The organism is Nocardia sp. NPDC049935 (assembly GCF_055586645.1).
Map to the genome: position 1 here is coordinate 1,646,832 of NZ_JBVJHV010000001.1, position 57,671 is coordinate 1,704,502.

The 57,671-nt window shown below is 70.5% G+C and carries 48 protein-coding genes (1 of these 48 only partly in view); 26 read left to right on the top strand and 22 right to left on the bottom strand.

The window, feature by feature from the left end; all coding sequences use genetic code 11:
• From ACZ6SF_RS07540 to ACZ6SF_RS07555, 4 genes are all read left to right on the top strand, one after another.
• On the top strand, nt 1-289 hold the 3' end of the coding sequence (locus ACZ6SF_RS07540) for an NAD(P)/FAD-dependent oxidoreductase (protein ID WP_466061136.1). Its footprint begins 1,085 nt before the window's first position; 289 of the gene's 1,374 nt are visible here — the last part of the coding sequence; the start codon falls outside the window, past its left edge; its stop codon occupies nt 287-289.
• Nucleotides 290-302: 13 nt separating this feature from the next.
• Complete coding sequence (locus ACZ6SF_RS07545; protein ID WP_466061137.1) at nt 303-2,105, top strand: hydroxysqualene dehydroxylase; 1,803 nt, start codon at nt 303-305, stop codon at nt 2,103-2,105.
• Between the two features lie 162 nt (nt 2,106-2,267).
• A complete protein-coding gene (locus ACZ6SF_RS07550; RefSeq protein WP_466061138.1) occupies nt 2,268-2,822 on the top strand; it encodes a DUF8020 domain-containing protein in 555 nt (184 codons plus the stop codon).
• A 257-nt stretch (nt 2,823-3,079) separates the two neighbouring features.
• Nucleotides 3,080-4,066 (top strand): hypothetical protein, encoded by a 987-nt coding sequence (locus ACZ6SF_RS07555; RefSeq protein ID WP_466061139.1) that lies wholly within the window; start codon nt 3,080-3,082, stop codon nt 4,064-4,066.
• Nucleotides 4,067-4,086: 20 nt separating this feature from the next.
• Here ACZ6SF_RS07555 and ACZ6SF_RS07560 read toward each other — a convergent pair whose 3' ends face one another.
• Entirely contained in the window at nt 4,087-5,499 is a 1,413-nt protein-coding gene (locus tag ACZ6SF_RS07560) for an MDR family MFS transporter (RefSeq protein ID WP_466061140.1), read from the bottom strand.
• Between the two features lie 224 nt (nt 5,500-5,723).
• On the opposite strand from ACZ6SF_RS07560, the gene ACZ6SF_RS07565 reads away from it, so the two are divergent.
• Both ACZ6SF_RS07565 and ACZ6SF_RS07570 read left to right on the top strand, forming a co-directional pair.
• On the top strand, nt 5,724-6,242 hold the full coding sequence (locus ACZ6SF_RS07565) for a DUF3558 family protein (protein WP_466061141.1): 519 nt from the start codon (nt 5,724-5,726) through the stop codon (nt 6,240-6,242).
• Between the two features lie 162 nt (nt 6,243-6,404).
• Nucleotides 6,405-7,622, top strand: a complete 1,218-nt coding sequence (locus ACZ6SF_RS07570; RefSeq protein WP_466061142.1) for a PucR family transcriptional regulator — start codon at nt 6,405-6,407, stop codon at nt 7,620-7,622.
• 3 nt (nt 7,623-7,625) lie between these two features.
• Here the strand turns inward: ACZ6SF_RS07570 and ACZ6SF_RS07575 are convergent, their stop codons facing one another.
• On the bottom strand, nt 7,626-8,066 hold the full coding sequence (locus ACZ6SF_RS07575; RefSeq protein WP_466061143.1) for an RsbRD N-terminal domain-containing protein: 441 nt from the start codon (nt 8,064-8,066) through the stop codon (nt 7,626-7,628).
• Between the two features lie 235 nt (nt 8,067-8,301).
• Between ACZ6SF_RS07575 and ACZ6SF_RS07580 the strand changes: the two genes are divergently transcribed.
• Nucleotides 8,302-9,075 (top strand): M50 family metallopeptidase, encoded by a 774-nt coding sequence (locus ACZ6SF_RS07580; protein ID WP_466061144.1) that lies wholly within the window; start codon nt 8,302-8,304, stop codon nt 9,073-9,075.
• Between the two features lie 31 nt (nt 9,076-9,106).
• On the opposite strand, the gene ACZ6SF_RS07585 is transcribed toward ACZ6SF_RS07580, so the two are convergent.
• A complete protein-coding gene (locus ACZ6SF_RS07585; RefSeq protein WP_466061145.1) occupies nt 9,107-9,880 on the bottom strand; it encodes a siderophore-interacting protein in 774 nt (257 codons plus the stop codon).
• Nucleotides 9,881-10,031: 151 nt separating this feature from the next.
• Here ACZ6SF_RS07585 and ACZ6SF_RS07590 point away from each other — a divergent pair, with 151 nt between their 5' ends.
• A complete protein-coding gene (locus ACZ6SF_RS07590) occupies nt 10,032-11,267 on the top strand; it encodes a phthiocerol/phthiodiolone dimycocerosyl transferase family protein (RefSeq protein ID WP_466061146.1) in 1,236 nt (411 codons plus the stop codon).
• A gap of 12 nt (nt 11,268-11,279) precedes the next feature.
• On the opposite strand, the gene ACZ6SF_RS07595 is transcribed toward ACZ6SF_RS07590, so the two are convergent.
• The gene (locus tag ACZ6SF_RS07595; RefSeq protein ID WP_466061147.1) at nt 11,280-12,608 is read right to left on the bottom strand and encodes a metallophosphoesterase; all 1,329 of its coding nucleotides are present in this window, start codon (nt 12,606-12,608) and stop codon (nt 11,280-11,282) included.
• Between the two features lie 196 nt (nt 12,609-12,804).
• A complete protein-coding gene (locus ACZ6SF_RS07600) occupies nt 12,805-14,913 on the bottom strand; it encodes an AMP-binding protein (protein WP_466061148.1) in 2,109 nt (702 codons plus the stop codon).
• A 315-nt stretch (nt 14,914-15,228) separates the two neighbouring features.
• Here ACZ6SF_RS07600 and ACZ6SF_RS07605 point away from each other — a divergent pair, with 315 nt between their 5' ends.
• Together ACZ6SF_RS07605 and ACZ6SF_RS07610 are read left to right on the top strand one after the other, a co-directional pair.
• Nucleotides 15,229-15,456 (top strand): hypothetical protein, encoded by a 228-nt coding sequence (locus tag ACZ6SF_RS07605; protein ID WP_466061149.1) that lies wholly within the window; start codon nt 15,229-15,231, stop codon nt 15,454-15,456.
• 66 nt (nt 15,457-15,522) lie between these two features.
• Nucleotides 15,523-16,443: an LLM class F420-dependent oxidoreductase gene (locus ACZ6SF_RS07610; RefSeq protein ID WP_466061150.1), complete on the top strand. Its 921-nt coding sequence runs from the start codon at nt 15,523-15,525 to the stop codon at nt 16,441-16,443.
• A gap of 65 nt (nt 16,444-16,508) precedes the next feature.
• Here the strand turns inward: ACZ6SF_RS07610 and ACZ6SF_RS07615 are convergent, their stop codons facing one another.
• The 3 genes from ACZ6SF_RS07615 to ACZ6SF_RS07625 all read right to left on the bottom strand — a co-directional run bounded on the left by ACZ6SF_RS07615 (nt 16,509) and on the right by ACZ6SF_RS07625 (nt 21,282).
• Nucleotides 16,509-17,960, bottom strand: coding sequence for a three-helix bundle dimerization domain-containing protein (locus tag ACZ6SF_RS07615; protein ID WP_466061151.1), 1,452 nt, complete (start codon nt 17,958-17,960; stop codon nt 16,509-16,511).
• A gap of 131 nt (nt 17,961-18,091) precedes the next feature.
• A complete protein-coding gene (locus ACZ6SF_RS07620) occupies nt 18,092-19,669 on the bottom strand; it encodes a phytoene desaturase family protein (RefSeq protein ID WP_466061152.1) in 1,578 nt (525 codons plus the stop codon).
• 59 nt (nt 19,670-19,728) lie between these two features.
• The gene (locus ACZ6SF_RS07625) at nt 19,729-21,282 is read right to left on the bottom strand and encodes an AIM24 family protein (protein ID WP_466061153.1); all 1,554 of its coding nucleotides are present in this window, start codon (nt 21,280-21,282) and stop codon (nt 19,729-19,731) included.
• Between the two features lie 319 nt (nt 21,283-21,601).
• Here ACZ6SF_RS07625 and ACZ6SF_RS07630 point away from each other — a divergent pair, with 319 nt between their 5' ends.
• On the top strand, nt 21,602-21,952 hold the full coding sequence (locus ACZ6SF_RS07630) for a hypothetical protein (RefSeq protein WP_466061154.1): 351 nt from the start codon (nt 21,602-21,604) through the stop codon (nt 21,950-21,952).
• Between the two features lie 142 nt (nt 21,953-22,094).
• Here ACZ6SF_RS07630 and ACZ6SF_RS07635 read toward each other — a convergent pair whose 3' ends face one another.
• From ACZ6SF_RS07635 to ACZ6SF_RS07645, 3 genes are all read right to left on the bottom strand, one after another.
• Nucleotides 22,095-23,285 carry a cation:proton antiporter gene (locus ACZ6SF_RS07635; protein ID WP_466061155.1) on the bottom strand — a complete coding sequence of 397 codons (1,191 nt, stop codon included), beginning with the start codon at nt 23,283-23,285 and terminating at the stop codon, nt 22,095-22,097.
• A gap of 10 nt (nt 23,286-23,295) precedes the next feature.
• The gene (locus tag ACZ6SF_RS07640) at nt 23,296-23,778 is read right to left on the bottom strand and encodes a cation:proton antiporter regulatory subunit (protein ID WP_466061156.1); all 483 of its coding nucleotides are present in this window, start codon (nt 23,776-23,778) and stop codon (nt 23,296-23,298) included.
• Nucleotides 23,779-23,888: 110 nt separating this feature from the next.
• Nucleotides 23,889-24,764, bottom strand: a complete 876-nt coding sequence (locus ACZ6SF_RS07645; RefSeq protein WP_466061157.1) for a bifunctional 5,10-methylenetetrahydrofolate dehydrogenase/5,10-methenyltetrahydrofolate cyclohydrolase — start codon at nt 24,762-24,764, stop codon at nt 23,889-23,891.
• A 204-nt stretch (nt 24,765-24,968) separates the two neighbouring features.
• Here ACZ6SF_RS07645 and ACZ6SF_RS07650 point away from each other — a divergent pair, with 204 nt between their 5' ends.
• Nucleotides 24,969-25,844, top strand: coding sequence for a YdcF family protein (locus ACZ6SF_RS07650; protein ID WP_466061158.1), 876 nt, complete (start codon nt 24,969-24,971; stop codon nt 25,842-25,844).
• 31 nt (nt 25,845-25,875) lie between these two features.
• Here ACZ6SF_RS07650 and galT read toward each other — a convergent pair whose 3' ends face one another.
• Nucleotides 25,876-26,997: a galactose-1-phosphate uridylyltransferase gene (galT, locus tag ACZ6SF_RS07655; RefSeq protein WP_466061159.1), complete on the bottom strand. Its 1,122-nt coding sequence runs from the start codon at nt 26,995-26,997 to the stop codon at nt 25,876-25,878.
• 160 nt (nt 26,998-27,157) lie between these two features.
• On the opposite strand from galT, the gene ACZ6SF_RS07660 reads away from it, so the two are divergent.
• From ACZ6SF_RS07660 to ACZ6SF_RS07670, 3 genes are all read left to right on the top strand, one after another.
• Nucleotides 27,158-28,147, top strand: a complete 990-nt coding sequence (locus ACZ6SF_RS07660; RefSeq protein WP_466061160.1) for a hypothetical protein — start codon at nt 27,158-27,160, stop codon at nt 28,145-28,147.
• Nucleotides 28,144-29,469: an adenylosuccinate synthetase gene (locus ACZ6SF_RS07665; RefSeq protein WP_466061161.1), complete on the top strand. Its 1,326-nt coding sequence runs from the start codon at nt 28,144-28,146 to the stop codon at nt 29,467-29,469. Before ACZ6SF_RS07660 ends, ACZ6SF_RS07665 begins: the two co-directional genes overlap by 4 nt.
• 87 nt (nt 29,470-29,556) lie before the next feature.
• The gene (locus ACZ6SF_RS07670) at nt 29,557-30,183 is read left to right on the top strand and encodes an NUDIX hydrolase (protein WP_466061371.1); all 627 of its coding nucleotides are present in this window, start codon (nt 29,557-29,559) and stop codon (nt 30,181-30,183) included.
• A 6-nt stretch (nt 30,184-30,189) separates the two neighbouring features.
• Here ACZ6SF_RS07670 and ACZ6SF_RS07675 read toward each other — a convergent pair whose 3' ends face one another.
• Complete coding sequence (locus tag ACZ6SF_RS07675; RefSeq protein WP_466061162.1) at nt 30,190-31,011, bottom strand: SDR family NAD(P)-dependent oxidoreductase; 822 nt, start codon at nt 31,009-31,011, stop codon at nt 30,190-30,192.
• Between the two features lie 117 nt (nt 31,012-31,128).
• On the opposite strand from ACZ6SF_RS07675, the gene ACZ6SF_RS07680 reads away from it, so the two are divergent.
• Entirely contained in the window at nt 31,129-31,728 is a 600-nt protein-coding gene (locus tag ACZ6SF_RS07680; protein ID WP_466061164.1) for a TetR/AcrR family transcriptional regulator, read from the top strand.
• Nucleotides 31,729-31,793: 65 nt separating this feature from the next.
• Nucleotides 31,794-32,597 (top strand): putative protein N(5)-glutamine methyltransferase, encoded by an 804-nt coding sequence (locus ACZ6SF_RS07685; protein WP_466061165.1) that lies wholly within the window; start codon nt 31,794-31,796, stop codon nt 32,595-32,597.
• Here the strand turns inward: ACZ6SF_RS07685 and ACZ6SF_RS07690 are convergent.
• Complete coding sequence (locus ACZ6SF_RS07690) at nt 32,581-33,408, bottom strand: SDR family NAD(P)-dependent oxidoreductase (RefSeq protein WP_466061166.1); 828 nt, start codon at nt 33,406-33,408, stop codon at nt 32,581-32,583. The genes ACZ6SF_RS07685 and ACZ6SF_RS07690 overlap by 17 nt on opposite strands.
• A 45-nt stretch (nt 33,409-33,453) precedes the next feature.
• Nucleotides 33,454-35,022: a succinic semialdehyde dehydrogenase gene (locus tag ACZ6SF_RS07695; protein ID WP_466061167.1), complete on the bottom strand. Its 1,569-nt coding sequence runs from the start codon at nt 35,020-35,022 to the stop codon at nt 33,454-33,456.
• 176 nt (nt 35,023-35,198) lie between these two features.
• Between ACZ6SF_RS07695 and ACZ6SF_RS07700 the strand changes: the two genes are divergently transcribed.
• The gene (locus tag ACZ6SF_RS07700) at nt 35,199-35,912 is read left to right on the top strand and encodes a TetR/AcrR family transcriptional regulator (protein WP_466061168.1); all 714 of its coding nucleotides are present in this window, start codon (nt 35,199-35,201) and stop codon (nt 35,910-35,912) included.
• A 13-nt stretch (nt 35,913-35,925) separates the two neighbouring features.
• On the opposite strand, the gene recD is transcribed toward ACZ6SF_RS07700, so the two are convergent.
• The 3 genes from recD to recC are packed head-to-tail and all read right to left on the bottom strand — an operon-like array spanning nt 35,926 to nt 44,673.
• Entirely contained in the window at nt 35,926-37,836 is a 1,911-nt protein-coding gene (recD, locus tag ACZ6SF_RS07705) for an exodeoxyribonuclease V subunit alpha (protein WP_466061170.1), read from the bottom strand.
• Nucleotides 37,833-41,183 carry a UvrD-helicase domain-containing protein gene (locus tag ACZ6SF_RS07710; protein ID WP_466061171.1) on the bottom strand — a complete coding sequence of 1,117 codons (3,351 nt, stop codon included), beginning with the start codon at nt 41,181-41,183 and terminating at the stop codon, nt 37,833-37,835. The genes recD and ACZ6SF_RS07710 overlap by 4 nt, the downstream gene beginning before the upstream one ends.
• Nucleotides 41,184-41,220: 37 nt before the next feature.
• On the bottom strand, nt 41,221-44,673 hold the full coding sequence (gene recC, locus ACZ6SF_RS07715) for an exodeoxyribonuclease V subunit gamma (RefSeq protein ID WP_466061172.1): 3,453 nt from the start codon (nt 44,671-44,673) through the stop codon (nt 41,221-41,223).
• 326 nt (nt 44,674-44,999) lie between these two features.
• On the opposite strand from recC, the gene ACZ6SF_RS07720 reads away from it, so the two are divergent.
• Together ACZ6SF_RS07720 and ACZ6SF_RS07725 are read left to right on the top strand one after the other, a co-directional pair.
• Complete coding sequence (locus ACZ6SF_RS07720) at nt 45,000-45,212, top strand: hypothetical protein (RefSeq protein WP_466061173.1); 213 nt, start codon at nt 45,000-45,002, stop codon at nt 45,210-45,212.
• Between the two features lie 52 nt (nt 45,213-45,264).
• On the top strand, nt 45,265-46,143 hold the full coding sequence (locus tag ACZ6SF_RS07725) for a serine hydrolase (RefSeq protein WP_466061174.1): 879 nt from the start codon (nt 45,265-45,267) through the stop codon (nt 46,141-46,143).
• 62 nt (nt 46,144-46,205) lie between these two features.
• Here the strand turns inward: ACZ6SF_RS07725 and ACZ6SF_RS07730 are convergent, their stop codons facing one another.
• Complete coding sequence (locus tag ACZ6SF_RS07730) at nt 46,206-47,690, bottom strand: cytochrome P450 (RefSeq protein WP_466061175.1); 1,485 nt, start codon at nt 47,688-47,690, stop codon at nt 46,206-46,208.
• A gap of 250 nt (nt 47,691-47,940) precedes the next feature.
• Between ACZ6SF_RS07730 and ACZ6SF_RS07735 the strand changes: the two genes are divergently transcribed.
• The 3 genes from ACZ6SF_RS07735 to ACZ6SF_RS07745 all read left to right on the top strand — a co-directional run bounded on the left by ACZ6SF_RS07735 (nt 47,941) and on the right by ACZ6SF_RS07745 (nt 51,383).
• Complete coding sequence (locus ACZ6SF_RS07735) at nt 47,941-49,416, top strand: NAD(P)/FAD-dependent oxidoreductase (protein ID WP_466061176.1); 1,476 nt, start codon at nt 47,941-47,943, stop codon at nt 49,414-49,416.
• 77 nt (nt 49,417-49,493) lie between these two features.
• On the top strand, nt 49,494-50,351 hold the full coding sequence (locus tag ACZ6SF_RS07740) for a hypothetical protein (RefSeq protein WP_466061177.1): 858 nt from the start codon (nt 49,494-49,496) through the stop codon (nt 50,349-50,351).
• Nucleotides 50,352-50,519: 168 nt separating this feature from the next.
• Nucleotides 50,520-51,383, top strand: coding sequence for a hypothetical protein (locus ACZ6SF_RS07745; RefSeq protein WP_466061178.1), 864 nt, complete (start codon nt 50,520-50,522; stop codon nt 51,381-51,383).
• A gap of 32 nt (nt 51,384-51,415) precedes the next feature.
• Here the strand turns inward: ACZ6SF_RS07745 and ACZ6SF_RS07750 are convergent, their stop codons facing one another.
• The gene (locus ACZ6SF_RS07750; protein ID WP_466061179.1) at nt 51,416-52,912 is read right to left on the bottom strand and encodes an MFS transporter; all 1,497 of its coding nucleotides are present in this window, start codon (nt 52,910-52,912) and stop codon (nt 51,416-51,418) included.
• 138 nt (nt 52,913-53,050) lie between these two features.
• Here ACZ6SF_RS07750 and ACZ6SF_RS07755 point away from each other — a divergent pair, with 138 nt between their 5' ends.
• Nucleotides 53,051-54,157 carry a lycopene cyclase family protein gene (locus ACZ6SF_RS07755; RefSeq protein ID WP_466061180.1) on the top strand — a complete coding sequence of 369 codons (1,107 nt, stop codon included), beginning with the start codon at nt 53,051-53,053 and terminating at the stop codon, nt 54,155-54,157.
• Nucleotides 54,157-55,074, top strand: a complete 918-nt coding sequence (ku, locus tag ACZ6SF_RS07760; RefSeq protein ID WP_466061181.1) for a non-homologous end joining protein Ku — start codon at nt 54,157-54,159, stop codon at nt 55,072-55,074. The genes ACZ6SF_RS07755 and ku overlap by 1 nt, the downstream gene beginning before the upstream one ends.
• 7 nt (nt 55,075-55,081) lie before the next feature.
• On the opposite strand, the gene ACZ6SF_RS07765 is transcribed toward ku, so the two are convergent.
• Entirely contained in the window at nt 55,082-55,579 is a 498-nt protein-coding gene (locus ACZ6SF_RS07765; protein ID WP_466061182.1) for a GNAT family N-acetyltransferase, read from the bottom strand.
• A 171-nt stretch (nt 55,580-55,750) separates the two neighbouring features.
• On the opposite strand from ACZ6SF_RS07765, the gene ACZ6SF_RS07770 reads away from it, so the two are divergent.
• Nucleotides 55,751-56,656 carry a universal stress protein gene (locus ACZ6SF_RS07770; protein ID WP_466061183.1) on the top strand — a complete coding sequence of 302 codons (906 nt, stop codon included), beginning with the start codon at nt 55,751-55,753 and terminating at the stop codon, nt 56,654-56,656.
• Nucleotides 56,657-56,675: 19 nt separating this feature from the next.
• On the opposite strand, the gene ACZ6SF_RS07775 is transcribed toward ACZ6SF_RS07770, so the two are convergent.
• Complete coding sequence (locus ACZ6SF_RS07775; RefSeq protein WP_466061184.1) at nt 56,676-57,587, bottom strand: LLM class F420-dependent oxidoreductase; 912 nt, start codon at nt 57,585-57,587, stop codon at nt 56,676-56,678.
• Nucleotides 57,588-57,671: the final 84 nt, after the last annotated feature.

Here is a 57,671-nt window from a genome sequence, read left to right on the forward strand (position 1 = left end):
CGCGATGAGTCCCCTCGAGGTGGAGCTGTACCGCGCCGCGACCGCCGATCCCGATCTCGCCGCGATCACCACCGGAATCTTCTCCCGGACCCACCGCCCCGCCGAGCTCTACAGCCCGGCCCGGATGGCGCGGCTCACCGCCGGCGCCCTCTGGCACCACCGCGCCGACCCGCGGCCGGTCCTACGCGATATCGCCCACGAGATCGCCACCACCGCCCGGGAATTCCACACCTCCTGCACCGCCCTGAGCAGAACCCCCCTCGCCGTTCCACCGTCCACCACCGTTTGACCAGGAGATCACCATGTCGGATCAGCTGCCGAAGACGTCAGCCTCGATCGACCGCCGGACCGCGTTGCGCGGCGCCCTCGCCGGCGCCGCGGTCCTCGCGGCAGGCGCGGCCACCGGCGGTCCCGCCGCCGCGGCCCCGCCCCGGCACCGCACGCCCGGCCTACGCACCGGCGGTAAGGATGTGGCGATCTTCGGCGGCGGGATGGCGGGCCTGTCGGCGGCGCACGAACTGTCCGAGCGCGGATTCCGGGTCACCGTCTACGAACCGGCCTACCTCGGCGGTAAGGCGCGCAGTATGGGCGTGCCCGGGACCGGCGCCGGCGGCCGGGCGGATCTGCCGGGCGAGCACGGGTTCCGATTCTTCCCCGGCTGCTACCAGAATATTCCCGATACGATGCGCCGGATTCCCTTCCCGGGCAACCCCAACGGGGTCCTCGACAATCTGATCCGGGTGGAGGGCACGGTCGCGGGTTTCCGCGACCGGCCGCCCATCTTCGCTCCGGTGGAACTCGGCGCGATCGATCAGCTCACTCCGGATCGCCTGCAGAACAGCATTATCGGGGCCTTCGGCTTCATCCCGGAACTGCCGCCGCACGAACTGGCGTTCTTCGCCAAACAGATGGTCATGTGGTTCACCTCGAGCACCGAACGCCGGTTCGGTCAGTGGGAGTACCTGACCTGGGAACAGATCATGCGGGCCGACGGCAAATCGCAGGCCTACCGTTCCTACCTCGTCAACGCCCTCACCCGGATCACCGTCGCCGCCAAACCGCATCTCAGTTCGGCCCGCACCATCGGCACCATCGGCGAGGCACTGGTCCTGGCCGGATCGGGCGTGGTTCCCGAATTCTCCGGCGGTGTGGACCGGATCCTCAACAGGCCCACCAACGCCGCCTGGATCGAACCGTGGGTCGCCTATTTGCGGGCGCGCGGCGTGCAATTCGTGATGGGATCGGCCGCGAGCCGGCTGTCCTACTCCGGCGGGCGGATCGATTCGGTCACCGTCACCGACGGCCAGGGCAGCACGAACACCGTGGTCGCCGACCACTACATCTGCGCGATGCCGGTCGAGAAGACCGTGCCGCTGCTCGACGACGCGATCCTCGCCGCGGATCCCCGACTCGCCGGAATGCGTGAACTGATGACCGATTGGATGGTCGGCATCCAGTACTACCTGCGGCGGCCCACCGATATCCCGGAGGGGCATATCGCCGCGCTGGGTTCCCCCTGGGCACTCACCGCCCTGCGCCAGGCACCCATGTGGGTGGGGGATTTCCCGGCCCAGTACGGCGACGGTTCGGTCCAGGAATGCTTCTCGGTCGATATCTCGGACTGGGATACTCCCGGAATCGTTCATCAGCGGCCGGCCAAACAGTGCAGCGCAGCGGAAATCGCGGCCGAGGTGTGGGCGCAGCTCAAACTCTGGCTCAACACCAACACCGGATGGCTGCGCGACGAGGACATCCACTCCTGGCATCTCGATCCGGGCGTCACCTGGTCGGGCGGGACCACCCACAACGCGACCCCGCTGCTGGTCAATACCGTGGGGTCCTACGACAATCGGCCCGAGGCCCGCTGCGCCATTCCGAATCTGTTCTTCGGTGGCGACCACGTCCGCAGCCATATCGACCTCGCCACGATGGAGAGCGCCAACGAATCGGGCCGATCGGCCGCCAACGCCATCATCGACGCCGCCGGCGATCCGGCGCCGCACGCGCCCGTGTTCCCGCTGGTGGCACTGCCCGCGTTCGACGCCGCGAAAAAACTCGACGCGGACCGCTACCGGGCCGGGCTCCCCCATATTCTCGATATCTAGCGGCACTCCGGTGGCCCCCGGAAGCGAATCGGCGGATATCCCGGAATCCGCCGAAAGCATTGTCGGTCCGATTATGTTCCGTGAGAATGGGTTCCGGGCCGAAATCCGGCTTCCTGGGGAACCGCCGGCGCCCGGGCGCCGGCAGATCGAGTGGGGAACATCATGAGAATCGAGCACATCGCGGCCACCGCGCTGATCTCCATCGGCGCCCTCGGCGTGGCCACGGGTACCGCGGCGGCCGATGCGCGGACCGCGGCGGATATCGCCGTCCGCGGCACCGAGCAGGCGGTAGGCTACGTCGTCGCGCCGGACGAGAGCGGCACCGCGATCGCCACCACCCTGGACGCCGGCAGCTTCCGGCTCACGGCCGACGGTGCGGCGGTCACCCTGGCCGACGCGTCCGGCCGGACGCTGACCACGCTGCCGCTGGGACTCGCCGCGGCGGGGCAGACCGCGCCGCTGGCCGCCGATATCTCCGCCGACGGCCGCACCCTGACCCTGACGCCCGGCGCGGCCACCCCGGCGAGTCACCATGTGGCCCAACTGGTGGCCGATCCGGGCACCGAGGCGCGCAAGATGCACAATGCCGGAATCGGCGCCCTGATCGGCGGCGGAATCGGCGCGGTACTGGGCTTCTTCCTGGGCGGTGTCGGCGCGCTGATCACCATTCCGATCGGCGCGGGTGTGGGCGCGCTCATCGGCTATTCCACTCCGTGACAACCGGATCCGGCGCGCGCGGGAAGTCACCGCGCGCGCCGGATCCATCTCGTGCATCCGGCGGCCGTTCCGATTCGCTTGCGGCAGTGTGGATCCACGCCTCACGCAACCGCTTCGCGGCACCGCCGCGGAGCGGTTTTCTGTCGGACCCCCACCGTAGAATCATGCAGGTAGGACACAGTCGGAGGGTAGGTCGCGGCCGGGGCGGACCGGTCGCGGCACAGGCTCTCCGGCGCTTCGGAACCGGGGGTTCTGTGATGAGTGAATTCGGAAACGAACGACTGCTGCCGCCGCGCCGGCACGGCACGTCGTGGCGCGAATCGGAATACCGGGCCATCGCCTCGGAACTGCGCTCCGGCGTCCGGCCGGACGCTATCGCCGCGGAACTCGGCCGCACACCGTCGGCTCTGCAGGCGGCGCTGCGCAATTTCATCCCACCGGAGGAGAAGGTACGGGCCGGCGATCGGGCCGGGTGGATCCGGGACCGGCTGGCGGCGGATCCGGAATGGGACTGGTGGGCGGTGGTGCTGGACCGGCATCTGCACGGCCCGTCCATTCTCTGGCTCACCGAGCACGAACATATCGCGCGCGACGCCTGGCGCGAGCGGACGCCGATGCCCGTCCTGGCGCAGCGGCTGGGCACCGCGGAAATCGAGGTCGCCGGGTTCCTGCGCGCACTCGGCCTGGCGGAGAGCCTGGCCGATGTCGCCGACCGGTTGGGCGCGACGCCCGGCCAGGCCCTCGCCAAGCGGGTCAACGCGGCGCGCGACCAGGATGCCTCCGCTCACTGGGTGCTCGTGGTCGACGGCGCCGCGGGTACCGTGCGCCCGCGGCGCGCCCCGGTGCCGCGGCATGTCTCGGTGCACGAGAGCCGGGCCGCCGCCGAGGCCGGCAGAGACCGGGTCCTGCGCTGGCATCATCGCACCGCGGGCGACAGTTCGGCCCCGGTCTGGTGGACCATCGCCCAGCGCGGGGTCGGCGATACCGCGGGCCGCACCTACTGCGGCGTCGACGGCCCGGCGCCGCTCGTCGAAAGCGGCGTGCGGGCCGACGAACTCGCCGTCGGCGACCGGATCCGGATCGCCGGATCCGACGGCACACCGCTCGAAGCGCTGGTCGAATCGGTCGACTGCCGCGATGAGATCGTGGTGGCCGATCTCGGCCCGGTCGGGGAATCCCGGGTCCACCAGGTGATCGAATTCGAGGCCGCGGAGCGGGTGGAAGTGCTGCGCGGGGCCCGGTAGCCGAACGCGCCGCCGGGCCGCTACCGGCCGCTCTCGGTACGGCCCGGCATGAGCGCGCTCGCCACCACCATCACCACCGTCATAGCGGCCACCGCCACGAACACCAGATGCACACCGTCGGCCAGCGCTTCGGGCGACGGTGTCCCGGTGGCGCCGATCCGGGAATTCACCAGGGCGCCGAAGATCGCCACCCCCACCGCGCTGCCGATGGACCGGGCGAACATATTGGCCGAGGTCACCACGCCGCGTTCGCTCCAGGTCGCCTCGGTCTGCGCCGCGATCAGAGTCGGGCTCGCCACCAGGCCCATACCCAGACCCACCGCGAAACAGGTGGCCGCGACCTGCGCGATCGTCGAATCCGGTCCGATGAACAGCGCGGCCGTGGTCCCGAGCACCGCGATACCGCTGCCCAGGACCGCCGTCCGGCGGAACCCGATCCGCAGGTACACCCGGCCGGACTGCGAGGCCGAAATCGGCCACCCGAGGGTGAGGGCGCCCACCGTGAGCCCGCCGACCAGGGCACTGGCGCCGAGGACCCCCTGGGTGAAGGTCGGGACATACGAGGTCAGACCGAGTAGCAGCGCTCCGACCAGCAGCGATATCGCCGAACTGGCGACCACCACGCGCCGGGTGAACAGCCACAACGGCAGAATCGGATCGGCCGCCCGGCGTTCCACGACGACGAACAGCAGCAACAGGGCACCGCCGCCGGCGAAGATCGCGATACCGGCCGGTGAGTTCCAGGCCCAGGCCCGGCCGCCCTCCAGCAGCCCGAGGATCAGCGCCCCCGCCCCGACGGTCAGCAGGATCGCGCCGAGCACATCGATACGCTGCCGGTGCCGGGGCGCGGTCTCGGTGAAATGCCGCCACACCATCCAGCCGGCCCAGGCCGCCAGCGGCAGATTGATCAGGAAGATCCAGCGCCAGCCCAGATAGTCGGCGAATACACCACCCAGCAGCGGGCCGGCGACCGAGGAGACCGCCCAGACACCGGCGAGGTAGCCCTGCACCTTGGCGCGTTCGGTCAGGGTGTAGAGGTCACCGGCGATGGTCATGGTCATCGGCTGGATGGCGCCCGCGCCGATCCCCTGGATCGCCCGGAACACGATGAGGGCGAGCATGCTGCCCGCGAGCCCGCATAGCAGCGAACCGACGGCGAAGACCGCGATACCGAAGAGGATCACGGGTTTGCGTCCGACCATATCGGCGACCTTCCCGTAGATCGGCACGGTCACCGCCTGGGCGAGCAGATAAATGCTGAACAGCCACGGAAACTGGGCGAACCCGCCGAGACTGTCGGTGATCGACAACACCGCGGTGGCGATGATCGTCGAGTCCAGCGCCACCAGCGCGGTGGCCAGCATCAGCGAACCGAGGACCGCGCCGCGTTCGGAGCGGAGCCCGACGGCGGCCTTCGTTGTTTCCGCCACCACCTGCGAACCCCTTTCCTCGAACCGGACAGACCAACCTGCCCGCCGGGCCACGCTATTCCCGCCCGGCCCGTACGGACTGCCGATTTTCCACATGGTGAGACAGTTGTCCGGATGATCTCCCCCGCGCTCCGGTGTTGTGGCCGGGGTCAGAGAGCCCGCGCGGCCGCTGTGAGCACGCACAGAGCGCCTGTGGCACAGCGGAATCCGGGATTAGCATGCGCCGCATGAAATCTCCCGGGCACCACCGCGCCGTCCTGTCCGCGATCCTGTCGGCCACCGTGCTGTGCGCGATCGCCGTCACCACGACCGGATGCGGACCCGGCAGCCGCACCGAGCCCGCGGCCGCCTGGGATCCGTGCGGCCTGCCCGCCGGGTTGATCACCGACGCGGGGTTCCTCGCCGGATCGGGGCGGCGCGATGTCGCGGCCGAGGCGGGCTGGGCGGGCTGCGGATGGAGCAGCGACACCGCCGCGCTTCGGGTCTGGTTCGCGGCCGAGGGTTCACCCGGCGACGTGGGCGGCGGACAGGACACCGCCACCGCTGTCACGATCGGCGACCGGGCCGGCCGGCGTCTGTCGACCGGCGCCGCCGACACCGCGCCGACCTGCACTGTCGTTCTGCCGACCGCCGACGGTGGGGTGATCCGCGTCCGGGTCGACAACTCACCGGCGGGCGCCGGCCCGGACGCCTGCACCCGGGCCGAGCGGACGGCGACCGCACTCGCACCGGCACTGCCCCGGTGACGGGGGACTTTCCCGACCGTAGGGCGCACCACTGTGACCAGTCACAACGCGAATCGGCCGCACTTCAGGGTCATCCAACCGAGTTCGTAAACCGGCCCACAGCCCGAAACCTGATCGTTACTGTGGAGCCCAGTTCGCCACCCGGGGGTAGAAGGAGTCAGCATGACCGCCGATGCGACCAGAACCAAGCTGACGCTATCCGGCCAGCCGATGTCCGCCCCGCTGCAGGACGTGCGCAAACTGTCGCGGCGGATGGTCGGCCATTTCGTCGAGAACGTCGTCCCGTGCGGCACCCTGCCCGGTGACGCCATCTACGGGGATGTCACCACCATCACCCGCACCTGCCTGGAACTGGCCGTCAGCATGCTCGACGGTAAGGACATCCCCGAGAAGACCCGCAGGCTGGAGAACGCCGCCGCCGGATGGGCGCGCGAGGGTGTGCCCATCGACACCATCCACCACGCCGTCCACGAGGGGTTCCGGCTCGGGCTGGACCTGGTGGTGTCGAACGCGACCGTCACCGACTATTCCGCGCTGGTCGACGGGGCCAAACTCGTGGTGGAGATGCTGGACAAGATGACCGTCTGCATCTCCATGGCCTATGTGCGCGAACTGCGGTCGGTGGTGAGCGAACACCACACCGCGGTGCATACCCTCACCTCGGCGCTGCTGGGCGGGCACAGCACCTCGACCATGGCGCGGGAATGCGGGATCGAGATCGCGCCCGCCTATTCCGTGCTCGCGGTGGCCATCCCGGCCCACCCCGACGAATCCATCGCCGCGCTGGACGGCAAAGTGGTCGCGCGGCGCAAACTGCGCCGGGTGCAGGCCGAATTGGCGACCCGCTGCGAGGACGCGGCGCTGTCGCTGCTGAGCGTGGACGGCGGCACGGTGCTGCTGCCCGCCGGGGTCGTCGCCGTCGCCGAACTCGACGAACTGCTGGCGCAGTTGTCCCGGGCCGCGCAGGTGCCGATCAGCGCGGCGGTCGTGGAGGCGCCGACCGCCGAAGTGCCCTCGGCCGCCGATCAGGCGCACGAACTGCTGGATATGGTCCAGCGCCTGGACTGTGTGCCGGGGCTGTACCGGTTCGACGATATGGCGCTGGAATACCAGCTGACCCGCCCCGGCCCGGGCCGGGAGTATCTGGGCTCGCTGCTCGACCCCCTCGACGACCATCCGGAGCTGCTGGAAACCCTGCAGCGCCATATCAGCAACAATCTCAACCGCCAGCGCACCGCGCGGCTCATGCATATCCACACCAACACCATCGACTACCGGCTCAAGCGGGTCGCCCAGCTCACCGGATTCGACCCCACCCAGCCCTCGGGCCTGTGGTATCTGCGCTCCGCGCTGGTGGCGCGCAGCTACCGGGCGAGCTGAGGCTCACGCCGGGCCCCGGTCCGCGCGCACCTGGGCCACGTACGCCCGCGAGACGGCGGCGGTCAGCGTATCGAGAACATCGGCGACGAAGCAGCCGTCCACCCCTTCGGCGCGGCCCGGATCGGGCCGCAATCCCAGCCCGTTCTTCACACTCTCGTGTAACGCGTGCTGGATGACCTCGAGCGGCACATCCTCGCGCGCCCAGCGGGCCGCGGCGACCTCGAGCCGGGCCAGCACCTGCTGCCCGGACGGATCGGAATCGTCGAGCAACGCCAGCGCCAGGCCCAGTCCCACCCGGAACGCGGTCCCGAAGTCGGCGCCCGGCGGTTCCGGTGCCCCGGCCGGGCCCGAAGACCAGATACGCAGCAACTCGGCCGGATCCGGAACATCGAAGGGTTCGGCCTGGTCTCCGGATTCGGGGTCGAACTGCCCACTCGTGCACATACGTGCTCCTTCCACCAAGGACCGACAGCGATATGGACAAACGTACAATTGCCCGCCCTCACCGGTAGAACACAGCGCCGGACTTCGGTCCAGCTCGGAACGGCGGTCGGCAAAGATAGTGAGACGTCCCATCAACAGATACTGGGGATGGTGGCCGCGCCCACCGTCGCGCGCTCCGGGCGCCGGTGAGTGGCACGACGCGCGCCCGGACCGCGCCCCCGGTTATGGTGCGGCGGTGGATACCGGTGATCTGATAGACCGCAGCAGTTCCATCGCGGAGCGGCTGACGACGACCCAGGCGGCACCGCCCTCGTGGCTGGTGCTCGCCACCGCGGTGGCCGCCCTGATACTGGTGTCATATCGCCCCCTGTGGCGCCTCACCCGCCATGTCGTCACCATCGCGCACGAGGGCGGCCACGCGCTGATCGCCCTGCTGAGCGGGCGCCGGCTCACCGCGATCACGCTGCACTCCGACACCTCCGGACTCACCGTCTCCCGCGGTAAGCCCTACGGGCTCGGGATGATTCTCACCGCGCTCGCCGGATACCCGGCGCCGCCACTGGTCGGGCTCGGCTTCGCCGCGCTGCTGGGCGCCGGCCGGATCACGTTGATGCTGTGGATCGCCATCGCCGCGCTGGCCGTGATGCTGGTGATGATCCGCAATGTGTACGGGGTGGTGTCCGTGGTGTCCACGGGCGCACTGGTTTTCGTGGTGTCCTGGTTCGGATCCGATGCCCTGCAGGCCGGTTTCGCCTATCTGGCCACCTGGCTGCTGCTCCTGGCCGGCAGCCGGCCGGTCCTGGAATTGCAGCGCACCCGGTCGCGGATGCGCGACGGCACCACCGACGCCGATCAGCTGGCCCGGCTGACCCGGCTCCCCGGACTGCTGTGGGTGGGCGTGTTCCTGGCGATCGCACTGGGTGCGCTGGCCGCCGGCGCGGCGCTGCTGCTCTCGGCGACGGCCGGGATCTGCCTGCCGGTGCCCAACGGCGCCGACTGCCCGGCCTGACCCGGCCGCCACCGCGGCGGCCGGACCGGTCTCAGGCGCTCTCGGCCTCGGCGAGTTCCTTCTTCCAGACCCGGAAGCCCTCCTCGGTGCGGCCCCGGCGCCAGTACCCGGAGATCGAGGCGAATTCGGCCGCGACACCGCGCTCCCGGCGGATATAGGGCCGCAGATTGTGCATCACCGCCTGCGCCTCACCGTGGATGAAGACCTGGGCGCGACCGGGCAGCCAGGGTGCGGACTTCACCGCGCCGATGAGTGGGGCGTTGTCGCCGGCCCGCTCGGCGCCGACCTCGTGCGCGGCGCCGCCGCGATGAATCCAGGTGACCTCGACCAGGGCCTTCGAGGTGAAAACGATCTCGTCCGCGGCATCGGCGACCTCGATGAACACCTTCGCGGGCGCGCCCTCCGGAAGCGCTTCCACGGCGGCGGAGATCGCGGGCAGCGCGGCCTCGTCGCCCGCCAGCAGATGCCAATCGGCGTCGGCGCGGGGTGCGTAGGCGCCGTTGGGTCCGTAGAACGTGACCTGCTCGCCCGCCTGCACCGACGCGGCCCACGGCCCGGCGATCCCCTCGTCGCCGTGCACCACGAAATCGATCGCGATCTCGCGGGCCGCGGTATCCACCGAGCGGACCGTGTAGGTGCGCATGACCTCACCGTCGGGCCGGTCGAAGAGCAGCTTCACGTAGGCGTCGGTGAACTGGACGGCATCGAAATCACCGAAACCGGGGTCGCCCAGATACACCCGCACGATATGTGGGCTCAACCACTCGGTCCGGGCGACCGTCATGGTCGTACGCTTCCTGGCCATCCGTTCTCCTTTACGAATTAGGTTTACCTAAGCAAACGTACCAGCCCTGTCGGAGCCGCTGTGTAGCATCCGTCTCGGCCTCGGCGAAATATGAGGCAATAGAGCGTTTTTGGGTTAATCTCACACAAACTTCCGGACCAAAGGCACCACCATGACCGCGGCTACCGTCATTCGTCCGCTGGCGCCCAGCGAACAGATCTTCGCCTTCAGCGAGGTGTTCGTCGGATACTGCGCGCGGATCGCGGGACCCGTCGATCTCAGCGCCCTGAACGCGGCCTTCGAGGCGCTGGTCACGGCCCATCCCATACTCGGTGCGCAGTTGACGCCGACCGAACCGGCGGGGCACACCCTGGTCACCGCCGGCCCCCCGGAAATCGTGGTCACGGTGGCCGAGGGCGATCCCGAACTGCTGCTCACCGGCGCCGAGCCGGATCAGCGCCGGGCCCTGGGCAGTCTGCATGTGGTCCGTTCGGGCACCGATATCGCGGTGACCCTGCTGATCCATCACAGCATCGCCGACGCGACCCATTCGCTCCGGTTGTTCCAGCAGTTGTGGGAGTGTTACGAGATCGCCGCCGCGGGCCGTGTTCCCGCACTGCCCGCGACCCGCCAGCCGCTGCCGGTGGAGGATCTGCTCGGCGCCCGCGGGGTCCGCCGCCGCCCGATCCCGGGCGGGGCCGCACCCCGGGACGAGCCGCCGTTACCGCCGATGGCGGCGCTCGACGCCAACGATCACGAGTATCCGCCGCTGATCACCACCCGCTGCCGGCTCAGCCGGGAGCAGACCGGGGCGCTGGTGGACCGGGGGCACCGCACCGGGGTCACGGTCCACAGCCTGGTGGCCGCCGCGCTGCTGCTCACCGAGTCCGAGGCCCGGCGATTACCCGTGGACCGGCTGCAGTGCTCCTATTCGGTGGACCTGCGGCGCCGTGTCCGCCCGCTCATCGGCCCCACCGAGGGCACCAACGTGCTGGGTTTCGCCGGATACCGGCCGGCGCCGAGCACCGAGACCACCCTCGACGCCCTCGCCCAGGGGGCCTTCCACGCCTTACGCTCCGGCCTGGCCTCCGGATTCATCCAGCAGACCCCGCTACAACTACCCGATACGCTCGCCGTACCCCCGGCCAACCCGTTCCATACGGTGATGACCACCAACTGGGGCCGGATACCCCGCCCGGCGGCGGGCCTGCGGGTCCACGATTTCCGGACCACCATGATCGCCAAACCCGATCCCACCGGCCGCCGCCCCCCGCAGGCCGGTGGCGGTACCAGCATCATCAGCACCTACGCCGGCCGGTTGAGTATCGAGATCCATCACCCGCCCGAGTTCACACCGGTGCAGTTACCGCGTATCGAGCGGCTGCGTACGCTGCTGACCCGTCTCTGAACCGCGGCGGCGTCATACCCCCTGCTGGAGCGAGGCCAGCTCGAGCACCGTGATATCGGAGGGCGCGGCCACCCGGACCGGCGGCCCCCACGCGCCGGCGCCCCGGGTCACGTACAGCGCGGTGCTGCCGTACAACTCCAGACCGGCCACGGTGGGATTGGCCAGCCGGGCGATGAGGTTGCCCGGCCACAGCTGCCCGCCGTGGGTGTGACCCGACAGTTGCAGATCCACCCCGTGCTCCACCGCCTGATTCACCACCACCGGCTGATGGGCGAGCAGCACGCAGGCGCGCGCGGTATCGCGGCCGTCCAGCGCGGCGGCGAAATCGGGGCCGCGCCCGGCCTCGGTTCCGGCGGGATCGTCGACTCCGGCCAGATCGAAATCGGGGAGTCCCACGCGTTCGTTGAGCAGTACGGTCATCCCGAGCTCTCGTACCCTCGCGATCCAGGCGTCCGCATCGGAGTAGTACTCGTGGTTACCCGGGACGAAGAAGACCCCCAGCCGGGCACTCAGACCGGCCAGCGGTTCGGTCTCCGCGCGCAGATCGCCGACCGTGCCGTCGGCGAGATCGCCGACCACCGCGATCAGATCCGGCCGGGCATCGTTCACGGTTCGCACGACCCGCTCGCAGAATCCGCGGCCGAGGGCCGGGCCCAGGTGCAGATCGCTCACCAGCGCGATGCGCAGGCCGTGGGCGGCGGCGGGGAGTTTCGCCAGCGGTACCGTCACCCGGCGCACCATCGGGCCGTCGAGCACTCCGTAGGTGCCGGTACCCACCAGTGCGCCCGCGGTCACCACGGTGGCCCCGGCGGCCAGCCGCGAGATCAGCAGCCGACGCGACAGGGGGCTCGCCGGATCCCGCTCCGGTTCCGGGGCGACCGGGGGCGGAGACCCGCCGGGTCCGGAATGTCCGCCGCCGGCCGCGGCCCCGGGACCCTCACCGAGTGCCGCACCCACCGGTTCCGGCGTCCGCGCGGCCGGTTCCGGCGCGGCGGGCGGGGGCGCGGCGGTGCCCGCGTCCCGGCGGATCAGTCCGCGCAGTAGCAGCGGCCGCACGATCTCTCCGGCCAGTACGCCGATCAGAAGGTAGACGAACAGCGCCGCCCACAGGAATCCCGGCCAGGACAGCCACCGCCACCCGTCCCACGGCACGCCGACGAAGACCGCGGCGAAGGCGCCGAGCATGAGGGCCGCGCCCACCATCAGTACACCGGCGCCGATCGGCCGCCAGACCGACCCGGCCCGGGTGGCATCGCGGACCAACCGCCGCCACAGGTACCAGTGGAGCCCGGCTACCACCACCACCGCGGCCAGCCCTGCGAGCACGGAAACTACTACCACGGAGGACGCCTCTCCCTGACCGATTGCCTCTGCGGATGCTGAATCTACCCGCAGCCGCCCGGCCCACCGTCGGCCCGGCACCCCTTCACCCGTGCGCGGGCTCTCCCGGGAGGCCGGGAGCGCGGCCCGGATACGCGGCATCACATCGGCATTCGCGCTCACCCTCGCCGGCGGGCGCGGCGGGCGCGGATCCGGTCTAGCCGATCGCGCCGAGTCCGCCCATACCGGGCGGGGGCACCTGACCGTTGTGCCCGCCGGCGAGTAGCCATTTCAAGATCTTCCCGGTCTCCCCCCGCGGCAGGGCGGGCAGGAAGGTCACGTCCCGCGGTACCGAGAACCGGCTCAGCCGATGCCGGACGTAGGTGCGCACCATATCGGAATCCAGCCCCGACCCTTCGTGCTTCACCACGAATGCCGCCAGCCGCTGGCCGAATTCGGGGTCCGGCACCCCGACGACCGCGACCTCGCTCACCTGGGGCAGATGCGCGAGGGCCTCCTCCACCGGCCGGGGGAAGACGTTCTCGCCGCCGGAGATGATCATCTCGTCGTCGCGGCCGGCGATGAAAAGCCTTCCGTTGACATCGAAATAGCCGACATCGCCGGTATCGAGCATGCCGTGCGCCTCGTCCGGGGGCGCGGCGTTGACGTAGCCGTCGAACAGCATGTGATTGCCCACGAAGATATGACCCGTCGCGCCGATGGGCACGGGTTTGTGGTCGGGACCGAGCACCGAGACCCTGGTGCCCAGCGGCGGGCGGCCGGCCGTGGTCGGCGCGAAGCGCAGGTCCTCCGGTGTGGCGATGGTCGCCCAGGAGACCTCGGTGGATCCGTAGACGTTGTAGAGGATATCGCCGTAGGTGTCCATGAACCGCAGTACGGTGGCCCCGGCCAGCGGCGCCCCGCAGCTGATGACGTGGCGCAGGGCGGAGGTGTCGTAGCGGGCGCGCACGGCGGGCGGCAGATCCAGGATGCGATTCACCATGGTCGGGACCACGATCATGGTGGCCACCCGGTGTTCGGCGACCAGGCGCAGACAGTCCTCGGCGTCGAACCGCTCCGGCAGCACCACCGTGGACCGCAGCGCGGTACTCAACTGCAGCCCCGCCAGGCCCCAGGTGTGGAAGAGCGGGGCGGGAATCAGCATCGCCGCCTCCATCTCCAGCGGTATCCGTGAGAGCAGCGCGGCGATGGTCGCGAAACCTTTGGGATGCGGCCGGCGCGCGCCCTTCGGGATACCGCTGGTACCCGAGGTGAGCACGATCAGCCGGCCGGGGTGGGTGGGTTGCCGGAAGTCGGCCGCGGCCTCGTCGATCAGCTCGCCGACGGTCCAGCGCTCGGGATTCGGCGGCCGCTCGTCGGTGTTATACCGGGGCAGATCGTCGTGCAGATACTGCACGAGCTCTTCGAGATCCCCGTCGACGAAAAGGGCGGAGAGCCGGTGCCGCTGCACGATCTGTTCCACGGTGCGCGCCGCCAGTCCCGCATTGAGCAGGGCGACGTCGACACCGAGTTTTCCGGCGGCGACCATCGTTTCGACCATTCCCGCGTGATTACGCGACAGCAGGCCGATCGCGTCGCCCGCGCCGAGGCCCGCCGCGGCCATCGCCCCGGCCAGCGCGGTCGTGCGTTCGTGCATCTCCGCGAACGTGCGCCGGCCCTGATCGTCGATCACCGCGACCCGGTCCGGTGAGTACGCGGCGCCCGCCGCGTATCCGCCCGCCAGGTTGAACCCCCATTTGTTCAGGGAGAGCAGCTGTTTCAGCGCCACCTCCGGACGGGTGCGCACCACACCGCTCACCGCGACCTGCCGGAGCACCTCGAGTTGCCGTCGCACCAGCGAGCCCTCGCCGTTGGCGACCGTGGAGGTCCGGGCGCCGCGCACGATATCGGCCATGCGGCGCAGCCCCTTCGAGGTCCACTCCTGGACCACCGAGTTCGACGCCTGGGTGAGATGGTGGTGGGTCCGGCCCGCGGCGAAGAAGGTCACCGAGACCGTGCACCGCTCGCCCTCCCCGTACAACCGCACCGCGGCGAAGCTGCCGACCTCCGGCGCGTGCAGTTCCAGGCTCTCGTACCAGCGGCCGGTGACCACCCGGACCCGCATGATCCGGATACCGGACTGCGGCGTACCGATCCGGAATTCGAATACCGGGTGTTCACCGGGCAGGTCCAGCCTGAAACAGGCCCCGATACCGGTGAAAACCCTGGGGTAGGTCTGCGGATCGAGTAGCAGATCCCAGACAGCGGCACGGGCCGCGGGCAGTTCCGCGACCGCATCGATGACGTCGGTAACCAACTCGCGCATCTTCTCGTCGGCCCGCAACGAACAACTGGGCCGGCGGGTAACCCATCTGTAACCTCGCTCACAATAGCCCGGCTCCGCGGTTATTACCAGCGAGTAACCCAGGTTAGGAAACGGTCTGTGACAGGTCACGAAACCTCGTTGCCCGGGGTTCACTCTCCGTACCGAAACCGGTTCTACCTCGCCGTTGTAGGTTGCCCAGCACCGTCGGCGTCCGGGGTGTGAGAGATCCCAGCGCCGTCTCACTCCGCCCACGGATCCCCTGTGCGCGAATTACATTCGCCCCATCCCACACGCTCCGACGCCCGGAGGGCGACCATGTACCAGACCCGGCCCAGGGTGGCCATCACCCACTCCGAGGAGATCCTCAACTATTTCGGCAAATGCGGGTCCTGCGGCTACCCGGCCCGCGCCGAATCCACGCGGCGGGTATTCGACAACGGCGAGATCGAAACCCTGGTCGTCGCCAGCTGCGGTTTACCGTGCGGCTGGACCGACCGGGTGCTGCCGACGACGATGACCGGCCCGGGCGCGGCATCGGTCTGAGCCCGGCCACGCCACGCACCCACCACCGGCTCCGGCGGCGCCGGGACCGTCCGGCACGATGAGCGTATGGAACTGCGCATCTTCACCGAACCCCAGCAGGGCGCCGACTACACGACCCTGCTGCGGGTGGCACGGACTGCCGAGGAACTCGGATTCGACGGATTCTTCCGGTCCGACCACTACCTGCACATGGGCTCGGTGGACGGGCTGCCCGGTCCCACCGACGCGTGGATCACCCTGGCCGGCCTGGCGCGCGAGACCAGCCGGATCCGGCTGGGCACCCTCGTCACAGCGGCCACCTTCCGGCTGCCCGGGCCGCTGGCGATCCAGGTCGCCCAGGTGGACCAGATGTCGGGCGGGCGGGTGGAACTCGGATTGGGCACCGGCTGGTTCGCCGAGGAACACACCGCCTACGGCATCCCGTTCCCGGACCACAAGTTCGACCGCCTCGAAGAGCAGCTGGCGGTGATCACCGGGCTGTGGGAGACCGCACCCGGCGACACCTTCGACTTCACAGGAAAACACTACGAACTGGTGCGCTCCCCCGCCCTGCCCAAACCGTTGCAGCGGCCGGTCCCGGTGATCGTCGGCGGTCTGGGTCCCACCCGGACGCCCCGGCTCGCCGCCCGGTACGCCACCGAGTTCAATATCCCCTTCGCGTCGGTGGAGGACAGCTCCGCGCAATTCGACCGTGTACGCGCCGCGGTACTGGCCGCCGGCCGGGACGCCGCGAGCATGGCCTACTCCAACGCTCTGGTCGCCTGCGTGGGCGCCGACGAGGCGGAGATCGCCCGTCGCGCCGCCGCGATCGGCCGGGAGGTCGACGAATTGCGCGCCAACGGCCTGGCCGGGACGCCGGCGGAGGTGGCCGATAAGATCGCCCGCTACCGCGAGATCGGCACCGAGCGCCTCTACCTGCAGATTCTCGATCTCACCGATCTGGATCACCTGGCGCTGATCGCCGGCGAGGTCGCCACCCGGCTGTGATACCGCGGCGGGCGGGTCCCCCGTCCCGCCCCGGTCGCACCCGGGGCGAACCCTGCCGCGAGGGATCAGTACGCGCCGGCGACTCCGTCAAGCAGGTGCTCGAGTGTTTCGTAGGCGGGAACGTCCACCACATCCACGACGTCCGGCGCCACCTCCACCCCGTGCTCGGTGACCACCTCGTCGAAACGCGCCGTATCGCCGGTCCGGAAGCCGTGTTCGGCCGCCAGCGACTGCAGATCGGCGTCGTTGTGCAGTAGCGCGCCGACCTCCTCGCCCTCCGGAGTCAGGGGCACCAGGGTGTGGCGGGAGACGACGGTGGGCGACGGGTAGAGGAGCACCATCTCGGGCCGGAGCCGGCCCTCGACCGCGGCGGCCACGAATTGGGCCTCGTAGATCCAGGTCATCGGTGTCGCGCCCATACCGGCGGTCAGGTACTCCTCGAAGGGCCCCGCGCTGGACCCTTCGGTGTAGCCCTGGGCCAGGAACAGCCGCTGCAGGGTCGGCAGCACATGCTGCTCGGCGGTCGCGCCACGCACCACGGCGTCGTCGTTGGCCACATAACTGGCCACCGCCAGGTACATGGCCGCCGAATTCGAGGTCCGGGCGTCGGTGGTGCTGACCAGGATGTTCTTGCCGACCCGGTAGGAGGTGTTGCCGGCCAGTTCGTCCCACTGGACGCCGCGCTGCACCAGATCGAGATAGGCGCCGAAGTCGAGAGCCGGGACCGGGCCGTCGAATTTCACCGCCCCGGCCGCATCGAGCAGTGCCACGATGGGCGCGAAGGTGGCGATCGCCATCGGCGAATAGAACGGCGTGTACCGGGTCCGGACCCCGACCTCGCGGATGATGCGTTCGGCCGCGGGCACACTGGACGGGAACACGAACGCCTGTCCGCTGAGATCCACCGAGGTGGAGATCTCCCGGGACCCGGCCGGCTGCACGGTCACCTCGTATCCGTGCGCGGCGAAGACTTCGGCGACCCGCTCGTCGGCGAAGAACGCCATCTTCTCCGATCCGACCACGCCGGTGACGGCGGTGAGCGCGGCGCCCGCCACCGGTGCGGCCGGCGCCGGATCCGCACCGGGCCTGGTCACCGCCCACGCGGTCGCGCCCACCGCGACCACCCCGGCGCCGGCCAGCGCGAACAGCCCGCGGCGGTCGGTTGCCCGCGATCGGACCGGGTCCGGCGCCGCCGGATCGGCGGATACCGGACCTGCGGTGACGATCTTCTCGGTCGGCGCTTCGGCAATGGCCACCGACTGCGGGACGATCGCGGACTCCGCACCGGAATCGAGTTCCCGGCGGACCACACGCTCGACGAGGATCGGCACGAAATCCCGTACGCTGCTTCCGGAGAACCGGTCGTGGGCCGTACGGACGGCGTCGCCCACCTCGTCGGCGGAGCGGTTCTCCGCGTACGCGTCCGCCAGCCGGCCCTCCAGTTCGCGTATCGCTTTCCGCTCACGCGCGGCCTTGTCTTCGGGGGCCACGCCCTTCGGGGTGGTATCGAGTGCCACGTATCTCTCCTCGGCGCCGGACAGCGAAATCGAACGACCCGCCGGGCCGATCCACAGCCGACAACCCTACCGGCACAAAGTATTCGGATACTCCCAGCTATGAGGCCCGCAGCCGATTCTCCGACCAGAATTCATCCGGCATTTCCCGGCCGCTGGGCACCGGTTTCCCCGAGGACGGCCATGGCCGCGTTGTGCCCGCCGATCCCGCTCACACCGCCACCGCGGACCGTGCCCGCGCCGCAGCGAAAGATATTGCGATAGGCGGTGTCGACCCCCCACCGCTGCGCGAGGGTCTCCGCGGGTTCGTCCCGGTAGGGGAACGAGAGATCGCCGTGGAAGATATGCCCGCCGGGCATCCGCAGCGACCGCTCCAGATCCACCGGGGTGGCGATATCGAGGCACGGCGCGCCGTGCGCGTCACGGGCCAGGCAGTCCGCGAGCGGTTCGGCGAGAACGGCGTCCAGTTCGGCGAGCGTCGCCGCGGCCGCGCTGTCGCGGGCGGCGGCCGGGTCATCGGCGAAAAGCCGTGCCGGCATATGCAATCCGAACAGGGTGAGGGTATGGCGTCCCGGTGGTTCGGCGGCGCCGACGATACCCGGATCGGTGAGCGTATGACAGTAGATCTCCGACGGCGGCCGCGCCGGGATCCGGCCCGCCGCCGCCTCACGGTAGGCGGTGCCGAGCCGCTCGTAGGTCTCACCGATATGAAAGGTGCCGGCGAACGCGTCGCGGGGATCCACCGCGGTGTCACGCAATCGCGGCAGCCGGGAGAGCACCATATTGATCTTCAGCTGCGCGCCTTCGGGTTTCGGGCCCGCCGGTTCGCCCAGCAGTCGCGCCAGCTCACCGGGTGCGGCGTTCACCAGCACATAACGCGCTCCGACTGCCGTCTCCGCGGCCCCCGCGGTGAACCGGACCTCCGCGGTCACGCCGTCGGAGGAGATACCGGTGACCTCGGCGCCGGTCAGCAGCTCGGCCCCGGCCGAACGCCCGGCGCCGGCCAATGCCTCGGTCAGCGCCCCCATTCCGCCCACCGGCACATCCCAGTCGCCGGTGCCGCCGCCGATCACGTGGTAGAGGAAGCATCTGTTCTGCGCCAGCGAAGGGTCGTGGGCGTGGGTGAAGGTCCCGATCAGGGCGTCGGTGAACACCACACCCCGCACCAGATCGTCGGCGAAGTACCGTTCGATCACCGCGCCCAGCGGCTCGTCGAACAACGCCCGCCACGCCGGCTCGCCCACCCGCCGCCGCAGCTGCGCGGCGGTGGGCAACGGTTCGGTGAGCGTCGGGAACACCGCGGCGGCGACCTGCGCGGTCATCGCGTAGAAGCGCTGCCAGGCGTCGTATTCGCGATCGGAGCCGGTGATCCGGGCGAAGCTGTCCCGGGTGGCGGCCGGCGACCCGTTGTGGACCAGGAGTCCGGAGTCACCGGCCGGGGTGTAGGACGAGATCCGGCGCTTCCGCGTCCGGAAGCGCAGCCCGAGATCGCGGACGATCCGGTCGGGTAGCAGGCTGACCAGGTACGAGTACCGCGACAGCCGGATATCGACCCCGTCGAACACCCGCGCCGAAACGGCCGCGCCGCCGGGCACGGCCGCCTGTTCCAGCACCAGCACCGACCGGCCGGCACCGGCCAGGTAGGCCGCCGCCACCAGTCCGTTGTGCCCGGCGCCGACGATCACCACGTCGTACCGAGAGCGCATCACCATGAGGTCGTCGATACCACACCGGCGCCCCGGATACGCTCATCCGCACCGGCGGCGCGGCATCAGCCGAGCAGACCGCCCAGCAGACCACCGCTCTGTCCCGCTTCCTGCCCGCCGCCGGTGCCGCCGAGCATCCCGCCGGGCGGCAGCTCCGACGGCTGCACGATGACGAACCCCCGGCCCGAGAACGCCAGCGTGATCCCCTCCCCGGTGCTGCGGCCCATCAACCGGCCCAGGCCGAAGGAGTCGTTACGTTTCACTCCGGTCTGCAGGCTGGACGACCAGGCGATCGCCGCCTGCGGATCGGCGTAGGTGGGCTGGTCGACGTTCAGCACCACCGGGGTGCCGTGACTGGTGATCGCGATCCGCCCGCGCCCGCTGAACACGCAGTTGAACAGGCCGGCGTTACTGGCGTAACCCGCGGCGCCCTGGACCATCCGGATGTCGTAGCCCAGCGTGGGGTCGAACGCCAGCACATTGGATCCGTTGATGGTGAGCCCGTCGGTGCCGTCCAGGTCGATGATGTGCACATCGGCGGCGCCGTTGGCGACGAACAGATCGCCCCGGCCGGATACCTTCATCAGCGGTACGCCCTCGCCGGTGAGCCGCTGCTGGATGGCCCGGCCGATCCCCCCGGATCCCAGCGCCTGGAAATGCAGTTCGCCCTGATAGGCGACCATCGAACCGGAGCGGACCAGCGTTTCGCCGTTCACCCCGACCTTGATCATCTTGCCGCCCTGCTTCTGGATGCCCATACCGGACACTTCGGCATGGCGCGGGTCGAACAACTCGCTGTGCATCGGCGGGGCTCCTTGCTGAGAAGAAAAGGCGGGGGTGTGCTGCGGTGCGGGGGCCGGCTGCTGGGCCGGATAACCCTGCGCGGGCTGCGGCGGGAAGCCGTGGGCGGGCGGATAGGGCTGCGGCGGGAAGCCCGGCGCCTGCGGTTGCCCCGGATAGGGGGCGCCGGGCCCCGGCGGCGGATAGCCACCGCCGGGTGGCGCGGCGGGCGCGGTGGGTGGCGCCGGATACTGCGGCGCCGCCACCGGATTGGCGACCATGGTGGGATCGGTGCGCGAGGGCGGCGGTGGTGACGCCGGAACAGGGGCGGGCGCCACGGGCTCATCGTCGACGTTGACCCCGAAATCGGTGGCGATACCGGCCAGGCCGTTGTCGTAACCCTGTCCGACGGCGCGGACCTTCCACGCTCCGGCCCGACGGTAGATCTCGACGCAGACCAGGGCCGTTTCCGTGCTCAATCCCGAAATCGGAAAGGTCAGGGTGCCCTGCGGACCGGTCACCGTGGCCGTGAGCGAGCCCACCGACCCGAACGCGGGCGGGCCGCTGCCGTCGAGACTGGCGGTCACCACCACCTTGTCGATCTCGGCGGGCACCACCGGGGTCTGCACATCGACCGCGTCCCCGGCGCCGCGACCGTGCCGATAGGTGACACCCGGGCCGACCGGCTGGTTGAAGAAGACGAAATCACCGTCGGAGCGAACCTTGCCGTTGGCCGCCAGCAGCAGCGCCGAGACGTCGACCGGCGCCGAACACGTCACCGTGACGGTCAACCGGTCGCCCGGCGCGGGGCGGTTCTCCCCGGGAGCGAGTGTGCTCACCTCGAATCACCCCGACCCCGCGCGCACCGCGCGCCTCGTGCGGTCCGCCGGATACCCGGCCCCCGGCCGGATATCCGTTCGATTTTCTGATCCACACCGACGAGTCTGACCGATACCGGCCGACCCGCGCCACCGAGCGCCCGGACCGGCTGTCACCGGGCCTCGCCACCTGCGGTGATGCGAATCGGAGGGCACCACCCGCGATACCGCCGGGCAGCGCCGGATCCTGAGGATTTTCACAGCCTCCGCTCAGCCGGACGACAGCACCCGGCGGCACTCTGGAAGAGGACGAGCGGAACTCGGCATCAGGGAGGAACCCATGGTGGACATCGAGATCACCGGTACTACCGTCACCGTTCACGTGCGTGGCACCCATCGGGTGCTGTCGCTGTGCGAACGGATCACCTTCGATCTGGCGAATATCGCCACCGTGGCGCCGGCCGAAATCGATCTGCGCCCGCCCTGGGTGCGCGCGCCCGGCGCGTTCTTTCCCGGTGCGATCGCGGCCGGCACCTTCCGTGGCAAGGGCCGCAAGGAGTTCTGGGACACCCTGTTCGGCGGTAAGGCCGTCCGGATCGACCTCCACGGAACCGACTACACCCGTCTCGTCGTCGACGTGGACGATATCGACACGGTGCTGCACTCGCTGCACCGCACCGCCGCCGCCTGAGCGGCGCCGAATCCGCCGCGCCCGAGCGGCGTACGATCCGCCGATCGGCCTCCTTCGCCGCGGGGCCGATCGGCGGGTCCTCGGCGGACGACGCGCGCGGGCACCCCGGACCGGGGCCGGTGCCGCACCGGAAACGAAACGCCTACTCGCCGACGGTATCGGGTTCGGGTTTGGGCTGCCGGGTGACGAACCGCACCGTGGGTTCGACGATACGGGCGGCGATCGGCCCGATGACCGCCATCAGCAGCACATAGGTGGTGGCCAGCGCCGCGAACTCGTCCGGCACCGCGCCCGCGGCCACCGCGAGACCGGCGATGACGATCGAGAACTCGCCGCGGGCCACCAGCGCCGCACCCGCGCGCGCCCGGCCCAGACGCGCCGATCCCGCGTGCGCGGCCGCCCACCAACCGGTCGCGATCTTGGTGACCGTGGTGATCACCGCCAGCAGAATCGCCCATCCCAGCACCGGCGGGATACTGCGGGGATCGGTGGTCAGCCCGAACAGGACGAAGAACATCGCCGCGAACAGATCGCGCAGCGGTTCCAGGATCTTCGTCGCGCTGTGCGCGGTGGTGTCCGATATCGCGATACCGAGCAGGAATGCCCCGACCGCGGCCGAAACCTGCAGGGAGGATGCCACTCCGGCCACCAGCAGCGCCGAACCGAGCAGCTTCAGCAGGAAGATCTCGTTGTCCTCGCTGGCCACGATCGCCGAGACGTATTTGCCGTACCGGAACGCCACCACGAGCACGACGGTCACCGCCAGCAGCGCGATACCGAGGGACTGCAGGCCCGCGACGAATCCCAGACCGGACAGCACCGCGGTGAGAACCGGCAGATAGGCCGCCATCGCCAGATCCTCGAAGACCAGGATCGACAGGATCACCGGTGTTTCGCGGTTGCCGAGACGCCCGAGATCGTTGAGGACCTTCGCGATGATGCCCGACGACGAGATGTAGGTGACGCCGGCCATGGCGAGCGCGCCGGTGGGCCCCAGCCCCAGTAGCAGGGCGACGACCACGCCCGGCGTGGCGTTGAGCACGAGGTCGAGCAGGCCGGCCATCCAGGAGCGGCGCATACCGGTGAACAGTTCCGCCGCGCTGTACTCGAGACCGAGCAACAGCAGCAGCAGTACGACACCGATCTCGCTGGCGAGTGCGATGAACTCGCCGGTCTCGTGGAGTTGGAGAAAACCTCCTTCCCCGAATACCAGCCCGCCCAGCAGGTAGAGAGGAATGGGGGACATCCCGATCCGAGCCGCGATCCTCCCGAGCACCCCGAGCCCGAAGAACACCGCCCCCAGCTGGATCAGTGCCAGCGCATCCGCATGCATCGCCTTGGTATCAGCCGTCTTTCAGAATATCGGCGGCACTGTCGAGCCCGTCCGCGGTCCCCACCACGATGAGCACATCGCCGCCGGTGAACACGAAATCCGGGCCCGGCGCGGGCATTGCCTGCCCGGCCCGCATCACCGCCACAATGGATGTCTTGGTCCGGGTCCGCATCCTGGTCTCGCCCAGGGTCCGCCCGTCGTAGGGCGAATTCTCGCTCACCGGCAACTGCCGCGTGTTCACACCGGCCATATCGCGGTGGTCGTTCCGCAGCTGACCCACCAACTGGGGCGCGCCGAGCAGGTTCGCCAGCGTGCCGGCCTCGGCCTCGGTCATCGGGATCTGCGTGGTCGCATCGGGATCACCGATCTTGGTGAAGATCAGATCGATGGTCCCGTCCTTGTGATCGACGACCCCGATCCGCCGGCGCACCGCGGTGAGCGGAAAATCCTTGCGTACGCCTATACCCGGCAGGGGTGTCACTTCGACGTTCACGATGTCACCTTAACTCGACTGTGAGTGTGGGCCGATAGCCGCACACACCCTAGCGCTACCCGGTGACCGGCGGTTCCGAAACACCGGCGGTCACCTCCGCGGCCCGGCCCTCAGGCCCCGGTCAGGCCGCGCATCCGCTCGGCCTGTTCGGCGGCCATCACGACATGGCGCATCAGCAACGCCGTGGTCACCGGGCCCACGCCACCGGGGACCGGGCTCAGGGCCCCGGCAGTGCCGTCGACCGATCCGGCATCCACATCGCCGACGATCTTGCCCTCGGCGGATTCATTGGTACCCACATCGATCACCACCGCACCGGAGCGCACATTCGCGCCGGTCACCAGCCCGATCCGGCCCGCGGCGGCCACCACCACATCGGCCGCGGACGTCACCGCGGGCAGATCGGCGGTCCGCGAATGGCAGACGGTCACGGTGGCGTTCTCGGCCAGCAACAGATGCGCCAGCGGTTTGCCGACCACGTTCGAGCGCCCGACCACGGCCACGTGCCGCCCCTCCAGCTCGATATCGTGATATTTCAGCAACTCCACCACCGCCTCGGCGGTGGCGGGCGCGAAACCGGGCGAGCCGGCCGTGAGCAGTCCCAGGGACAGCGGGCTCACCCCGTCCACATCCTTCGGGGCCGCGATCGCCGGGGACACCTCGTCCAGGGCCACTCCCGCGGGCAGTGGAGTCTGCAGCATGATCGCGTCGGTGTCCGGGTCGGCGCTGCGTACCGACAGTTCGGTGCGCAGCGCCTCGGCCGTCGCATCGGCGCCGAGATCGATGATCTCGCAGTCGATTCCACGGTTGGCGGCCGATTTCTTCAACGAGTTCACGTACCAGGCGCTGGCCGGGTCGTCGTTCGCGACGACCAGCGCCAGCCGCGGTGCGCGGCCGGCCTGCTCGGTGAGCGTCTTCGCCCGCGCCGTGGTCTCGGCGTTCAGGGAGGCGGCGAGGTCTTTCCCGGTCAACGTTGCGGTATCCACGGGCGTTCAGCCTAGCCCCGCCGGGCCCCGGGGCCCGCCACCGGCGTCGCCCGGAGTTCGGGACATGTCACGAATCGGACAGCGGCAAATCCCGTGTTCCGCTTGCACCGGGATCTAGGGTGGGTGGCCACATACCCGCAACTGTCAGTTCATCCCCGATCAACCTACGAAAACCCAGCTCCCCCGTGGAAAGGTGTCGCCGTAGTGCACAATCGCAGAGGCTTGCAGTATCTGGTGGCGGTCACCGCCGCCGCAAGCGTTTCCCTGGCCGGTTTCCTCGGCTCTCCCGCATCCGCCAGTCCCGAGACGGACGCCCTGTACAACACCGCCCAGCGCCACTTCACCGACGGTGATTCCGTGGCCGGCCGGGCGGCGCTCAACGATCTCATCGGCCGCGACCCCACCGATGCCGAGGCACTGTCCCTGCAGGCCATCTGGTCGCATTACGCCGGCGATATCCCGGCCATGCACGACGCGATGGGCCGGCTCCGCGCCGTCGACGGGTCGATGGCCGCCGGCACCGACCGCGTTCTGCACGCGGTCGGCGCCGGTATCGCCACCCTGCCCAACCCGCTGCCGGCTCTGGTGGGCCCGCAGACGGGAATCGTGGTCTTCGGATTCGGGCTGCTGCCCGACGGCACTCCCCGGCCCGAACTGGTCGAGCGCCTGCAGGCCGCCTGGTTGCAGGCGCTGGCCTCCCCCTTCTCTCCGATCGTGGTCAGCGGCAACAACCCCAGCAACGGCATCACCGAAGCCGAGGCGATGCGCAACTGGCTGGTCGGGAGGGGTATTCCGGCCGGACGTATCCATGTGGAGAACCGGGCCGGTTCCACGGTCGCGAACGCCCTGCTCAGCGCCCAGATCCTGCACGGTCTGGGGATGAACAGCGCGGTCGCCGTGACCTCGCCGAACCATATCCGGCGGGCCGTCGCGGATCTCTTCGTCGCCGGGATTCCGGTGGTGGGCGCCACGACCTCGCTGAACCAGCTGGTCTCCCAGCTGCCGCCGCCGAGTAAGCAGGCCCAGTACAGCATCTATCTCGACGCCACGCGGACCTTCCAGCTGAGCACCAGCCGCTGACGGCGCGCGTGGCGCCGCGGCGCCGCGCGCGTCACACCGAGGCCAGCGCCGCCCGGATCCGGGCGGCGGCTTCGTCGGGCGGGATATCGGCGATGAACGCTCCCATCGCCGATTCGGACCCGGCCAGATATTTGATCTTGTCGGCCCCCCGCCTGATCGAGGTCAGCTGCAGATGCAGGCGCACGGTATCGCGTCCGGTGCGGACCGGCGCCTGATGCCAGGCCGCGATATAGGGCGTGGGGTCGTCGTAGAGCGCGTCGATCCCGCGTAGCAGTCGCAGGTACAGCGTGGACAGCTCGTCGCGTTCGGCGTCGCCGGTGGCGGCGAGGTCGGGGATCTGCCGATGCGGCAGCAGATGCACCTCGACCGGCCAGCGCGCGGCGAACGGTACGAACGCGGTCCAGTGGCGGCCCTCGAGCACCACCCGGCCACCTCCGCGTTCGTTCTCCAGAATGCGCTCGAACAGATCGGGCCCCAGACGGCGTACGGAGTCGAGCAGCCGGGCGGTCCGGGGTGTCACATACGGGTAGGCGTAGATCTGGCCGTGCGGGTGCGGCAGCGTGACGCCGATCGCCCGGCCCCGGTTCTCGAACGGGAAGACCTGTTGCACGCCCGGCAGCGCCGACAACTCGGCGGTGCGGTCGGCCCAGGCCTCGATGACCGTGCGGGCACGGCTCGGGGTGAGGTCGCCGAAGGACCCCTCGTGTTCCGGGCTGAAACACACCACCTCGCAGCGCCCGACGGCCACGCGTTCGCGTCCGAAGCCGAGCGCGGTCATATCGTCGAGACCGTCCGGCGCGGGCGGTGCGCCACGCACCTCGGGCGGCAGGGCGGGGCCGAACGACGGTGACCGGTTCTCGAAGACGGCGACGTCGTAGAGATCGGGGATCTCCGACGGATTTCCCGGGGTCTGCGGGGCGAGCGGGTCGAGATCGGCCGGTGGGAGCACCACCCGGCTCTGTCGCGCGGCCGCGATGGAGATCCACTCCCCGGTGAGCACATCCTGGCGCATCACGGCGGTGGGCGGACGAGGCTCGAGCCGCCGGGTGTCGATCCGGCGTTCCGGCCCCAGCCGGGTATCGGCATCGTCGTAATAGATCAGGTCGCGGCCGTCGGCGAGCGTGGCGGTGCGCTTCACGATACGAGTGGGCACGCCCTCACGATAGCCAGGCCGCGCTCCGCATCGGCCCAATCGACGGCGGCGGGTCCGGGTGCGCGGATCGGTCCGCCCGCCCGGCGGTTCCGGCCTTGCGATCCCACCCGCCTCACGTTATGGTCGTAAAGACCAAAACAAAAACCGGAGGTGATCCCCGATGGGATACGGCAATTGGGACCACAGTGCGTACCGCGCCGCCGAGGACTACCGCGCCAGTCACGGAATCGATGATTTCGGCTACACCGCGGACCTACGGAGCAAGCCGTACGACACCTGGACGGTGCATCCGGATCTCGACCCCTTCGGCGTCCGGGCCCGCGAATGCCGGGATTCGGCCGAACACGGGAACTCGCTGCCGATCGCGGTGCTCTTCGACGTCACCGGATCCATGGGCCGGGTACCGACCATCATGCAGCGCAAACTCGGGAAACTGCACGGACTGCTGCGGGACAAGGGCTACGCCGACGATCCGCAGATTCTCTTCGGGGCGATCGGCGACGCCGATACCGACCGCGCGCCCCTGCAGGTGGGCCAGTTCGAATCCGACAACCGCATGGACGAACAACTGCGCACGATCCTGCTCGAGGGCGGAGGCGGCGGGCAGAAATCCGAAAGCTACGAACTCGCGGCGTATTTCATGGCCGAACACGTCGTCACCGACGCCTGGGAGAAGCGCGGCACGAAGGGCTATCTGTTCCTGATCGGCGACGAACTCAACAAACCCCGGCTGGCCTCCCGCCATATCCGGTCGGTCCTCGGCGATCATATCCGTACCGATATCTCGGTGGAATCCATCTACCGCGAGCTCGCCGACCGCTGGCATATCCACTACATCCTGCCGAATCAGTCGTCGTACTACCGCGATCCGGAGATCGCGGCGCACTGGCACGGCCTGCTGGGCCAGAATTTCCTGCGACTCGACGATCCGGGCGCGGTGTGCGAACTGATCGCGCTGACGATCGGCCTGGCCGAAGGCCGGGTGGACGTGCACACCGGTCTCGCCGACCTGCGCGACGTCGGCTCGGCGGCCGAGGCCGAGGCGGTGGGCCGCGCGCTGCGTGCCGAAACACCGGAGCCGCCGCGTCCCCGAGCCCCGAGGGCGCTGCGGGCCCGCGCACCGAAGGCGCTGCCCGAGGCGGGCCGATGAGCGGGACCGCGCCGCCCGGGCATCATCTGATCGTGGTCGACCTCGGTTTCGGTGACGCCGGGAAGGGCGCCACCGTGGACTGGCTGTGCTCGCCGGAGGCGGGACTGGATGTGGGCGCGGTGATCCGCTTCAACGGCGGCGCCCAGGCCGCACACACCGTGGTGACCGGCCGAGAGCGGCACACTTTCGCCCAATTCGGGTCCGGGACGTTCTCGGGGGTGCCGACGCTGCTGTCGGAATACGCCCTGGTCGATCCGATCGCCCTGGCCACCGAGGCGCGGCAACTGGTGGCCGCGGGTGTCGCCGATCCGCTGTCGCTGCTGTCGGTGGATCGGCGCGCGCTGCTCACGACGCCGATCCACGGCGCGGCCAACCGGGTCCGGGAGGATGCCCGCGGCACGGCACGGCACGGGTCGTGCGGGATGGGCATCGGCGAAACCGCCGCGTACGCCCTCCACTACGACGCGCCCCGGGTAGCGGACTGCCTGCGCCCCACCGTGCTGCGGGAGAAACTCCGGGCACTCGCCGCGCACTACCGGCCGCTGCTGGACACCGGCGGGCACCGTCACGAGGACATCGATACGCTCGTCGACGTCTACCGCGAATTCGGCCGGGCGGTACGCCTTTCCGGCCCCGGCGAACCCGCCCGGCTGGCGCGGCGCGGACGCCTGGTCTTCGAGGGCGCCCAGGGAGTTCTCCTGGACGAGTGGCGTGGGTTCCATCCGCACACCACCTGGTCCACCGTCGAGCCGCGCAATGCCCGGGCGATGGTGGCCGGCCTCGGCGCGACCGCCGCGGTCCTCGGTGTCACCCGGACCTACGCCACCCGCCACGGCGCCGGCCCCTTCCCCACCGAGGACCCGCGCCTGCGGATACCGGAAGCCCATAACGGCCACGGCCGCTACCAGGGTGGATTCCGCCGTGGCCACCTCGACGCGGTGCTGCTCCGCTACGCCGCCGACGTCTGCGGGGGGATCGACGGCATGGTCGTCAACCATCTGGACGCCGGCCATCACGGACTCGTCGCCACCGGCTACACCGCCGCGGACGGCACACCGTGGTCGCCCGAGCCCGGACAGTGGCAGGACCTGGCACACCAGACCGCGCTCACCGCCGGTCTCGGATCGGCGACCCCGGTATTCGCCGACCTGCCCGCCGATCCGGTCCCGTGGCTGGAACACCACCTCGGCATACCGGTGGCGCTGACCGCCGACGGCCCGCACCGGGCGGACCGCACCCCGCGCGAACCCCTCGCCGAGATCGTGGCAGCACCTGCGGATACCCGGCCGGTGACGGCGCCGGCCCGGCCCGTACCGGCCTAGACGCGCGGGTCCCGGATGCCCGGGCGAACCCGGTGGGCCGACGCCGAGAACAGCGCCGGCGCGGCCGGATACGGCAGTATGGGGCTCGTGGACCAATCGGCGGTATCGGTGGATGTCGTGGCGTTGCGGTTCTGGGCCGACGACGCCGCGGTGACGTTCGGGATCGCGGCCCGCGACCACGAGCCCTTCACCGGGCAGGTCGCGTTGCCCGGGGTGCTACTCGGCCGGGGTGAACGCCTGGCCGACGCCGCGATCCGGGCGGTGCGCACCAAACTGGGTGTGCCCGCCGGCGCCGTCGGGCCGGTCGGGCAACTGGTCACCTTCGACGAACCGCACCGCGATCCGCGCGGTCCCACGCTCTCGATCGTCATGTGGGCGGTGACCGGCCCGCACGAGGGACCCGCCGAATGGGTCTCCTTCGACGGTCCCCCGGCGCTCGCGTTCGATCACAACAGCATCGTGGCCGCCGCCCGCGGCCTGCTCTCCGGCCTGCTGTGGAAGGATCTCCCCCTCACCCGGGCACTGCTGGGCGGGCAGTTCCCGGCGACCCGGGCCGTGGATCTCACCGCCTCCCTGCAGGGCGCGCGGCCCGACGCGGCCAACCTCAACCGGACTCTGGCCGGTATCCCGGGGCTGCGGAAAACCGAGGAACGGCGGCGCACCAAGGCCACCGGGCGGCCGGCCGCGGTGTGGGCATTCGCCCCGGGTGAATAGCCTCCCTCAGCCCGGAGCCATCCGGCTGAGGTGCTCCCACTTCCGGCGCACCCCGGCGCGCGCCTCCTCCAGTTCCCGCACCTGGTCGAAGGATCCGCCGCCGACGATCAGGTACGGCGGCGGGTCCGCGAGCGCGACCAGTTCCATGATCGCCGGAACCGCGGTGGCCGGGTCGGGTCCGGCATCGTCGCCCCACATCCGCGCCAATTCGTCGCGCAGGCCGGCGTAGGGTGCCCCCGGCTCGGTCGCGGTGGTGCCGGCGGTGAAGAGACCGGTGTCGTACCCACCCATCTGCACCGCGGTGACCTTGATGCCGAAACTCGCGACCTCCATGGCCAGCGCCTCGCTGAACGATCCGAGGGCCGCTTTCCCGGCGCCGTAGAAACCCACCGACGCCATCCCGCCGCCCGCGCCCATCGAGGTGATCTGCAGGATACGGCCGGAGCCCTGCTCCCGGAGCCGCGGCACCACCGCCTGGGAGACCCAGACGGCGCCGAAGAAGTTGACGTCGAGGTGGGCCCGGATCTGCTCTTCGGTGGCCTCCTCCGCCATGCCGTACAGCATGGTGCCCGCATTGTTGACCACCACATCCACCCGGCCGAACGCGGCGAAAGCTCGTTCCACACCGTCGAATACGGCGTCCCGATCGGCGACGTCGAGGGAGAACCGGACCAGCGTGTCCGGGTGAGCGGCCGCCAGATCGTCGAGCGGACCGATGGCACGCGCGACCGCCACCACCCGGTCCCCCAGGGCAAGCGCGGCCTCGGCGAAGGCCCGGCCCAGACCTCGCGACGCACCCGTGATGAACCAGACTCTCGCAGTCGTCACAGTTGTTCTCCTTCCTACGAGACGATACGTCTCGTTTCGATGAGAACGAGTATGCGGCCCGCCCTACGCTCTTGTCAACCGAACCGTTGCGTCTCGCGAATCGGTAGGCTGCCGGGCGTGAGCACCACCCACAGTCCGGACCGCTCCCGGCGCAGCGAACGCTCCCGGCAGGCGATCCTCGCCGCGACCCGCGAGCTCCTCTCCGAATCCGGCTACGCCAAGGTCTCCATCGAGGCGATCGCGGCCCGGGCGGGCGTCGGCAAGCAGACGATCTACCGCTGGTGGCCGTCCAAAGGGGCCGTCATCTTCGATTCCTTTCTGGCACTGGGGGAATCCGAGGAGGGGGCCGGGATCGAGCTCCCGGATTCGGGCGACCTCGAGACCGATCTGAAACTCGTCATGCGGGCGACCGCGGCCGAATTCGCCGACCCCGATTTCGAACGCCCGATCCGCGCGCTCAACAGCGAGCTCGTCCACGACCCGGAGCTGGCCGCGCTCTACCGGGAGAAACTCGCCGCGCCCATGGACGAGGCCAAGAAGGCGCGATTGCGCAGCGCGCAGCGCGCGGGCCAGCTCGCCGCCGGCGCCGATCTCGATCTCGTCCTCGAAACGCTCTACGCGCCGCTGTTCCAGCGCTGGCTGCTGCGCACCGGCCCGCTCACCGCGGACTACGCCGACGCTCTCGTCGATATCACCCTGCGCGCGTTCGCCCCCTGACCGCCGGCCGGAAACACCGGCGTTATTTCCGTGCGCCGCGCCCGCCCACTCGACAGACTGACCGAATGACCGCGTTCGATACCGAGGCCGTCACCGGCCGGCTCCGCGCGGCCGGCTGCGTCTTCGCCGAGGAAGAGGCGCGACTACTGGTGGCGGCCGCGCGCACCGAAGCCGAACTGACCCGGCTCGTCGCACAGCGCGTCGCCGGAACCCCGCTCGAGTACGTCCTGGGCTGGGCCGAGTTCCGCGGGATCCGGGTGGGTGTCCGCGCCGGGGTGTTCGTCCCGAGACAACGGTCTGCGTTACTGGTCGACGAGGCGGTCACGCTGGCCGCCCGGCGCGGCGCCCGCACCGTCGTGGATCTGTGTTGCGGTTCGGGTGCGCTGGGGCTGGCGCTGCTCACCGAATTGGCCGCCGGACCCGCGCCGCTACCGGACCTGTACGCCGCCGATATCGATCCGGTGGCGGTCGGCTGCGCCCGCGAGAACCTCGCGGCGGTGGGAGGCCGGGTCTACCAGGGCGATCTCTTCGACGCGCTGCCCGCGACCCTGCGTGGGCGCGTCGACATCCTGCTCGCCAACACCCCGTACGTACCGACGGGGCATATCGCGCGACTACCGCCCGAGGCCCGTGAGCACGAACCGGCCGCCGCGCTCGACGGCGGCCCGGACGGGCTCGACCCGGCCCGCCGCACCGCCGCCGCGGCGCCCGCGTGGCTGGCTCCGGGCGGCTGCCTGCTCATCGAGATCGGCGCCGATCAGATACCCGCCGCCACCGCACTGCTCGCCGCGGCCGGACTGTCCCCGCGCATCGCGACCGCCGGCGATCCGGCGGCCACGGTGGCGGTCGGCACTATTTCCGGCCGGTGAATTCGTCCATGGAGTGATAGACGCCGACCGTGTTCAGGAACAGATCCCGCAGTTTGATGGGCAGCAGACCCGACAGCACCTTGTTCAACCGGGAGGTCCACGGCAGGATCACCACCGGGGTGCCCTTCTTCATCTCCGTCCAGGAGGTGTCCACGACCTTGTGCCGGTCCAGGATCGGGGTGAGCCAGAATCCCTTGGCGCCCTCGAACATTCCGGTGTCGATATAGGTCGGGCAGACGGTGGTGACCCGGACATGGGCGTGACCCGCCTGCTGCAGTTCGATGCGTACCGAATCCGACCAGCCCAGCGCCGCCCATTTCGAGGCGGCGTACACGCTCATCCGCGGATTGTGCACCAGACCGGCCGAGGAGGCGACGGTGAGTACCCGCGCCTCGCCGGTACCGGACACCATGGCGGGCAGGAACTCCAGCGTCACGTACATGGGCGCGAGCGCGTTGATCGCCATGGTCCGGTCGATATCGTCGCGATCCTTCGTCTCCCAGAAGTAGGTGTTGCCGCGGACGATACCGGCATTGTTGACCAGTACGTCGATATCGCCGACCTCCAGCCGCACCGCGTCGGCGGCGGCGGAGACCGCGGTCCGGTCGGAGATATCGACCCGGTAGGTGTGCACGGCGCCGCCGGCGGCGGTGAGCTCGGCGGCGGTTTCGGCGAGCGCGGTCTCGTTGATATCCCAGAGCACCACCGCGGCGGCGCCTTCGCGCACCGCCTGTTCGGCGAACAGTTTGCCCAGACCCATGGCCGCGCCGGTGATCAGCACCTTCTTACCGGCCACTGTATCCAGTTTCATCGCTTGTATTCCTTGTCGTCCTACGGAAACCGATCCGGCAGTGGCCTACTTCTGCCGCAGCGTCTTCATCACCCGGAAGTAGAGTGTCATGGTTTTGGCCCAGGCCGCCTCCGACATACCCGGCAGCGGCGCGATCGGCAGGAGCCGCTGCACCGCGATGGTCTGGGTGTCGACATACTTCAGCAGCCCTTCGGGCCCGTGCCGGCGACCGGTGCCGGAGATCCCCACACCACCCGAGGGGGCGTCGGCGCTGCCCCACGCGGCGATGAAACCCTCGTTCACGTTCACCGAGCCCGCGTTGATGCGCGCGGCGAATTCCCGGCCGCGCGCGGCGCTGCGGGTCCATACGCTGGCGTTGAGTCCGTAGGGGGTGTCGTTGGCCTGCTCGACGGCCTCGTCGTCGCTGTGCACCTTGTAGAGCGAGACGACCGGGCCGAAGGTCTCCTCGCGGTAGACGGTCATATCCGAGGTGACACCGGCGAGCACCGTGGGTTCGTAGAAGTAGGGGCCGAGATCGGGCCGGTGGGTCCCGCCGGCCAGCACGGTGGCGCCCTTGGCGACCGCGTCGTCGACATGCGCGCGCACCGTGTCGAGCTGGCGCGGGAACGTCAGCGACCCCATATCGGTGGAGTAGTCCAGGGGTGAACCGAGCTTCAGCGCCCGGACCGCGGCCACGAATTCGGCGGTGAACCGGTCGTAGACGTTCTCGTGCACATAGATGCGTTCCATCGATTCGCACAGCTGGCCGGCCGAGGCGAAACTGGCCCGCACCGCCGTTTTCGCGGCGGCCACCGGATCGGCGTCGGAGAGCACGAGCAGCGGGTTCTTCCCGCCCAGTTCCAGCGAACAGCCGATCAGCCGCTCCCCCGCCTGACGGCCGATGGTGCGGCCGGTGGCGCTCGACCCGGTGTAGTCGACATAGTCGGCCCGGTCGATGATCTCACCGCCGATCACCGACCCGCGGCCGAGCACGATCTGCCAGAGATCCTTCGGCAGCCCGGCGCGCACGGCGGCGTCGACGGCCCACAGCGCGGTGAGCGCGGTCTGATTATCGGGGCGGCCGACCACCGCATTTCCGGCGACCAGCGCGGGCAGCGCGTCCGATACGGCGAGGGCGAGGGGGTAGTTCCACGGCGAGATCACGGCCACGACACCCTTGGGCCGCTGCCGCACCTGCACATCGGTGAGGACCGGCAGCACGCCCCGGGGGTTGCGCCGGGCGAGCAGCCTGGGGGCCGTGGCGGCGTAGTACCGGGAATTCACCGCTACATCGCCGACCTCGTCGAAGGCGTGCGCCCGCGATTTACCCGTTTCGGTCTGCACGATATCGAGGATGGTGTCCTGTTCGGCCAGGACCAGATCGTGGAAGCGGCGCAGTACCGCGGCGCGCTCCCGCACCGGTACCCGGGCCCACTCCCGCTGCGCCGCGCGGGCCCGCTCGAACGCGGCCTCGATATCGGCGACCGAGGACTGCGGCAGTTCGGCGATCCGCTCCCCGGTGGCGGGCGCGACGACCGTGACCGCGGGCGCCCCGCCCGCCGCGGCCCGGTCGAGCAGCGGTTTCACCAGGTCCGGGGTCAGTGCGCCGGTGGCGGGACGCTGGGCGGTTGTCATGGGTCGGCGTCTCCTGGGCGAGTGCGCGCCGTGTGATCCGCACGACGCAGAGATTAATTGAACAGTGGTGTTAGAGTAATCCCCGTGCCGCCTGCCGTGTCAAGGGCTCCGTTTCCCGCAACAGCCCGAACCCACCGCGCACTGTGGGATGTCACATCCGGACCGGGACGCGTCCCGTGACCACCGGCGACAGCCGGCCCGGAACCGCCGATCCGCCCAGGCGCGGCCGCCCACCGCAGACACGGGAGCAGGCCGACCAGGTACGGGCCCGGATCGTGGCAGCGACCGCCGAGGTGTTCACCCGCGGCGGCTCCCGCGGACTGAGCGTCGCGCAGATCATCGATCAGGCCGGACTGTCGCGCCCGACCTTCTACCGCTATTTCGCCAATGCCACCGAACCCCTCAACGCGGTACTCGAGGTGTCCAACGCCGGACTGGTGGGCGGAATCGCCGCGGCCCTGGAAGCGAGCGCGGAGGGCGTGGAACTGGGGATCCGCCTCATCGACGCCTACCTCGACTGGGCTCGCGGGCACGGTGCGATGTTGCGGCCGCTGTTCGCCGAACTCCACGATCCCGGGTCGCCGGTCTCGGGGTTCCGCAACGACGCCCTCGACGGCATCCGCGCGACCGTCCGCGCCAAATTCGGCGAACTCGGCCGGCCGGTCCCGGCCCCGCTGGACCTCGACGCGGCGCTGCACGTCTGCGAATACGTGGTCTACCGGATATCGGACGCCTCCGCGCCCGGCCGCGAACCCGACCCGGAGACGGTGGCGGCCGCCCGGCTGACCATGATCCGCGTGGTCCTGGCCACGCTCGGCAATACCGACGACGTGCTCTACGCGATGGCGCTACCGGGGATCTTTCCCGCGGCGGGCCCGGCCGCGGACTGATCCGCTCGCGCCGTCACCCCCGCGGATCCGCGTCCGCGGCGGTATCGAGACTCAGCCCGCTGGCGCGCAGGACATGCCGGTCGATGGCGGCCCGGATGGCCTCCTCGGTCCCCAGGATCCGCACATGCCGGCGGGCCCGGGTAATCGCCGTGTACAGCAGTTCCCGGGTGAGCAGGGTCGAGCCCGGCTCCGGGAGGACCACGGTCACCGCGTCGTACTGGCTGCCCTGGCTGCGGTGGATCGTCATGGCGAAGACCGTGACCACCGAGGGGAACCGGGTGGGATGTACGAGATACGGTTCGTCGCCGCGCTGCAGCGCCACCCGCAGCGATCCGTCGGGGCGGCGCAGCACCACCCCGGTATCGCCGTTGTAGATGCGGGCCTCGTGATCGTTGGCCGTCACCAGCAGTGGCTGCCCCGGATACCAGGTGCCCGTGCGGTTCTCGGGCCCCGCGCCCGCCGTCGCCGCCCATTCGGCCGCCGTCCGGTCCCACTGCTCCACACCGTAGGGGCCCCGGCGGTGGGCACACAGCAGCCGATGGGATTCGAAGGCCTCCAGGGCGGCGGTGGCGTCACCGTCCAGCGCCGCCGCGGTGACCCGGTGCGCGGTGGAGACGACATCGGCCCGGACGGCGGCGATTTCGTCCGGGCCGAGCAGTTCGAGCATATCCCCACCGGCGCGAAGCAATTCCAGCGCGGTCTCGGTATCGCCCGCCCGCACCGCGACCGCGAGTTCGGCGATCCGGCCGCCGAACCGGCGGCCGCGAGTGAGCCGGACGATCCCGCCGCGCAACCGGATTCGCTCCCCGGCGGTGAGCGCCTCCGGACCGGCGGCGTCCGCGCCGGCCGGATCCGGGGCCTCGGTTCCCGCGAGGCCCGCGAATTCCGGAGCGTCGCCCGATTCGAACGGGGAGGCCACCAGATCCGCGAGCACCGCGCCCGCGTCCACCGACGCCAGCTGGTCGGGATCACCGGCCAGGATCAGCCGGGTATCGGGACGGAGCGCGGCCAGCAGCCGGCTCATCATGGTGAGCGACACCATGGAGGTCTCGTCGACGACCACCACGTCGTAGGGCAGCCGGTTGTGCTCGTGATAGCGGAACCGGGTGGTACGGCCGCGCTGCCAGCCCAGCAGCCGGTGCAGGGTGGCGGCCGACAACTCCGGCAGCCCCAGCGCCGCGGCCTGGTCGCGCACGGCCTCCTGCAACCGGGCGGCCGCCTTGCCGGTGGGTGCGGCCAGCGCGATCCGCAGCGGGGCCGCACCGGACCCCGCGTGCGCCACCAGCAGCGCCAGGATCCGTGCGATGGTGTGCGTTTTCCCGGTGCCCGGTCCACCCGCGACCACGGTGGTCCAGTGCGTGGCCGCCAGCGCCGCGGCCACCCGCTGCCGGTCCGGCACCGGGCCGGCCGGCCCGAACAGCCGGTCGAGTTCGCGGCCCACGACCGCCGCCTCGACGACCGGACGGCCGGAGGCGCGTTCGGTGAGCACCCGGCGGATGATCTGTTCCTGCCGGTAGTAGCGATCCAGATACAGCAGCGGACCGCTGCCTTCCCGCGCCGGATCCACCAGCCGCAGTGGGCGCAGCGGACCGGCCGGACCGCCGCGCACCAGCACGCTGTCACGGAGCGCGGCCACCACCGAGCTCTCGTCCGGCCAGGGCAGATCCGCCGGATCCACGGCTTCGGCCCGCTCGTCCTCGGCGTCCACGCCGATTTCGCGGATCCGGCTCAGGTCCAGGCAGACCGATCCCGAGCGCACCGCGCGCACCGCCAGCGCCGCGGCGAACAGCACCAGTTCCGCGTCCTCGCCGCCGAGCCTGCCGAGCCGCTCGGCGACATGTACGTCCGCCGCCGCGAGCACCCCGGCCTCGTTGAACTCGCGCAGCATCCCGGTGCCCCGCTGGGCCACCCTGATCGGGATCACGGCGCACCTCCCGCGAGCAGATCCGACAGCGCGCGGATCAGATCCGGCGGCGGCGTCCAGTCGAATACCCCGGCGCCGTCCGGGGTCTCGGGCCCGATCATCGCGCGAACGAACAGATAGCGGATACCGCCCAGGTGGACGGCCGGATCGTAGTCCGGCAACCGCCACCGGAGATAGCGGTGCAACGCCACCGAGTACAGCAGGGCCTGCAGCGGGTAGTGGGAGCGGATCATCTCGGCCGCCATCCGGTCCCGGGTGTAGTGCGCGACGGTGAGATCGCCGGTGCCGAGCCGGTTGGTCTTGTAGTCGACGACGATATAGCGCTGGTCGGGAGTCCGCAGCACCGCATCGATACTGCCGGTGAGGTATCCGCGCAGCGGTACATCGTCGAGGGTGTCGAGTTCGTCGGCGTAGGCGTAGAAGATATCGCCGGGCGCCAGATGCGCGCGGACCGCCGCGGCGATCCGGCCGAGCCCGGCGCCCGTTCCCGACGGCGCGTCCCCGCCGGCGAGCGGGAGTTCGAACTCGAGTTCGCACAGCCGGTCCCGGCCGGATACATCGGCGAGCGATCCGAAACCGATCGGGGTGCGCAGCACCGCCAGCAACGCGGTCGCCAGTGTTTCCGGGTCGGCGCCCGAGAGCATCTCGGCGATCGCGTCGAGGCACCGGGCGCGTACCTCACCGTCCAGATCCGCGGCGTCGGTATCCACGCGTTCCAGCACCGCGTGCACCAGCGTGCCGAATTCGGCGCCGTAGGGCAGCGTGTTCATCAGCGACGCCGCGCCGGGAGCGGGTTCGGCCGCGGCTGCGGGAACCTCGGGCTCGTCACCGGGGCCCGGCGCTTCCTCCGGTTCGGTCTCGGCGGCGGGGTTGTGGGCGGTGGCGGTCAGGGCCGAATAGGACGTGCGCCGCCACTGGTCGTCGAGAGTCCGGTCGAACGTCGCGACCGACAGGCTGCCGGGTGCGGGCTCCGCGCGGGGCCGCAGGACGGGGATCTCCGGACCGGGGTCCGCCGCGGTCACCGAGATCGCACCCTCCGCCCCCGCCGCCCGGTCCCGGATCCGCTCGATCGCCACCGCGTCCTCGGGGACCGGGGCTCGCGATTTCGGCTGTGCCGCATCCGCCGCGCGGCCGAACAGCAGCCGGTGCAGCGGCGCGACCCCGGTCCCGAACGACGGCGCCCACCACGCCACCACCTGATAGCACGCCCGGGTGAGCGCCACATAGGCCAGGCGCAGTTCCTCCCCGGCGGATTCGCCGTCGGCGTGTTCCTTGCGCAGCGAGTAGCCCGGCGCGTCGGGTCCGCCGATATCGAGGACCCGCGACCCGTCCCGGTGCATGAGCAGGGTGGCCGGTTTCGGATCGGCGGAACTGTCCCACGCGAACGGGAGATACACGAGGGGGAATTCCAGTCCCTTGCTGGCGTGAACGGTCGCCAGCTGCACCGCGGCGATATCGCGATCGAGGCGGCGGCCCCGGCCCGGTACCGAACCCGACACCGGATCGCGTACCCGGTCGGCCAGCCAGCGGGTGAGCGCGGTGAGCCCCAGGCCCTCGGTGGCCGATACCTCGTCCAGCAGCTGCGCGAGATGACGCAGATCGGTCAACCGGCGCTCACCCTGTTCCACCGCGAGCAACCGGGGCGCGAGCCGGGTCGCCGCCGAGATCCGCTCGAAGAGCGCGGCGAATCCGCTACGGCCGAACAGCCGTGCGGCATCGCGCAGTTCGGCGCTCACCCGGCCCACCAGGTCCGCGCCACCGGTATCGATCTCGGCGCCGGTGTATCCGAACAGCGGGGTCAGCGCGGCCAGCCGTACCCGGTCCGCGCGATGCGGCTGCTCGAGCGCGTACAGCACCCACAACCAGTCGGTGGCGCTGCGGGTGGCGAAGATACTGCTGCCGCTGGTGAGCACCGCGGGGACGCCCGCCTGTTCCAGCGCCGCGCGCACCACATCGAGCTGGGTGTGGGTACGCACCAGCACCGCGATATCACCGGGTCCGATCGGCCGCGCTCCGCCGCCGGTATCCGGGACATCGGCGGCATCGGACCGCCGGGCGGCCCGTCCCGACAGCTCCGCCCCCGATTCCAGCAGCGCCACGATATCGGCGGCCAGATCCGCGGCGACCCGGGCCCGCTGCCGGTGGATATTCGGGAAACCCGATATACCGCGCGGGCCGGCGCCGGTACGCGGCAGACAGCGCAACCGCAGCGGGGTGATCAGCTCCTCCGGTCCGGTCAGCCGGGACCACGGCTGGGTCGGCGCGACCGGGGCCACCACGATATCGTCGTGGCCCAGCGCCGCGCCGCCGAGCAGATGCTCCAGCGCCCGGAGCAATCCGGCGTCACTGCGCCGATTCGTGGTGAGCTCCCGGCGGGCGGTCGCGTGGCCCACCGCGTCGAGATAGCTCAGTACTTCCGCGCCGCGGAACGCGTAGATCGCCTGTTTCGGGTCACCCACCAGGATCATCGGCCGGTGCCCGTGGAAGGCGCGGCGCAGAATCTCCCACTGCAGCGGGTCGGTGTCCTGGAATTCGTCGACCAGCACCACGCGATACCGGTCGCGGATCCGGCGGCAGGCGGCCTCACCGCGCTGCGGATCGGCCAGGATATCGCGCAGCAGCACCAGGAGATCGTCGAAATCACGCACCCCGGCGAGCCGTTTGCGGCGTTCGGTCTCGGCCCGCACGGCCTCGGCGAAATCGACCCGCTGCGCGGAGGACTCGTCGCTGTCCGGCGCCAGGAGCGCCTGCCGGTCGCGCACCGCGGCGAGCGCGAACCGGTGGGCCTGCTTCACGGTGAACGGGGCGGGGGTGCGCGCGTAGCGGCCCAGGTACAGGTCCTCGACCACCGCGTCGATGATGTCGTCGGCCTCCTCCACCAGCCGCGCGCCGGGATCGAGATCCCCCGCGAGCCCGAGTTCGCCGAGCATCCGCTGGCAGAAGCTGTGCGTGGTGGCGATCACGCCGGCGTCGAAATCGGAGAGCGCGGCGAGCAGCCGGGCGCGCCGGGCGCGCACCTCGGCCGGATCGGCGGTGGCCAGATGGCGTACCAGATCATCGGTTCCGGTCCGCGCGGTGTCGGGATCGGCCAGCGCGGCCGCCACGGCGACGAACCGGTCGCGGGTCCGTTCGCGCAGTTCCTGCGTCGCCGCCCGGCTGAAGGTCACCAGCAACAGGCGTGCGATATCGATTCCCGCCTCGGCGACATAGCGCACGGCCAGCCCGACGATCGCATACGTCTTACCGGTACCGGCACTGGCCTCCAGCACGGTGGTGCCCTCGGGCAGGTCCCCGCAGAGATCGAACGCGTTACCCGAGGACGGCGGCGAGACAGTGGTCGTGGTCATCGGCAGCCTCCCGCCCGATGCCCCGTCGGCCCGGCGGTCACGGCTCCCCCTGTCGTTCGGCACGCAGCAGCGGTACCCACAGCCGGCGGGCGATGGAACCGAACCGGGTGGTCTCCACGGGTTCCCCGGCCGGCGCGGCGGCTTCGGTGAGATCGCGCAGTTCCGGGGCCGGCCCCCAGATGTAGCGCAGATTCCGGTCGGTGTGCTCGGCGAACTCGCGGCGTTTGTCGCCGCCGCCGAACTCCCGGTCGGCGGCGACCAGGGCCTCCTCGGGAGGCAGCCGGCGGTACCGGGCCTCGGCATAGGCGGCGGTGGCCGCGGTCGAAATGGGCAGCGGCTCGGCCAGACCGGCGTCGCGCAGGGCGACCAGCGTGCGCAGGATCGACGTCGCGTCGGCGGCGCCGGGCGCGGTGAGTTCGGCTCGCCACGCCGGGGTGGGAAACCGGCCGCGGCCGGTCACCGCGGCCCGCCACGCCCCCTCCTCGCCGGCGGCCAGCGCCAGCAGGGAAACCCACGCCGACAGACGGTGTTTCGGCGCGACCCGGGAGAAGGTGGTCCGGACGAGCAGATCACCGCGCACCTCGGCGACGGTACCGGTCAACCGGCGGTCACCGCCCAGGTCCACCGCGATATCGATATCGCGCGGTGTGTGTTCGTAGTCCGGCGCGGCGGCGCGGACCAGGGTCTCGACCGTGCGTTCCACCTCGTCGAGTACCGCCCGGCCCAGCTCGGCCGGGGGCAGCGTGCCGCGGCGCCATTCCGCGGCACGCAGATCCGCCGGATCGGCGCCGGCCAGCCGTGCGCCGAGCATCCGTTCGCCCAGCGCCCAGCGGTCGAGCCCGCCGAATTCGATGGGCAGCCGGTCGGCCGGGTCCTCCTCCTGGTCCGGCACCCGCAGTCCCAGCCGCTGCCACAGGAAACCCCGGACCGGATGCTCCAGGAACGCGATGAGTTCGGCGAGCCCGACCTCGGTGATCTCGGCGGCGGGCAGTGTACGGATGAGCGGACCGGGCGGCGCGATCGGAGACGCGGTCACCGCCTGCGCCGCGGCGAACGCCACCGCGTCGAAGGAGAACGGCCGGGCGGCGGCGAAATTACGCCGATCGTGGGGTTGCAGCGGATGGCGGGTCAGAACCGCGGACATCCCGGCGGGTCCCACATGGGCACGCAGGGTGTCGAGGAGTTCGGCGATCGGGACCGCGGGCGGCCGATAGGCGCCGGTGACCGGGTCGGCGCCGGTGTGCACGACGACCAGGGTGTCGCGGGCGGCCATGATCGCGTCCAGCAGCAACTGCCGGTCCTCCGAGCGCGGATCGCGTTCGCCCGGCAGCGGATCGCGGGCCGGCACCTCGTCGCCGTCGGCGCCGCCCGCGCGGGGGAACACCTCGTCGTCCACTCCCAGCAGCACCACCACCCGGTGGGGCACCGAGCGCATCGGAGTCATGGTGCAGACGGTGAGTTCACCGGTGCGGAAGTTCGCGCGAGTGGGCGCCGCGGCGAGCCGTTCCTGCAGCAGCACGGTGACATCGTGATGCCGCAGCGGCACATCCGCAGCGTGCGCCGTGGCCGCGGCGAGCTCCCGGCGGGCCTCGGTGCGGATCCAGGCCTGGGATTCGGGGATATCGGTCAGCAGGTCCAGCGCCCGCCCCAGCACCGCCGACCACTGTGCCGCCGGGGCGGGTCCGCGCAGGTCGCGCAGAATCGACGCGAGCCGGTCGATGTATTCGGCGAACCGGCCGGCCAGGTCGATATCGTTGCTGTCCACATCGTCGAGCGGCAGCACCCGGTCCAGCCAGTCCTGCGAACTCTCGTCCGCGGTGACCCCCAGCAGGATCCGGTCGATCGCCGCGTTGAGCGTGTTCTGCTCGAAATCCCCGAGACCGAAGGCCCGGCGCTGCCGGCGCCCGATACCCCACCGGGCGCCGGCCTCCACCGCCCATTCCCGCATCCGCTCGATATCGTCGTCGTCGAATCCGCAGGCACGGCGCACCGGTTCGGACGCGGCCAGGTCCAGGACCTCGGTCACGGTGACCCGGCCCCGGGCCAGCTCCAGCAGTGTCGCGACCACCCCGAGCAGTGGATTGGTGATCGCCCGCCCGCGGTCGGCCAGCCGGACCCGTAACCGGTGACCGGGATGGGCCGCGTCGTCGCGCACGTCGGCGGCGCCCGGCCCCGGATGACCGAACGCCGCCCGTACCAGCGGGGCGAACGCCTCGACCTCCGGGCACATGATCAGGACATCGCGCGGTTCGAGAGCGGGATCGGCGGCGAACAGTCCCAGTAGGCATTCCCGCAGGACCTCGACCTGCCGCACCGGGCCGTGGCAGGCATGCACCTGGACGCTGCCGTCACCGGCGCAGGCCTGCTCCGGGTCCGGCCGGCGGTCGTCGCGGATATGCGCCTGCAGATTCCGCAACAGGCTCGGCGGCGCGGTATCGCGCGGATCCTCGTGGTGGATATCGGATATCGTGGCGGGCAGCCGCGACTGCAGTTCCCGGATATCGCGGCTCAGCCCGGCCAGCAGTGGATGCCGGACCAGTGTGGCGGAATCGTCGTGGGCCCGGGCCCGCTCCGGGACGAACAGACCCGGCCCCGTTCCGCTCGCCCCCGCGGCGGAGCGGCGGGCCGCCAGGGCGTCCCACATCACCGGACTCGGATGGGCGAGCCACAGGTGCAGCTCACGGTGTTCGGCCATGGCGGCGAGGACCGCCAGCTGGGCCGCGGGCAACCGGGTGGCGCCGAACACCGACAACCGATCGGGCAACGGTACGGCCGCGGGGTCGGCGCGCAGCCGTGCGCAGGCCGTTTCCAGCCGCTCGGCGGGCCCCGGGGCACCCACCACCGCGCGCAACCGGCGCCACAGTGCGGGCTGCCAGCACAGATCGGCCGGCAGCGGGTTCCCGGCGCCGTCGGTATCGGCGCCGGACGCCCAGTCGGTGATCAGTGTGGGTCGCTGGGTGGCGTATCCGTCGAACAGTGCGGCCAGGCGCGCGGCGGTGGCATAGCGGCGGCCGCGGCGGTGCGCCGCTCCGGACTCGGCGAGCTCGTCCGCGTCCCCGGACTCGTCGTATTCCGGCCGGGTATCGGCGGATTCGGGCCGCTCGTCCGGCGAGGTGGCGCCGAGGTGATGCGCCAGGACCGCGCACCACGGCTCGCCCACCGATTCGTCGATCACCCGCAGCAGCGTCCAGACCACCCGGTCGGGCGCCCAGGGATCGGTGTGGGGCTCGAATCCGGCGGTATGCGAGAGGATCTCGTCGACCAGGGCCGCGGGGGCCGGGAACCGGATATTCGCGGCGATCCCGTCGCCGGTGGCACCGGAGACGCCCAGAACTCCCGAAAGCCGCTGCGTCAGCCAGCGTTCCACACCCTTCGCGGGCACGGCGACCACCTCGGTGGCGAACGGGTCGGGCAGCGGCTCCGCCAGCAGCTCCGCCAAGGCGCCCGCCAGCACGTCCGCGCGTTCGGCGCGATGGATCCGCAGCGCCATCTCCGCCCTTCCGCTCGGCCCGTGCACCGTCCTTCGTGCGTCCGCGCTCCTGGGCGGCCGCCTGGTCAACCCCGTTTATACGCCCCGGCTCCGACAGCCCTCGCCAACCCCCCGTGACGGTGACCGGACAACCCGGGGACAGCTGATCATCAGCTGAATGTCCCTAGCGCCGAATGCCTTTACCGGATAACTACCGGATCTGCACAGTGATTTGTCGCACATAAGCCACCGACACGCGGTGCGATGGCCGGGATCCGGCGGAGACGCTGTGTCACAGTGCAAACCCCGGGAGGAACGGGTAACTGCACGAAAGGCTGGTCGGTTCGATGAAAGCGCTGGTTGTGCCCCTGATACCGAGAGACGGGTTCACCGTCCGCCGCTGCGGCGAGCGATGGGAACTGGTCAACACCCGGCATTACGGTCGCAGCGTCGTACTGCATTCCTGGCCGCGCGAGCAGCACAGCGAGGCCTTCGACCACTGCTATCGCCTCAACGGGCGGTCGGCGGCAGCGGTGCGGGCTACCGCACGAGTGCGGTAGCCGTTCGGGAAAAACGTGCGCGCGGAGCGCCGATATGACAAGGTGTTCCCTCGTGCGTTCCCCCCTGCTCACCGGTGCGGCGTCCCGCGTGGCCGCACCCGCCACTGTCCTGGCCGCCGCCGCGATCCTGTTCGCCGGCGCACCCGCCGGTCTACCGTCGGCCGACGCCGTCCCGCACGCCCATACCCAGGGTTGCGCGCACGGATTCGACTGCGATATGTCCGGCCGGATCGAATCCGTCAACGCCTATCTCGACTCCCGGCCGGGAGTCACCGGCTATGTGATCCGGGACCGGCAGACCGGCGCTGTCTACGCCAGCCCGCACGCCGAGGATATGGTGTGGAGCGCCTCCACCATCAAGCTCGCCATCGCCGAGGACCTGCTCAACCGGGCCCGTGTCGGCGCGATCGCGCTGCCGCCGGAGGATCGCGGGCTCATCGAGCAGATGATGTCGACCTCCAACGATCAGGCCACCGATCTGCTCTGGAACAAGCATTCCGGATTCGACGGGCAGGCGTTCAACAACGCCTTCCGCGCCAACGGGATGACCAGCCTCGCCCCGCAGACCCCGCCGGGCGGGCGTCCGCAGTGGGGTTTCCAGAAGACGACCGCCGCGGATCTGGACCGGCTGATGTCGAATGTGCTCGACCGGATGCACCCGGACGACCGCAACTACCTGCTCGACCTGATGCGCCGCGTCGACTCCAACCAGCACTGGGGCGTCTGGGGAGCCGGCGCCGCGATGCGGCCGGGCCTGAAGAACGGCTGGTCCGAGGAGCAGGGCGGCTGGGTGGTCAACTCGGTCGGATTCGCCGGTCCGGGCGAACGCTATACGCTCGCCATCATGACGGCCATGAACGGCGAGGGCGGTTACCAGGAGGGTTCGGAAACCGATACCACCATCGCCGAGAACCTGCTGTCGGGCCGCTAGGACCCGTCTCCGTACGAAGGGCTCCCGTCCGCGACGGGAGCCCTTCGTCGTAAGCGGCCGGCTCAGCGCAGGCGGCGCAACCGCATCGGCGCATCGTCGCGCGGGAACGGAATCGTGGTGAAACCCCACGGCATCCGATAGTCCTGCGGGAAACTCCATTCGTAGTCGCGCACCATCGCCGAGATGATCGTCTTCACCTCGAAGGTGCCGAAGTGCATGCCGATGCATTTGTGCGAACCCGCCCCGAACGGCATCCAGGCCAGCCGGTGGGCCTTGTCCTCGCGGCGCTCCTCGGAGAAGCGCAGCGGATCGAAGACCTCCGGATCGGTCCAGAGCTCTTCGAGCAGGTGATTGACCTGGTAACCGAGGTCGACGGGTGTTCCGGCCGGAATATAGCGGCCGAGGATCTCGGTATCACGAACGGCGCGGCGCACCATGCCCGGGACCGGCGGCATCAGCCGCAGACTCTCCTTGACCACCAGATCCAGCGTGTGCAGGCTGTCGAGATCGGCGATGGCCGGGGCTTCGGCGGCCGAATCAAGTGCCAGTACCTCCTCGCGCACCCGCTGCTGCCACTCCGGATGTTTGCCCAGGTAGTAGGCCACCGCGGTGGCGGTGGTCGTGGTGGTGTCGTGCGCGGCCATGATCAGGAAGATCATATGGTTCACCACATCGGCGTCACTGAACACCGATCCGTCCTCGGCCCGCGCGTGGCAGAGTCCGGAGAAGAAATCGGGGGCGTCGCTGCGCCGCTTGTCCGGGAGCATCGCGGTGAAGTATTCCTCCAGCACCTTGCGGCCGCGCAGGCCCGCGCGCCATTTCCCGCCTGGAACGTTGTGCCGCACGATCGCCAGCCCGGCGTGGGTGCACGCGACGAAGGCGTCGGTGAGTTCGCGGCGTTCCGCGCCGACCTCGACCGCCATGAAGGTCTCGCCGGCGATATCGAGGGCCAGTTCCTTGATCGCCGGGAACAGCTGGACCGTCCGGGTGGCGTCACGCCCCTCGGGCACCCACCGGGAGATGGTCGAGCGCACCACGGGCGTCAGCTCGGCCAGATGCGCCTCCAGGCGGTCGCGGGTGAACGCCTGCTGCATGATGCGGCGGTGGAACATATGCTCGTCGAATTCGAGGAGCAGCAGCCCGCGCCGGAAGAACGGCCCGATGAAGTAGTCCCAGCCCTGCCCGAAATCGCGGCGGCGGCGGCCGACCACCTCGTCGAGGGCGTCCGGGCCCGCGGCGAACACCCGGTCCATACCCAGGGAACTGTTGATGCTGACCGGCCCGTAGCGGCGATACCGGTCGAGCATCTCGGCCGGACCCCACCGCATGTAGTGGAAGGTGCGGCCCATGTACGGGAGTCCGGCGTCCCCGCGCACCGCGACGGCCTCGCTCCCGTTCGGCGGAGTCGCCAGAATTCTGGGACGATCGGGGACCTTCAGCAACAGGCGATCCACGAGATGCCGGTGCGGTATCTCGATGAGCGCCGAGTTCTCGGTATCGGTGCGCGCACGCGATCGCCGCGCGGCGACACGGTCGACGGTGACCATGGCGAAACCTCCTGAGAGACAGCACCCATCGTATTGTCTTTGTTGCAACAGCTGCGCCGTTTCCACCGAATCGGTACTATCCCGCGCTCCCCCGATATCGGCACGCGATCGCTATGGTGGTGAGATGCCACACCGCGACCAGTGAACAACGGGCATCTAACTGTGTCCTCCACCGCTACTGCTACTACCGTGTGCGTTGTCAGGAAAAGATCACCCGGGCAGCACCGGCCCACCGCTGCGAGGAGCGACCATGAGCACGCAACCTGTTGGAAACGGCCGGCACCGCGTCGTCGTGATCGGGTCCGGATTCGGCGGCCTGTTCGGCACCAAACACCTCAAACGGGCCGATGTCGAGGTCACCCTCATCTCCAAGAGCACCACCCATCTGTTCCAGCCGCTGCTGTACCAGGTCGCGACCGGAATCCTGTCGGTGGGCGAGATCGCCCCCGCCACCCGCCTGGTGCTCCGGAAACAGAAGAACGCCCGGGTGCTACTCGGCGAGGTCACCGATATCGATCTGGAGAACCGCACCGTGACCTCGGTACTCCTGGGCGAATCGACCGTCACCCCCTACGACAGTCTCATCGTCGCGACCGGCGCCCAGCAGTCCTATTTCGGTAACGATCAGTTCGCCACCTTCGCGCCGGGTATGAAGACCATCGACGACGCCCTGGAGTTGCGCGGCCGGATTCTCGGCTCCTTCGAACAGGCCGAGGTCGCACGCACGCAGGAGGAGCGCGACCGGCTGCTCACCTTCGTGGTCGTCGGCGCCGGCCCCACCGGGGTCGAACTCGCCGGGCAGATCGCCGAACTCTCCGATCGCACGCTGGAGGGCACATTCGACCATATCGATCCCCGCGACGCGCGCGTGATCCTGGTAGAGGGCGCGGGCGCGGTACTCGGCCCGATGGGTCCCAAACTGGGCGGTAAGGCGCAGCGGCGACTGGAGCGGATGGGCGTGGAGATCCAGCTCAACGCCATGGTCACCGATGTGGACGCGCACGGTGTGACGGTCAAGGACCAGGACGGCACCACCCGGCGGATCGAATCCGCGTGCAAGGTCTGGTCGGCAGGGGTCCAGGCCAGCCCGCTGGGCAAGATGCTGGCCGACCGGTCGGCGGGCACCGAGGTGGACCGGGCCGGCCGCGTGGTGGTGGAACCGGATCTCACCATCCAGGGCCATCCGAACGTCTTCGTCGTCGGCGATCTCATGTCGGTGCCGGGCGTCCCCGGACAGGCCCAGGGTGCGATCCAGGGCGCCACCTACGCGGCGAAGCAGATCAAGGCCGAGACGGCGGGCAAACAGGCCGCCACCGACCGGCGGCCGTTCAAGTACTTCAACAAGGGCAGTATGGCGACGATCTCGCGATTCAGCGCGGTCTGCCAGGTGGGCAAGCTCGAGTTCGGCGGTTTCATCGCCTGGCTCGCCTGGCTGGCCCTGCACCTCTACTACCTGGTCGGGTACCGGAGCCGGATCATCACGATCATCCAGTGGTTCGTCACCTTCCTCGGCCGCAGCCGCGGGCAGATGGCGGCCACCGAGCAGTGGATCTTCGCGCGGCTGGCCCTCGAAGCGGTGTACAGCGACAGCGAGGAGAGCGAGGAGATTGTGCGCGGAGCCGCCGGCCGACGGCCCCAGGGCCCGGTGGGTGCGGGCTCCGACACGGCCACCGAAACCGACACGCCGGACAGCGAGAAACCCGCGGGCAATCGAAAAGTCGGCTGACCCCGCCGACATCCCGGACCCAACCCCTCCTCGGAGCTAACATCGGGCAAACCGATAATCTCCGGAGAGAGGCGACTATGGGTAAGCACAGCACTACCGGTGTGACCCGGCGCGCTGCCGGTTCGGTCCTCGCGGCGGGCGCCCTCCCGCTGATCGTCACCCTGATAGGGGCCGGCACCGCCGAGGCCGAGGCGTTTCCCGCGCCGCCGCCCATCCCGTCGCTACCGGCGAATGCGCCGTTCCCCGCGCCGAATCCGATTCCGGACCCGCTACGGCAGGCCACCATAGCGGCGCAGGACGCGGTCGCGTCCGCCACCGCCGCCGTGACGGCCGCCGCCGCGCCGTTCCTCCAGCCCGCCGTCGCACCGCTTCCGCTTCCGGCGGTCGCGGCCGACCAGCACCTACCGGGCACCCGGCCGGTTCCGGAGAATTCCTATCTCGCACCCCAGGGCGAACTGCACCCGCCCGTTCCGGTGGCACCGGCCGCGCCCATCGAAGCGCCGCCCGGCACGTTGCGGATCGGCACCCTGATGATGACCTCGCCGGTCGACGTCCGCGAGGTCAATGCCGGCGCGGCCCAGGCCGAGGCCCAGCTCTCGACCTTCCTCGATTCGGTGGGAATCGACCGCAGCCGGGCGGACCGGATGGCCGCGCAAACCCTCGGGACCGCCGCCGTCGGCGCGGCCATCGGTACCGCGGCCGCCGCTCCGGTCGCCATCCCGTTCGCGATGCTCGGCGCGGCGGCGGGATTCGTCGCCGGGATCCCGTTCCTGCCGACCGGTCTGGTGATCGGGCCGGTTCTCGGCGCGGCGATCGGGTACGGCATCGTCACGATCCCGGCCATGATCGCGGGCGCCGCGCTCGGTGGCGCGATCGGGGCGACGGAGGGCTTCACCGCGCCGCCCTTCGGTATCCCGCCCGCCTCGGCCCCCTGATCCGGCGGTCCCCGGCCGGGCCGGCAATCCGCGGGCACACTCCCCGCGCCACCACTCGCGCCCGGCTCCGGCCACGCCCGCAAAGGCGTCTGGACAGGCAGATCCCATCCGCGGCCCGCTCCGGTCCGAATGTCGTGCATACCGACAATTTCCCGGAGAAAGGCGACCATGGGTAAGCACAGAGCTACCGGTCCGTCTCGGCGGGCTGCCGGCTCGGTAGTCGCGGCGGGCGCGATCCCGCTCATCGCGACACTGATCGGCGCCGGTACGGCCAATGCCGAAGCACTCCCCGCTCCACCCGCGTCATCCCCGATCCCCGCCCTGCCGGCGGATCTGATCCTCACGGCACCGGCCACCACCGATCCCATCCGCGATCTCACCACCGGTGTACACGAGGCGACGCAGGTCGCCGTCCGGTCGGCAGCCGATACCTTCGGGATCGCCGCCGCACCTTTCCTGCCTCCGGCGCCCGCGCCGGCCGCGGTCGCCGACCCGCTCCCGGCGCCCGCACCCGCGACCCGCCCGATGCCCGAATACGCCTATCTCGCCCCGCAGGGTGACCTGCACGCGCCACTGCCGGTGGCACCGGTCGCACCGATCGAGGCGCCGCCGGGCAAACTGCGCATCGGCAACATCATCATGGACGCGCCGTTCGACGTCCGGGAGATCAATACCGGTGCGGCGCAGACCGAGGCCCAGCTGGCGACGTTCCTCGATTCGGTGGGCGTCGAACGCAGCCGGTCGGACCGGATCGCCGCCCAGACCATGGGTTCGGCCGCGATCGGCGCCTCGGTCGGCAATACGCTGGCCTCCCCGATCGCGGCGACCTCCGCCATGGTCGGCGCCGTCGCCGGATTCATCTCGGGGATCCCCTTCCTCCCCATCGGGCTGGTGATCGGCCCGGTGCTCGGCGCCGCCATCGGCTACGCGGTGATCGCGGGCCCCGCGATGGCGGCCGGCGCCGCGGTCGGCGGCGCGATCGGCGCGGCCGACGGTTTCGCGGCGGCGCCCTACGGAACCCCGCCGCAGTGATAACCCGGCGGCTCAGCGAGCCGCCGGGCGCCCTACCGGCCGGTCGTCCGCGCGGACGACCGGCCGTTCTTTCCCACGACGACCGCGACCCCCGCCATCAGCAGCAGAACCGCCGCACCGGCCGCGAGGGCGGTATGCGCGCCGGTGACGAACGCGTCCCGTGCCGCGTCCAGGAGCGCGGAATCGGTTCCGTACCGCTGGATCGTCTCGCCCAGCGTGGGCGCGAACTCGCCCGACGACCGGAAGACCAGCGCGGCCAGCGACCCCAGCAACGCCAGACCCAGTGCGTTGCCGAGCTCGAAACTCGTCTCGGAGATACCGACCGCGGAGCCCGCCCGTTCGGCCGGCACCGCGGCCACCGCGACTTCCGAGACCAGCGTGAACACGATCCCGTAGCCGACTCCGGCCAGCGCCGACCCCGCGACATACCAGCCGGCGCCGCCGTCGGCGCCGATACCGAGCACCAGCAGATTGCCGATCGCGGCCACCAGCAGTGCGAGGGCGAACGCCCAGCGCACCCCGAGCCGGCGGCCCACCGCCGCACCGCCCACCGAGAACACGAACACGGTGACGGCCATCGGGATCCCCAGCAGCGCCGCCCGCAGCGGATCACGCCCGGTGACCGATTGCAGCCAGATACTGCTCAGATAGCTCAGCCCGGCCAGCGACATCATGCTCGCCGTACTCGATCCGATGGCCAGCGAGAATCGGGCCCGGCCGAACAACGACAGGTCGAGCAGCGGTTCGGCGAGCCGCCGCTGGCGCCGCACGAAGATCGTGAGCACGCCCACCCCGACCAGAGCACTCAGCAGCGCTTCCACGTCGAGCCCGTACTCGGCGATATGTTTCACCGCGTAGACCGCGGGCAGGATGCCGCCGATGGACAGCGCGACACTCGGCAGATCCAGCGGGCCCAGCGCCGAGGCCCGGTGTTCGGGTAGCAGGATCGGCGCGAACACCAGCAGCACCAGCAGCACCGGCACATTGATCAAGAACACCGAACCCCACGAGAAGTGGTGCAGCAGGATGCCGCCGATGATCGGCCCCACGGCCGAACCACCGGCGAAGAACGCCGTCCAGATGCCGATCGCGGTGGACCGCTGCCGCTGATCGGGGAAGAGATTCGAGATCAGGGCCAGACTCGACGGCAACAGGGTGGCGCCACCGATGCCCATCAGCGCCCGCGCGGCGATGAGCACTCCGGCGCTCGGCGCGAAGGCCGCGAGCACGGAGGCGATACCGAAGACGGTGGCCCCGGCCAGCAGCACGTTGCGGCGGCCGACGCGGTCACCCAGATTGCCCATGGTGATCAGCAGACCGGCGATGAGGAATCCGTAGATGTCCAGAATCCACAACTGCTGCGCGGCGGTCGGATCGAGGTCGGCGGTCAGGGTCGGCAGTGCCAGGAACAGCACCGACATATCCATCGACACCAGCAGCACCGGTAACAGCAGCACGGCCAGACCGAACCAGCCGCGCCGGCCGCTGTCCGCGGCCGGCGCGGCCCGTGCCGCCTCCAGATTCGTCATCCAGGATCCCTTCCCGGTCGGTGGTTCACCTAGTCGTAACACGCCCGGGGTTCGCCGCTGTTCCGGGCGGGCGCCGCGAATATCGCCGATCACACCCCGGTCCGACCGGTTCGGGCCCGTTCGTGCTTCGATCCACCGGTGAGCCCCGATATCGTGGTCTGCGGCCTGGGCCCGGCCGGGCGCGCGCTCGCCCACCGCTGCCTGGCCCGCGGCATGACGGTCACCGTGGTGGATCCGCACCCGGGGCGGCGCTGGCACGCCACCTACGCCGCCTGGGCCGACGAACTCCCCGGCTGGCTCGATCCCGCCACCGTCGCGGCCACCGTCGCCGAACCGCGTGCCCACGGACAGCGCGAACACCGGATATCCCGCCCGTACGCCGTCCTCGATACGGCCCGGCTGCAGACCGGCCTCGACCTCACCGGCGCGACAGTGGTGGCCGCCCACGCGGTCGCCCTCGACCGGCACCGGGTGCGATTGGATACCGGCGAGTGGCTGCGGGCCGGCCGGGTGGTGGACGCCCGGGGCTTGCCCCGGCGGCGCGGTGCCGCCGAGCAGACCGCATACGGTCTGGTCCTGCCCCGGACCGAACGCGCCGATTCCGCGCTGTTCATGGATTGGCGCGCCGATAACGGGGCCGACCCGCACGCACCGCGCTCGTTCCTGTACCACGTCCCGCTGGGCGCGGATACCGTGCTGGCCGAGGAAACCTGCCTGGCCGGCGCGCCCGCGATCGACCCGGGCGAACTGGCCCGGCGGCTGCGTCACCGCCTGCGGGCCCGCGGTATCGAGGTGCGCGGTGACGAACCGGTGGAGCGGGTGCGGTTCCGCGTATCCGGCGGCGCGCCCGGGCCCGGCGCCTTCGGGGCCGCGGGCGGATATCTGCATCCGGCCACCGGGTACAGCGTGGCGGCCGTGCTGTCGGCCGCCGATACCGTCGCCGCGGGCGGATCGGGCTGGACCGCCTCGGCCCGGGCCGTGAACCGGCTGCGGCGGGCGGGGCTGCGGGCACTGCTGGCCCTTCCGCCCGCGGAACTGCCGGGTTTCTTCGACGCATTCTTCGATCTCGATATCGAACTGCAACGCGCCTATCTCTCCGACCGCGGCGACCTCGCCGGAATGCTCGGTGCGATGTCGCGGATCTTCGCCGCGCTACCCGGTTCCACCCGGGCCCGGCTCGCCGCGGCGACACTCCATTTCCCGGCGGCCTCGCACACGGGGTCGGCTTCGGTCATCATGGAGTGATGCGGTCAATCTGGAAAGGCTCGATCGCGTTCGGGCTGGTGAATGTCCCTGTGAAGGTGTACACCGCCACCGAGGACCACGATATAAAATTCCATCAGGTCCACGCCAAGGACGGCGGCCGGATCAAATACGACCGCGTCTGCACGGTATGCGGGCAATCCGTGAAGTTCGCCGATATCGATAAACAATACGAATCTCCGGACGGCGATAAAGTCGTACTGACCGACGACGATTTCGCCACATTACCGGTGGCCGAGAAACACGAGATTCCGGTCCTGCAATTCGTGCCGTCGGACCAGATCGACCCGATCCTCTACGACAAGACCTACTACCTCGAACCGGATTCGACCACTCCCAAGGCCTACGTCCTGCTGGCCGCCACCCTCGACCGGATCGACCGCACCGCACTCGTGCACTTCACCCTGCGGCAGAAGACCCGGCTCGCCGCCATGCGGGTGCGCGACGGCATGCTGGTGCTGCAGACGCTGCTGTGGCCCGACGAGGTGCGGGCGGTGTCGTTCGAATCCCTGGAGGAGGCGACGGCGCCGCGGCCGCAGGAGATCACAATGGCCGAGACGCTGGTCGAATCGATGTCGGAGGATTTCGACCCGGATCAGTACACCGACGAATACCAGCGTGAACTGCAGAATCTTCTGGAGGACGCCATCGCCCGCGGGGACGGCAAGGCGCCCGAACGTCCCGAAGCGGCGGCGGAGGAATCCGATGCCGAGGTCGTCGATCTCGTGGCCGCGCTCCAGCGCAGCCTGGAGGCCAGTGGCGCCCGGGGCGGCGATTCGGACTCCGGGAAGAAGAAGCCGGCCGAGACCACCGCCCGCAGATCCACGCGGGCCAAGGCGCCGGCCAAGAAGGCCGCCCCCGCGAAAGCCGACCGGAAACGGACCCGCAAGGGCGCGTGAGCCCGGGTCACACCGCCTGGATGTACCACTCGAGCGCACCCTCGGGGTCGCGCTCGGTGTGGTGGTAGTGGAAGCCGAGGTGCCGGGCCAGCGCGACCGCGCGCGCGTTCCCGGTCGCGATCCGCAGTACCGCCTCGTCGGCCAGATCGTGCCGGGCCAGATACCGGCACGCCAGCACCAGCGTCCGGCCGGCCACGCCCCGCTCCCGCCAATTCGCGTAGATCCCGTAGCCGATATCGGCCTGCCGCTTCGCCAGGTATTCCTGTTCCAGCGCCAGATCGAGCGTGCCGGCCAGCGCGCTGGTCGCGACCTCCACCACGCCGAATGTCCTACGCGGGCCGGCCGCCGCCCATTCCGCCGCGCAGCGTTCGAATTCGGCCACGACATTCGGGGTCCCGGGGCCCGCCGAGGGGCGCACCGATTCTCCGTCCTGGGCGGCCAGATGCGCCGCGGCGTCGGCGACCTCGATCGGCCGTAACCCGATCACCCCATCCGATATCAGCACGCGATCATGATCTGCATATTTCCCGGCGTTCGACAAGCCCCGCCCCGGCGCGCCGTCCATCGAATTCGCTGGTAGACCATGCTGTGAACCCTCGGGATTCGGCGCCCCGATCACGCGGACACGCCCCGCCCAATACGGCCGGCGCCGACCGCCGGGTGAATACTCGGGCCTATGACCGATAACGCAGACGACCCGCATCGGCTGGTATCCGCTGCCGTGGTGGTGGGCGCGGACGGCACCGCTGCCGCCCATTCGGCCATCCGCTGGGCCGCGACCGTGGCCGCTCGCAGGAGCCGGCGCCTGGTGATCGCCTACGCGATGAATTCGACGCCGGCCAAGACCTGGCTCATGGCCTACAAACCGATGGTCGACGAAGCGGTCCAGATGTTGCGGACCCACGGCGAGCAGGCCCTGACCACCGGAGCCCAGGTGGCGCGGGAGGCGGCGCCGGACGTCACGGTCGATACGTACCTCTCCGAGCAGAACGCGGCGAAAACGCTCATCGAACTGTCCAAATCGGCGCATATGGTGGTGCTCGGTTCCCGGCGCGGGGGCGCCGTCTCGCACCTCGGATCCACGATTCTGGCGGTGGCCTCGCACGGCCGCGGCACCATCGTGGCGGTGCGCGAGGGCGGCGAGGACCGGACCGAGGGTCCGGTGGTCGTGGGTGTCGACGGGAGCCCGGTCGGCGATACCGCGGTGGCCGCGGCCTTCACCGAAGCCGCCGAACGTGAGACCGAACTGGTGGCGGTCCACACCTGGAGCGATCTCACCTTCACCGAATTCGCCAGCACCGGCTATATCGAGATCCCGGCCGAGGATCTGCAGACCGCGGAGCAGGCGGTCCTGGCCGAGCGGATGGCCGGCTGGCAGCAGCGGTTTCCCGAGGTCACCGTGCGGCGGGAGGTCTATCCGTCGACTCCGGCCCAGCATCTGCGGGAGTGGTCCGAACGGGCCCAGCTCGTCGTCGTCGGCAGCCGCGGACGCGGCGGGTTCCGCGGTCTGCTGCTCGGGTCGACCAGCCAATCACTGATCCAGCACGCCGCCTGCCCGGTCATGATCACCCGGCCGGGCTGACCGCGCGCGGGCGGTCCGCTCAGCCGTTGAGCGAGGCCAGCAGCTTCCGGGTCCGCCGGGCGTCGTCGCCGCCGGCGAATACCGAACCCACGAATTCGGTGGCCCCGGCGTCGAACACATCCCGGATCCGGGCCGCGACCTGCTCCTCCGAACCGATGATCGCCAGGTCCGCGGGGCCGGCGGCGCCTTCCCGATCCATCATCGCCCGGTAGGACGGCAGGGTTCCGTACATGGCGAAGGTCCGGGCGGCCGATTCGCGCGCGCCCTCGATATCGTCGGTCACCAGCACCGGCAGCGAGCAGACGATCCGCGCGGCGGGCCGTCCGGCTTCCGCCACGGCCGCGCCGAGCGTAGGGGCGATATGGTCGCGGATGGTGGCCGGGCCGGTCATCCACAACACCGTGCCGTCGGTCCGCCGCCCGGCCAGGCGCAGCATCTGGGTACCCATGGCGGCCAGCAGGACCGGTATCCGCCCTTCGTCGGGTATTCCCAGCTCGAGATTGCCGGTGAGGGTCTCCCCGGTGAACGCGGCCGGTTCGTGGTCCAGCAGCGGTTCCAGGACCGACAGGTACTCCCGCATATGGCGGGCGGGCCGTTCGAAGTCGTATCCGAACATGTTCTCGATGACCACCCGGTGCGACAGCCCGATCCCCAGGGTCAGCCGGTCCGGGCCCACGGCGAGCGCGGTGGTGCGGGCCTGCTGGGCCAGGGCGCCGGGATGACGGGGATAGGTGGGCACCACCGCGGTGCCCAGTTCGATCTCCGGGACCCGGCTGCCCGCGACGGCGAGTGCGGTGAGGGCGTCGAAGCCGAAGATATGGGAGAGCCAGGCGGAGCGGAAGCCCTCGTCGGCGCTGCGGCGCAGATCGTCGGCGAGCCGCTGCAGGGCGTCGGCCCCGGTACGTTCGCCGAGCAGAATTCCGATTCGCACTGCGGGCCTCCTGATCGTCGGATGATGGGTCCGGACCTCGTGGTTCCGGGTGCCGAGCCTACTCGTGCGGCCCCGGCGCCCGTG

Coding starts and splice junctions, on each gene's coding strand:
- ACZ6SF_RS07735 (WP_466061176.1), top strand. CDS start 47,941: ATGAGCACGCAACCTGTTGGAAACGGCCGGCACCGCGTCGTCGTGATC.
- ACZ6SF_RS07570 (WP_466061142.1), top strand. CDS start 6,405: ATGACCGCCGATGCGACCAGAACCAAGCTGACGCTATCCGGCCAGCCG.
- ACZ6SF_RS07685 (WP_466061165.1), top strand. CDS start 31,794: ATGACCGCGTTCGATACCGAGGCCGTCACCGGCCGGCTCCGCGCGGCC.
- ACZ6SF_RS07550 (WP_466061138.1), top strand. CDS start 2,268: ATGAGAATCGAGCACATCGCGGCCACCGCGCTGATCTCCATCGGCGCC.
- ku (WP_466061181.1), top strand. CDS start 54,157: ATGCGGTCAATCTGGAAAGGCTCGATCGCGTTCGGGCTGGTGAATGTC.
- ACZ6SF_RS07690 (WP_466061166.1), bottom strand. CDS start 33,408: ATGAAACTGGATACAGTGGCCGGTAAGAAGGTGCTGATCACCGGCGCG.
- ACZ6SF_RS07565 (WP_466061141.1), top strand. CDS start 5,724: ATGAAATCTCCCGGGCACCACCGCGCCGTCCTGTCCGCGATCCTGTCG.
- recC (WP_466061172.1), bottom strand. CDS start 44,673: ATGGCGCTGCGGATCCATCGCGCCGAACGCGCGGACGTGCTGGCGGGC.
- ACZ6SF_RS07635 (WP_466061155.1), bottom strand. CDS start 23,285: ATGCATGCGGATGCGCTGGCACTGATCCAGCTGGGGGCGGTGTTCTTC.
- ACZ6SF_RS07730 (WP_466061175.1), bottom strand. CDS start 47,690: ATGGTCACCGTCGACCGTGTCGCCGCGCGGCGATCGCGTGCGCGCACC.
- ACZ6SF_RS07695 (WP_466061167.1), bottom strand. CDS start 35,022: ATGACAACCGCCCAGCGTCCCGCCACCGGCGCACTGACCCCGGACCTG.
- ACZ6SF_RS07620 (WP_466061152.1), bottom strand. CDS start 19,669: ATGGTGATGCGCTCTCGGTACGACGTGGTGATCGTCGGCGCCGGGCAC.
- ACZ6SF_RS07600 (WP_466061148.1), bottom strand. CDS start 14,913: ATGCGCGAGTTGGTTACCGACGTCATCGATGCGGTCGCGGAACTGCCC.
- ACZ6SF_RS07585 (WP_466061145.1), bottom strand. CDS start 9,880: ATGGCCAGGAAGCGTACGACCATGACGGTCGCCCGGACCGAGTGGTTG.
- ACZ6SF_RS07710 (WP_466061171.1), bottom strand. CDS start 41,183: ATGACCACGACCACTGTCTCGCCGCCGTCCTCGGGTAACGCGTTCGAT.
- ACZ6SF_RS07610 (WP_466061150.1), top strand. CDS start 15,523: ATGGAACTGCGCATCTTCACCGAACCCCAGCAGGGCGCCGACTACACG.
- ACZ6SF_RS07590 (WP_466061146.1), top strand. CDS start 10,032: ATGACCGCGGCTACCGTCATTCGTCCGCTGGCGCCCAGCGAACAGATC.
- ACZ6SF_RS07740 (WP_466061177.1), top strand. CDS start 49,494: ATGGGTAAGCACAGCACTACCGGTGTGACCCGGCGCGCTGCCGGTTCG.
- ACZ6SF_RS07660 (WP_466061160.1), top strand. CDS start 27,158: ATGGGATACGGCAATTGGGACCACAGTGCGTACCGCGCCGCCGAGGAC.
- ACZ6SF_RS07630 (WP_466061154.1), top strand. CDS start 21,602: ATGGTGGACATCGAGATCACCGGTACTACCGTCACCGTTCACGTGCGT.
- ACZ6SF_RS07770 (WP_466061183.1), top strand. CDS start 55,751: ATGACCGATAACGCAGACGACCCGCATCGGCTGGTATCCGCTGCCGTG.
- ACZ6SF_RS07750 (WP_466061179.1), bottom strand. CDS start 52,912: ATGACGAATCTGGAGGCGGCACGGGCCGCGCCGGCCGCGGACAGCGGC.
- ACZ6SF_RS07665 (WP_466061161.1), top strand. CDS start 28,144: ATGAGCGGGACCGCGCCGCCCGGGCATCATCTGATCGTGGTCGACCTC.
- ACZ6SF_RS07545 (WP_466061137.1), top strand. CDS start 303: ATGTCGGATCAGCTGCCGAAGACGTCAGCCTCGATCGACCGCCGGACC.
- ACZ6SF_RS07575 (WP_466061143.1), bottom strand. CDS start 8,066: ATGTGCACGAGTGGGCAGTTCGACCCCGAATCCGGAGACCAGGCCGAA.
- ACZ6SF_RS07745 (WP_466061178.1), top strand. CDS start 50,520: ATGGGTAAGCACAGAGCTACCGGTCCGTCTCGGCGGGCTGCCGGCTCG.
- ACZ6SF_RS07555 (WP_466061139.1), top strand. CDS start 3,080: ATGAGTGAATTCGGAAACGAACGACTGCTGCCGCCGCGCCGGCACGGC.
- ACZ6SF_RS07605 (WP_466061149.1), top strand. CDS start 15,229: ATGTACCAGACCCGGCCCAGGGTGGCCATCACCCACTCCGAGGAGATC.
- ACZ6SF_RS07720 (WP_466061173.1), top strand. CDS start 45,000: ATGAAAGCGCTGGTTGTGCCCCTGATACCGAGAGACGGGTTCACCGTC.